The 48,502-nt window shown below is 64.7% G+C and carries 44 protein-coding genes and 1 tRNA gene; 22 read left to right on the top strand and 23 right to left on the bottom strand.

Translation table 11 applies throughout. The features are described 5' to 3' along the window. Nucleotides 1–129: 129 nt before the first annotated feature. The 11 genes from ACTS1X_RS04190 (at nucleotide 130) to ACTS1X_RS04240 (ending at nucleotide 10,325) form a co-directional block, all read left to right on the top strand. A complete protein-coding gene (locus ACTS1X_RS04190; RefSeq protein WP_442613123.1) occupies nucleotides 130–1,143 on the top strand; it encodes an NADP-dependent oxidoreductase in 1,014 nt (337 codons plus the stop codon). Between the two features lies 1 nt (nucleotide 1,144). Beyond that, a complete protein-coding gene (locus ACTS1X_RS04195) occupies nucleotides 1,145–1,948 on the top strand; it encodes a ThuA domain-containing protein (RefSeq protein ID WP_442613124.1) in 804 nt (267 codons plus the stop codon). Beyond that, complete coding sequence (locus ACTS1X_RS04200) at nucleotides 1,945–2,685, top strand: SDR family NAD(P)-dependent oxidoreductase (RefSeq protein ID WP_442613125.1); 741 nt, start codon at nucleotides 1,945–1,947, stop codon at nucleotides 2,683–2,685. The genes ACTS1X_RS04195 and ACTS1X_RS04200 overlap by 4 nt, the downstream gene beginning before the upstream one ends. A 75-nt stretch (nucleotides 2,686–2,760) precedes the next feature. Beyond that, the gene (locus ACTS1X_RS04205; RefSeq protein WP_442613126.1) at nucleotides 2,761–4,014 is read left to right on the top strand and encodes a cytochrome P450; all 1,254 of its coding nucleotides are present in this window, start codon (nucleotides 2,761–2,763) and stop codon (nucleotides 4,012–4,014) included. Continuing rightward, nucleotides 4,011–5,099: an acyl-CoA dehydrogenase family protein gene (locus ACTS1X_RS04210; protein WP_442613127.1), complete on the top strand. Its 1,089-nt coding sequence runs from the start codon at nucleotides 4,011–4,013 to the stop codon at nucleotides 5,097–5,099. Before ACTS1X_RS04205 ends, ACTS1X_RS04210 begins: the two co-directional genes overlap by 4 nt. Continuing rightward, complete coding sequence (locus ACTS1X_RS04215; protein ID WP_442613128.1) at nucleotides 5,099–5,497, top strand: Zn-ribbon domain-containing OB-fold protein; 399 nt, start codon at nucleotides 5,099–5,101, stop codon at nucleotides 5,495–5,497. Before ACTS1X_RS04210 ends, ACTS1X_RS04215 begins: the two co-directional genes overlap by 1 nt. Next, nucleotides 5,494–6,639: a thiolase family protein gene (locus tag ACTS1X_RS04220; protein ID WP_442613129.1), complete on the top strand. Its 1,146-nt coding sequence runs from the start codon at nucleotides 5,494–5,496 to the stop codon at nucleotides 6,637–6,639. Before ACTS1X_RS04215 ends, ACTS1X_RS04220 begins: the two co-directional genes overlap by 4 nt. Further along, nucleotides 6,640–7,410, top strand: coding sequence for an SDR family NAD(P)-dependent oxidoreductase (locus tag ACTS1X_RS04225; RefSeq protein ID WP_442613130.1), 771 nt, complete (start codon nucleotides 6,640–6,642; stop codon nucleotides 7,408–7,410). A gap of 4 nt (nucleotides 7,411–7,414) precedes the next feature. Next, nucleotides 7,415–8,155: a ThuA domain-containing protein gene (locus ACTS1X_RS04230; protein WP_442613131.1), complete on the top strand. Its 741-nt coding sequence runs from the start codon at nucleotides 7,415–7,417 to the stop codon at nucleotides 8,153–8,155. A gap of 4 nt (nucleotides 8,156–8,159) precedes the next feature. Beyond that, a complete protein-coding gene (locus ACTS1X_RS04235) occupies nucleotides 8,160–9,368 on the top strand; it encodes an acyl-CoA dehydrogenase family protein (protein WP_442613132.1) in 1,209 nt (402 codons plus the stop codon). 57 nt (nucleotides 9,369–9,425) lie between these two features. Then, nucleotides 9,426–10,325, top strand: a complete 900-nt coding sequence (locus ACTS1X_RS04240; protein WP_442613133.1) for an SDR family oxidoreductase — start codon at nucleotides 9,426–9,428, stop codon at nucleotides 10,323–10,325. On the opposite strand, the gene ACTS1X_RS04245 is transcribed toward ACTS1X_RS04240, so the two are convergent. After that, nucleotides 10,326–11,951: an AMP-binding protein gene (locus ACTS1X_RS04245; RefSeq protein ID WP_442613134.1), complete on the bottom strand. Its 1,626-nt coding sequence runs from the start codon at nucleotides 11,949–11,951 to the stop codon at nucleotides 10,326–10,328. Nucleotides 11,952–12,158: 207 nt separating this feature from the next. On the opposite strand from ACTS1X_RS04245, the gene ACTS1X_RS04250 reads away from it, so the two are divergent. Then, complete coding sequence (locus ACTS1X_RS04250) at nucleotides 12,159–12,920, top strand: helix-turn-helix transcriptional regulator (protein ID WP_442613135.1); 762 nt, start codon at nucleotides 12,159–12,161, stop codon at nucleotides 12,918–12,920. On the opposite strand, the gene ACTS1X_RS04255 is transcribed toward ACTS1X_RS04250, so the two are convergent. Then, on the bottom strand, nucleotides 12,917–13,453 hold the full coding sequence (locus tag ACTS1X_RS04255) for a VOC family protein (protein WP_442613136.1): 537 nt from the start codon (nucleotides 13,451–13,453) through the stop codon (nucleotides 12,917–12,919). The genes ACTS1X_RS04250 and ACTS1X_RS04255 overlap by 4 nt on opposite strands. Nucleotides 13,454–13,557: 104 nt before the next feature. On the opposite strand from ACTS1X_RS04255, the gene ACTS1X_RS04260 reads away from it, so the two are divergent. The 3 genes from ACTS1X_RS04260 to ACTS1X_RS04270 all read left to right on the top strand — a co-directional run bounded on the left by ACTS1X_RS04260 (nucleotide 13,558) and on the right by ACTS1X_RS04270 (nucleotide 17,111). Continuing rightward, nucleotides 13,558–14,796 carry an aromatic ring-hydroxylating oxygenase subunit alpha gene (locus ACTS1X_RS04260; RefSeq protein WP_442613137.1) on the top strand — a complete coding sequence of 413 codons (1,239 nt, stop codon included), beginning with the start codon at nucleotides 13,558–13,560 and terminating at the stop codon, nucleotides 14,794–14,796. A gap of 1 nt (nucleotide 14,797) precedes the next feature. Then, the gene (locus ACTS1X_RS04265; RefSeq protein WP_442613138.1) at nucleotides 14,798–16,183 is read left to right on the top strand and encodes an aromatic ring-hydroxylating oxygenase subunit alpha; all 1,386 of its coding nucleotides are present in this window, start codon (nucleotides 14,798–14,800) and stop codon (nucleotides 16,181–16,183) included. A gap of 172 nt (nucleotides 16,184–16,355) precedes the next feature. Continuing rightward, nucleotides 16,356–17,111, top strand: coding sequence for an SDR family NAD(P)-dependent oxidoreductase (locus tag ACTS1X_RS04270; RefSeq protein WP_442613139.1), 756 nt, complete (start codon nucleotides 16,356–16,358; stop codon nucleotides 17,109–17,111). A gap of 7 nt (nucleotides 17,112–17,118) precedes the next feature. On the opposite strand, the gene ACTS1X_RS04275 is transcribed toward ACTS1X_RS04270, so the two are convergent. The 6 genes from ACTS1X_RS04275 to ACTS1X_RS04300 are packed head-to-tail and all read right to left on the bottom strand — an operon-like array spanning nucleotide 17,119 to nucleotide 21,157. Further along, nucleotides 17,119–17,508: a nuclear transport factor 2 family protein gene (locus ACTS1X_RS04275; protein WP_442613140.1), complete on the bottom strand. Its 390-nt coding sequence runs from the start codon at nucleotides 17,506–17,508 to the stop codon at nucleotides 17,119–17,121. After that, nucleotides 17,505–17,735: a biotin/lipoyl-containing protein gene (locus ACTS1X_RS04280; RefSeq protein WP_442613141.1), complete on the bottom strand. Its 231-nt coding sequence runs from the start codon at nucleotides 17,733–17,735 to the stop codon at nucleotides 17,505–17,507. The genes ACTS1X_RS04275 and ACTS1X_RS04280 overlap by 4 nt, the downstream gene beginning before the upstream one ends. A gap of 3 nt (nucleotides 17,736–17,738) precedes the next feature. Next, nucleotides 17,739–18,731: an alpha-ketoacid dehydrogenase subunit beta gene (locus ACTS1X_RS04285; RefSeq protein WP_442613142.1), complete on the bottom strand. Its 993-nt coding sequence runs from the start codon at nucleotides 18,729–18,731 to the stop codon at nucleotides 17,739–17,741. Next, nucleotides 18,728–19,708, bottom strand: coding sequence for a thiamine pyrophosphate-dependent dehydrogenase E1 component subunit alpha (locus ACTS1X_RS04290; protein WP_442613144.1), 981 nt, complete (start codon nucleotides 19,706–19,708; stop codon nucleotides 18,728–18,730). The genes ACTS1X_RS04285 and ACTS1X_RS04290 overlap by 4 nt, the downstream gene beginning before the upstream one ends. Before the next feature lie 15 nt (nucleotides 19,709–19,723). Next, nucleotides 19,724–20,374 carry a glutathione S-transferase family protein gene (locus tag ACTS1X_RS04295; protein ID WP_442613145.1) on the bottom strand — a complete coding sequence of 217 codons (651 nt, stop codon included), beginning with the start codon at nucleotides 20,372–20,374 and terminating at the stop codon, nucleotides 19,724–19,726. Nucleotides 20,375–20,389: 15 nt separating this feature from the next. After that, nucleotides 20,390–21,157 (bottom strand): SDR family NAD(P)-dependent oxidoreductase, encoded by a 768-nt coding sequence (locus tag ACTS1X_RS04300; RefSeq protein ID WP_442613146.1) that lies wholly within the window; start codon nucleotides 21,155–21,157, stop codon nucleotides 20,390–20,392. Nucleotides 21,158–21,279: 122 nt separating this feature from the next. On the opposite strand from ACTS1X_RS04300, the gene ACTS1X_RS04305 reads away from it, so the two are divergent. Continuing rightward, nucleotides 21,280–22,932: a sulfatase gene (locus tag ACTS1X_RS04305; protein WP_442613147.1), complete on the top strand. Its 1,653-nt coding sequence runs from the start codon at nucleotides 21,280–21,282 to the stop codon at nucleotides 22,930–22,932. 12 nt (nucleotides 22,933–22,944) lie between these two features. Here the strand turns inward: ACTS1X_RS04305 and ACTS1X_RS04310 are convergent, their stop codons facing one another. Together ACTS1X_RS04310 and ACTS1X_RS04315 are read right to left on the bottom strand one after the other, a co-directional pair. Then, a complete protein-coding gene (locus ACTS1X_RS04310) occupies nucleotides 22,945–23,322 on the bottom strand; it encodes a response regulator (RefSeq protein ID WP_442613148.1) in 378 nt (125 codons plus the stop codon). Continuing rightward, nucleotides 23,315–24,418, bottom strand: coding sequence for an HWE histidine kinase domain-containing protein (locus ACTS1X_RS04315; protein WP_442613149.1), 1,104 nt, complete (start codon nucleotides 24,416–24,418; stop codon nucleotides 23,315–23,317). Before ACTS1X_RS04315 ends, ACTS1X_RS04310 begins: the two co-directional genes overlap by 8 nt. Nucleotides 24,419–24,826: 408 nt before the next feature. On the opposite strand from ACTS1X_RS04315, the gene ACTS1X_RS04320 reads away from it, so the two are divergent. Then, on the top strand, nucleotides 24,827–25,573 hold the full coding sequence (locus tag ACTS1X_RS04320) for a PilZ domain-containing protein (RefSeq protein ID WP_442613150.1): 747 nt from the start codon (nucleotides 24,827–24,829) through the stop codon (nucleotides 25,571–25,573). Here ACTS1X_RS04320 and ACTS1X_RS04325 read toward each other — a convergent pair. After that, nucleotides 25,570–26,715, bottom strand: coding sequence for an NAD(P)H-dependent flavin oxidoreductase (locus tag ACTS1X_RS04325; protein ID WP_442613151.1), 1,146 nt, complete (start codon nucleotides 26,713–26,715; stop codon nucleotides 25,570–25,572). The two genes, ACTS1X_RS04320 and ACTS1X_RS04325, sit on opposite strands and share 4 nt — an antisense overlap. 132 nt (nucleotides 26,716–26,847) lie before the next feature. Between ACTS1X_RS04325 and ACTS1X_RS04330 the strand changes: the two genes are divergently transcribed. Beyond that, nucleotides 26,848–28,077 (top strand): NAD(P)/FAD-dependent oxidoreductase, encoded by a 1,230-nt coding sequence (locus tag ACTS1X_RS04330; protein ID WP_442613152.1) that lies wholly within the window; start codon nucleotides 26,848–26,850, stop codon nucleotides 28,075–28,077. A 30-nt stretch (nucleotides 28,078–28,107) separates the two neighbouring features. Continuing rightward, nucleotides 28,108–29,202, top strand: a complete 1,095-nt coding sequence (locus ACTS1X_RS04335) for a CaiB/BaiF CoA transferase family protein (RefSeq protein WP_442613153.1) — start codon at nucleotides 28,108–28,110, stop codon at nucleotides 29,200–29,202. 7 nt (nucleotides 29,203–29,209) lie between these two features. Here ACTS1X_RS04335 and ACTS1X_RS04340 read toward each other — a convergent pair whose 3' ends face one another. The 4 genes from ACTS1X_RS04340 to ACTS1X_RS04355 form a co-directional block, all read right to left on the bottom strand. Continuing rightward, entirely contained in the window at nucleotides 29,210–30,382 is a 1,173-nt protein-coding gene (locus tag ACTS1X_RS04340; protein ID WP_442613154.1) for a saccharopine dehydrogenase family protein, read from the bottom strand. A gap of 137 nt (nucleotides 30,383–30,519) precedes the next feature. Then, on the bottom strand, nucleotides 30,520–33,564 hold the full coding sequence (locus ACTS1X_RS04345) for a TonB-dependent receptor (RefSeq protein WP_442613155.1): 3,045 nt from the start codon (nucleotides 33,562–33,564) through the stop codon (nucleotides 30,520–30,522). Between the two features lie 311 nt (nucleotides 33,565–33,875). After that, nucleotides 33,876–35,480, bottom strand: a complete 1,605-nt coding sequence (locus ACTS1X_RS04350) for a choline dehydrogenase (RefSeq protein ID WP_442613156.1) — start codon at nucleotides 35,478–35,480, stop codon at nucleotides 33,876–33,878. 2 nt (nucleotides 35,481–35,482) lie between these two features. Next, nucleotides 35,483–36,625 (bottom strand): acyl-CoA dehydrogenase family protein, encoded by a 1,143-nt coding sequence (locus tag ACTS1X_RS04355; protein WP_442613157.1) that lies wholly within the window; start codon nucleotides 36,623–36,625, stop codon nucleotides 35,483–35,485. 163 nt (nucleotides 36,626–36,788) lie between these two features. On the opposite strand from ACTS1X_RS04355, the gene ACTS1X_RS04360 reads away from it, so the two are divergent. Both ACTS1X_RS04360 and ACTS1X_RS04365 read left to right on the top strand, forming a co-directional pair. After that, nucleotides 36,789–37,961: an acetyl-CoA C-acetyltransferase gene (locus ACTS1X_RS04360; protein ID WP_442613167.1), complete on the top strand. Its 1,173-nt coding sequence runs from the start codon at nucleotides 36,789–36,791 to the stop codon at nucleotides 37,959–37,961. Between the two features lie 100 nt (nucleotides 37,962–38,061). Beyond that, on the top strand, nucleotides 38,062–38,847 hold the full coding sequence (locus ACTS1X_RS04365) for an SDR family NAD(P)-dependent oxidoreductase (RefSeq protein WP_442613158.1): 786 nt from the start codon (nucleotides 38,062–38,064) through the stop codon (nucleotides 38,845–38,847). A 57-nt stretch (nucleotides 38,848–38,904) separates the two neighbouring features. Here the strand turns inward: ACTS1X_RS04365 and ACTS1X_RS04370 are convergent, their stop codons facing one another. The 5 genes from ACTS1X_RS04370 to ACTS1X_RS04390 form a co-directional block, all read right to left on the bottom strand. After that, nucleotides 38,905–40,209 carry a cytochrome P450 gene (locus ACTS1X_RS04370; protein ID WP_442613159.1) on the bottom strand — a complete coding sequence of 435 codons (1,305 nt, stop codon included), beginning with the start codon at nucleotides 40,207–40,209 and terminating at the stop codon, nucleotides 38,905–38,907. A gap of 13 nt (nucleotides 40,210–40,222) precedes the next feature. Continuing rightward, complete coding sequence (locus tag ACTS1X_RS04375) at nucleotides 40,223–41,761, bottom strand: acyl-CoA synthetase (protein WP_442613160.1); 1,539 nt, start codon at nucleotides 41,759–41,761, stop codon at nucleotides 40,223–40,225. An 84-nt stretch (nucleotides 41,762–41,845) separates the two neighbouring features. Further along, nucleotides 41,846–43,900 carry a TonB-dependent receptor gene (locus ACTS1X_RS04380; protein ID WP_442613161.1) on the bottom strand — a complete coding sequence of 685 codons (2,055 nt, stop codon included), beginning with the start codon at nucleotides 43,898–43,900 and terminating at the stop codon, nucleotides 41,846–41,848. Between the two features lie 34 nt (nucleotides 43,901–43,934). Further along, nucleotides 43,935–44,561: a maleylacetoacetate isomerase gene (gene maiA / locus ACTS1X_RS04385; protein ID WP_442613162.1), complete on the bottom strand. Its 627-nt coding sequence runs from the start codon at nucleotides 44,559–44,561 to the stop codon at nucleotides 43,935–43,937. Continuing rightward, nucleotides 44,558–45,739 (bottom strand): CaiB/BaiF CoA transferase family protein, encoded by a 1,182-nt coding sequence (locus ACTS1X_RS04390; protein ID WP_442613163.1) that lies wholly within the window; start codon nucleotides 45,737–45,739, stop codon nucleotides 44,558–44,560. The genes maiA and ACTS1X_RS04390 overlap by 4 nt, the downstream gene beginning before the upstream one ends. 268 nt (nucleotides 45,740–46,007) lie before the next feature. On the opposite strand from ACTS1X_RS04390, the gene ACTS1X_RS04395 reads away from it, so the two are divergent. Beyond that, the gene (locus tag ACTS1X_RS04395; RefSeq protein WP_442613164.1) at nucleotides 46,008–46,685 is read left to right on the top strand and encodes a PilZ domain-containing protein; all 678 of its coding nucleotides are present in this window, start codon (nucleotides 46,008–46,010) and stop codon (nucleotides 46,683–46,685) included. Nucleotides 46,686–46,720: 35 nt separating this feature from the next. Here the strand turns inward: ACTS1X_RS04395 and ACTS1X_RS04400 are convergent, their stop codons facing one another. The 3 genes from ACTS1X_RS04400 to ACTS1X_RS04410 form a co-directional block, all read right to left on the bottom strand. Further along, nucleotides 46,721–47,383 (bottom strand): glutathione S-transferase, encoded by a 663-nt coding sequence (locus ACTS1X_RS04400; protein WP_442613165.1) that lies wholly within the window; start codon nucleotides 47,381–47,383, stop codon nucleotides 46,721–46,723. After that, nucleotides 47,376–48,326 (bottom strand): oxygen-dependent tRNA uridine(34) hydroxylase TrhO, encoded by a 951-nt coding sequence (gene trhO, locus ACTS1X_RS04405; protein WP_442613166.1) that lies wholly within the window; start codon nucleotides 48,324–48,326, stop codon nucleotides 47,376–47,378. The genes ACTS1X_RS04400 and trhO overlap by 8 nt, the downstream gene beginning before the upstream one ends. A gap of 94 nt (nucleotides 48,327–48,420) precedes the next feature. Then, nucleotides 48,421–48,497, bottom strand: a tRNA-Met gene (locus ACTS1X_RS04410). Between the last annotated feature and the right edge of the window lie 5 nt (nucleotides 48,498–48,502).

Here is a 48,502-nt window from a genome sequence, read left to right on the forward strand (position 1 = left end):
ACTCAATGGGAGGCCGGGAGGGGGAGCGGGCCGGTGCGGCGATTTCGCGCCAGCGAAATTCTGACCAAGGAACCCCGTGCCGCACCTGAGCGAAGCGAAGGTCCGACAGATGAAAACAGGAGTTGATACATGACCGAGAACCGCCGTTTCCTGCTCGTCAGACGCCCGGACGGCGAGCCCGCGCCCGACGATTTCGAACTGCGCAGCGATCCGCTTCCGGAAATCGCCGAAGGCCAGTTCCTGATCCGCAACCGGTACGCCTCGCTCGACCCGGCCCAGCGCGGCTGGATGTCGGCTGCCGACTCCTACATGCCGCCGATCCCGCTCGGCGATCCGGTGCGCGCGACGACGATCGGCATCGTCGAGGAGAGCCGGGCCGAGGGCTTCGAAAAAGGCCAGTGGGTGATGGGGCTGAACGGCATCGAGGAATATTCGGTCGGCATGGTCGGCGGCTTCACCCAGCCGATCGACGCGGACGCCGTCCCGTCGGTCACCAACTATCTCTCGCTGTTCGGCGCGGTCGGGATGACCGCCTATTTCGGCTTTTTCGACGTCTGCGAACCCCAAGAGGGCGACACGGTGCTCGTCACCGGGGCGGCGGGCGCGGTCGGCTCGATCGTCGGGCAACTGGCCAAGATCAAGGGCTGCACGGCGATCGGGATCGCCGGCGGGCCGGAGAAATGCGCGCGGCTGACCGAGCGCTACGGCTTCGATCATGCGATCGACTATCGCGGCAAGGACGCGGACGGGATCGCGGCGGCGATCCGGGACGCCGCGCCCGACGGTGTCGACATCATTTTCGAGAATGTGGGCGGGGATATCCTCGATGGCGGCCTGATGTGCCTCAAAAACGGCGCGCGGATCGGGCTGTGCGGCCTGATCAGCGAATATAACGCGCCCCAGCCCGTCGGTGCGCGCAACCTTTGGCAACTTATCGTCCACCGCGCCTCGATCCGCGGCCTCCTCGTCGCCGACTATATCGACCGCTTCGCCGAGGGCGCGGCGGCGATGGGGCCCTGGGCGGCCGCGGGGAAGATCGTGATCGACGAACATGTCGACGAGGGGATCGAGAACGCCTTCGACGCCTTCATGCGGCTGTTCCAGGGCACGAACGACGGCAAGATGATCCTCAAGATCGGCTGAGATGGCGCGCCCGCTTCTCGTGCTCTCGGGCGGCCACCCCTACGAGGAGGCGCCGTTTTCCGGGCTTCTCGACAGTCTCGAGGGTTGGGATGTCACGCACCTCGTTCATCCGGAAGCCGAAGCGATGGTCGCCGGGGGCGCCGCGGACGATGCCGAGGCGATCCTCTTCTACGACATGCCCGGCTATGCATTCTCCGACGGCACGGTGACGAGCCGGCCGCCGTCCGACGGCTTCAAGGCCGCGATCCGCCGCCATTTCGGATCGGGCAGGGGCGCGGTGACGATGCATCATGCGCTGGCCGGCTGGGCCGACTGGCCGGACTGGGCCGAGATGGTCGGCGGCCGGTTCCTCTACCAGCCCGGCGAAGTGCGCGGCCGGGAGGTGCTCGATTCCGGCTATCGCCACGATGTCCGCTACACCGCCGAAATCTGCGCGGACCATCCGGTGACGCGCGGCCTGCCCGAAACGTTCGAGCTGATCGACGAGCTGTATCTGGCCGAGATTTTCGAGGACGATGTCGAACCGCTGATCCGCGCCCGGCACGATTTCACCGCCGACAATTTCTATTCCGCCGCCCATGCGGTCGCGGGCCGGATGTTCGACAATCGCGGCTGGGCCCATCCGCGCGGCAGCAATTTCGTCGCCTGGACGAAGCGGGTCGGCGACGCGCCCCTCGTCTATCTGCAGTTCGGCGACGGGCCGAAGACCTATCGCAATCCGCATGTCCGCCAGTTGCTGCGCAATGCGCTCGACCATGTCGCGGGACATGACCCCACCATCGGAGCTGAAGGAGCCGGAACATGAGCAGGACATTGGAGGGCCGCACGGCCATCGCCACCGGCGCGGCGTCGGGGATCGGGGCGGCGACCGCGAAGCGGCTGGCGGCCGAGGGCGCGACGGTATTGGCCGTCGATCTGGCGGCCGAAGGACTGGACGCGCTCGGCGACGATATCGCGACCCTGGTCGCCGATCTGAGCGATCCGGCGGCCATCGACTCCATCGTCGACGCGGCCGAGACGAGGCTCGGCGGGCTGGATATCCTCGTCAACAATGCCGGCGTGCTGCCCGCGGGCGCGATCGACGAGCTGACCGACGAGATCTGGGAATTCGGCATCACGGTGAACATGCTCGCGCCGTTCAAGCTCTCGCGCGCCTGCCTGCCGATGCTGCGGCAATCGGGCGCCGCGCGGATCGTCAATGTCGGCTCGATCCTCTCGCGCTACGGCGATCCCGGCCTCACCGCCTACACCGCGACCAAGCACGGCATTCTCGGGATCACCCGCGCCATGGCGGCGGAGCTCGGCCCGGAAGGCATCGTCGTCAACTGCGTCCAGCCCGGCGCGATCATGACCGGCATGACGCGCGACACGTTCGAAACCTCGCCCGAGGCGGTCGAGCATTACACGACGAAATGCGTGCTCGGCCGGATCGGCGAACCGGAAGATATCGGCGACGTCATCGCCTTTCTCGCCGGCGACGATGCGCGCTTCATCACCGGTCAGGGGATCATCGTCGACGGCGGCCTGACGCTCCGAAGCTGAACCCTAACACTTTCACGCATCGCCTCCCGACGCGAATCGCGGTTATTGTCGGTCAAAAGCGATGGAGGATTGCGCGTGAACAAGCCGGTCGACCAGATCAATTTCTTCGATCCCGAAATCATTTCCGATCCGTTCGACTATTACCGCGCGGCGCTCGCCGAGGGGCCGATCCACCGATTGCCCGGCGGCAACATGTATCTGGTCCTGTCCTACGACCTGTGCGCCGAAGCGACGGGCCGGGTCGAGGAATTCTCCAACAATTTCCAGGCCGCGCTGTCCGGCGCGCTGGCCCAGGACCCGGACGTGAAGGCGATCCTCGACGAGGGCTGGCCGCAGGTCGATACGATGCTGACCGCCGATCCGCCCCAGCACACCCGGTTCCGAAAGCTCGTCAATCTCGCCTTTTCGATGAAGCGCGTGAACGCGATCGAGGAGGACATCCGGCAGGTCATCATCGACCGGATCGAGGGGTTCGCCGATGCGGGCGAATGCGATTTCGTGCGCGATTTCGCGATCCCGCTGCCCGTCGCGATGATCGCCGGGCAGCTCGGCTTCGACGAATCGGAGCATGGCAAGATCAAGCGCTGGTCGGACGCCTTTGTCGACCGGCTCGGCCATATGGTCTCCAAGGAGCGCGAGCTCGAATGCGCGCGCGAGGTCGTCGAATTCCAGCACGCGGTCAAGGCGAAGATCGACGAGCGGCGCGACCATCCGCGCGACGACCTGCTCTCCGATCTCGTCCATGCGCGGGTCGACGACGAACGGCCGCTCGACATGGCCGAACTGCTGTCGGTGGTCCAGCAGCTGATGGTGGCCGGCAACGAGACGACGACCTCGGCGCTCGCCGGCGGGCTGCTCCAGCTGATCCGCAATCCCGACCAGATGGCGAAAGCCGTCGCCGCCGCCGATGCCGGGGACGACAAGCTGATCGGCAACATGGTCGAGGAGATATTGCGCACCGAAAGCCCGACATCGGGCATGTGGCGGGTCGTGCTCAAGGATAGCGAGCTGGGCGGCACCGCGATCCCCAAGGGGGCGATGGTCCAGCTCCGCTACGCCGCCGCCAACCGCGATCCGGCCAAGTACGAGAATCCCGACGCGTTCGATATCGAGCGCCAGAATGCGCGCACCCATCTCGCCTTCGGACGGGGCATCCACATGTGCGTCGGCAACATGCTGAGCCGCAAGGAAATGGCGGTCGCCTACAAGGAGCTGCTGACGCGGCTGACCGATTTCTCGGTCGCCGACGAGGCGGCGATCAGCTGGCCGCCGAACATGCTGCTGCGCGGGCTCACCCATCTGCCGATCCGCTTCGAGCGGCGCGCATGAATTTCGACCTGTCCGAAGACCAGGCGCTGTTCAGGGCCACGGTCGAACGGTTCGCGGCGCCCGTCGACGTCGAGGCGCGGCGCCGGATCCGGGCGATGGATCACGGGTTCGACGGACAGCGCTGGCGCGAGGCGGCGGAACTCGGCCTGTTCGCGCTCGCGGCCGACGCGCAGCATGGCGGGATCGGCGGGTCGATCGTCGACCTGGTCGTCGTCGCGGAGGCGATGGGCCGGGGGATCGGCGTCGATCCCTGGCTCGAAAACGGAGTCCTCCCGCTCCGGCTGCTGAACGCCGCGGGCATGGCGGAGGAGATCGCGCCGATAGCCGATGGCCGCCGGATCGCGGCCTTCGCCTTTGCCGAACCCGAGCGCCGATACAATCTGGCGCCGCAGGGCACGATCGCCGAGACGCGCGGACCGGACTTCATCTTGTCCGGCGAGAAACGCTTCGTCCTCGGCGGAGCGATGGCCGACCGGCTGATCGTGACGGCATCGGTCGACGGCGACACCGCGCTGTTCCTCGTGCCGGCGGACGGCGACGGCGTGCACCGGCGCGGCTATCGCGTCGTCGATGGCAGCGAAGCCGCCGAAATCCGGTTCCGCGACGTCGCGGCGGCCGCCGAGGCGCGGCTCGATATCTCCGACGAAACGCTGCGGACGATCGTCGCCGAGATCCAGCTGCTGGCGGCCGCCGAGATGACCGGACTTGCCGGTCGGCTGCTCGACGATACGCTCGCCTATGTCCGCGAGCGCGAGCAGTTCGGCGTGCCGATCGGCAGTTTCCAGGCGGTCCAGCACCGGCTCGTCGATTGCTATGCGGCGATCGAACAGATGCGCTCGATGCTGTGGCGCGCGGCCCTCGAACCGCGCACCGACGCGGCCCGGTGGCGGACCGCGATGGCCGGCGCCAAGGCGCTGATCGCCGAGAAGGCCGAACATATCGCGCGCGAGGCCGTGCAGTTCCACGGCAGCATGGGGGTGACCGACGAGCTCGCGATCGGCCATGCGATGAAGCGGGTCATGTTGCTCGCGCGGCTGTTCGGCGACCCGGCTGCCAATCTCGCCGAATTCGCGGAGGCGGCCTGATGGCGGACACGCTGGAACCGATCGCGCCCGGCCTCTGGACCGACGGCGCGGAACCGCAGCTTATCGGCGGGCGGCGCGCCGATGGCGAGATCGTCTTTCCGATGCCCGACGGCGATGCCGCCGAAGGCGTCGAACCCGTGGCGCTGTCGCGGACCGGCACGCTCTGGTCGTGGACGCGCCAGGATTTCCGGCCGAAAACGCCGCCCTATGAGGGGCCCGAGGAGTTCGAGCCGTTCCTGCTCGGCTATGTCGAGCTGCCCGGCGAAGTGATCGTCGAGACCCGGATCGTCGACGCGACGCTCGAGGAACTGGAGCTCGGCATGCCGATGGAACTGGCGATCGTGCCGTTCGACGGCAGCCGCTCCACCTTCGCCTTCCGACCGGAGAACAGCGCATGAGGGACGTCTTCATCATCGGCGCGGGCATTCACCCGTTCGGCCGCACCGAAGGCCGGTCGGGCCGCGACCAGGGCGTCTTCGCGGTCCGCCAGGCACTGGCCGACACGGGGCTCGACTGGACCGATATCGAATGCGCCTATGGCGGGTCCTCGGCGGCGGGCTCGGCCGATATCATGGTCAACGAGCTGGGCCTGACCGGCCTGCCCTTCATCAACGTCGCCAATGGCTGCGCAACCGGCGGCAGCGCCCTCGCCGCCGCGCGCAACGCGGTCGCGGCCGGCGAATATGACATCGCGCTCGCGGTCGGCTTCGACAAGCATGAGCGCGGCGCGTTCAACGCCAAGCCGAAGGAATGGGGCCTGCCGGGCTGGTACGGCCAGACCGGCCTGATGCTGACGACGCAATTCTTCGCACTCAAGCTCCGGCGCTACATGCAGCTGCACGGCATCAGCCGGGAAACGCTGGGCCGCGTCGCCGAAAAATCCTTCCGCAACGGCGAGAAGGCCGATCACGCCTGGCGGCGCACGCCCATCGATCTCGAGACGATCCTCCACGCGCCCGTCGTCAACGATCCGCTGACCAAATACATGTTCTGCTCGCCGGCCGAAGGCGGGGTCGCGCTGATCGTGGCGAGCGGGAAGAAGGTCCGCGAGCTCGGGGCCGATGCGGTCAAGATCGCGAGCATCGCGGTGCGCACCCGCCCGCCCGGATCGTTCGAGGTGTTCGCCCCGTCGATCAGCGTCGAGCGCGGCGGCGCGCCGACGACGCTGGCGTCGCGGGGCGCGTTCGAGACGGCCGGGATCGGCCCGGACGATATCGACGTCGCCCAGCTGCAGGACACCGAGTCCGGCGCGGAGATCATGCATATGGCGGAAAACGGCTTCTGCGCCGACGGCGAACAGGAAGCCTGGCTCGCCGAGGGGCGGACGGAGATCACCGGCCGGCTGCCGGTCAACACCGATGGCGGCTGCATCGCCTGCGGCGAGCCGATCGGCGCTTCGGGCCTGCGCCAGGTTTACGAGAATGTCGTGCAGCTGCGCGGCCGCGGCGGCGAGCGGCAGGTGCCGAATGCGCCGAAGACGGCCTATAGCCATGTCTACGGCGCGCCGGGCCTTTCGGCCGTCGCGATACTGGAGAGATAGATGGGACGCATGCAAGGCAAGGTCGCGCTGATTTCGGGCGGCGCCGAGGGGATCGGCGGCACGGTCGGGCGGCTGTTCGTGGAAGAGGGCGGCTGCGTGATGCTCGGCGACATACAGGCCGACAAGGCCGCCGCGCTGGCCGGCGAACTGGGCGAGCAGGCCGCCTCGGTGGAGCTCGACGTCCGCGATCTGGATGCCTGGGAAAAGGCGGTCGCCGCGACCGTCGAGCGGTTCGGCAAGCTCACGACCCTGTGCAACGTGGCAGGCATATCCGAGCCCGGCGGCGTGACCGAGGTCGCGATCGACAGCTGGCGACGGACCATCGACATCAATCTCAACGGCACCTTCAACGGCTGCCGTGCGGCCATTCCGGCGATCGCGGAGAGCGGCGAACCGGGCGCCATCGTCAATGTCGGCTCGATGCTGGCCTTGCGTGCGGGCGGCGGATTTGCGGCCTATTGCGCGTCCAAGGCCGCCGTCACCGCGCTGACCAAGACGATCGCGCTCGATTGCGCGGCCAAGGGCCTGCCGATCCGCGCCAACACCGTCCATCCCGGCGCGATCCGCACGCCGATGTTCGAACGCTATCTGGAAGCGCTGCCGGGCAGCACCGAAGAGGTCGAGGCGATGTTCGCCGCCAACCATCCGATGGGCCGGGTCGGCGAGCCCGAGGAAGTGGCCAGCGCGATCCTCTTCCTTGCATCGGACGATTCGAGCTTTACGAGTGGGGTCGACCTCACGGTCGACGGCGCGGGGACGATCAGGGAGTAGGGCGATGGCCGAACGGATCGACGCGCATTTCGTTGCCGCGGGCAAATATCACGATATCGATTTCGCGCGGCTCGAAATCCTCAAGCTGCTCGCCGAACATCCGCAGATCCGCACGACCGTCGCCTGCGACTATGCCGATACCGAGCGGCTCTCCCAGTGCCGGTTCCTCGTCACCTATACCTGCGACCTGATGCCGGGCGAGCCGGAGGCCGCCGCGATCCGGAGCTGGCTGGAACAGGGCGGAAAGTGGCTGGCGCTGCACGGCACCAATTCGATCCTGCGCTTCACCGAGACCGGCGTCGACTGCCCCGACGAGCGGTCCGACGTGATGGAGATGCTCGGCACCCAGTTCAAGGCGCATCCGCCGATCGGGCCGTTCACGGTCGAGGTCGTCGACAAGGATCACGAATTCACGCGCGGCATCGACGACTTCGAGGTCGTCGACGAGCTCTACCTGTCGAAAACGACGGCCGAGATCGATACGCTGATGCAGACGCGGTTCGAAGGCGAAGCGACGGGTTTCGTCGACGCCGACTGGCCCGAAACCGTCGTGCCGATCCTCTACACGCGCGACATCGGCGAGGGGCGGATCGTCTACAACACGCTCGGCCATTGCCGCGGCCATTACGACCTGCCCGACATGGAACCATTCTACGCCCATCCCGAGCGCTGCGCCTGGGACTATCCGGTCTATTACGACCTGCTGCGGCGCGGGCTCGGCTGGGCAATGCGGACGGGGGACTGACGCGATGGATATGGATTTGACGCCCGAAGAACTGGCGTTTCGCGAGGCGGTGCGCGCGTTCCTCGCGGAGGAACTGCCCGACCGGCTGCGCGAGGGCGCGGCGCAGACGCCCGGCGTGTTCGTCGAACCCGATATCGGCCTCGAATGGCAGCGCATCCTGCACGCAAAGGGCTGGCTCGCCACGCACTGGCCCGAGGCGGACGGCGGCACGGGCTGGAGCCCGACCCAGCGCTATATCTTCGAGAAGGAATGCGCGCTGGCCGGCGCGCCGGGGCTTTCGGTGCTCGGCCTCAAGCTGGTCGGCCCGGTCATCTGCCGGTTCGGCACGCCCGAGCAGAAGGCGCGCTTCCTGCCGCGCATCCTTTCGGGCGAGGATTATTGGTGCCAAGGCTATTCGGAACCGGGCAGCGGGTCGGACCTTGCCTCGCTCAAGACGACGGCGCGGCGCGACGGCGACGCCTATGCGGTCAACGGCTCCAAGATCTGGACGACCCACGCCCATTACGCGAACTGGATCTTCTGCCTCGTGCGCACCGATCCCGACGCGCGCAAACAGGCGGGGATCAGCTTTCTCCTCGTGCCGATGGACCAGGAAGCGATCAGCGTGTCGCCGATCCTGACCCTGGCCGGGGATCACGAGGTCAACGCGGTCTTTTTCGACGATGCGAAAACCGATGCGGACAATCTGATCGGCGAGGAAGGCCAGGGCTGGACGATCGCGAAATTCCTGCTCGAGAACGAACGCGGCGGATCCTGCCACGCGCCGCGCCTGCTCGCGACGATCGACCGGCTGGCGCTGCAGGCGGCCGATACGGCTTCCGGGGTCAACGGTCCGATGACCCACGACCCGGCCTTCGCGACGCGGCTGGCCAGATTGCGGCTCGAAGCGCAGGCGCTGGAAGTTACCGAATTGCGGATTCTCGCCGAACTGTCCAAGGGCCGCCAACCGGGGCCGCAAACGTCGCTCGTCAAGCTGGTATCGGCACAGATCCATCAGGCGGTCGACGCCCTGGCGGTCGACCTGTTCGGCTATGACGGGCTGCAGCTGCCCCCGGAACGGCCGCTTTACGGCAACGAGGCGCCCGAACCGGTCGGCAGCCGGCACGCGCAGATCGCCGCGCCCGCCTATCTCAACAGCCGCGCCTGGTCGATCTTCGGCGGCTCGGACGAGGTGCAGAAGAATATCATCGCCAAGACCGTGCTCGGCCTTTGAACCGCGACCGCGGCCCGATAGGCGGAGGGGCATCAACCACAGGAAGCGAAAAACGCCATGGATGTATCGAAACTGATGTTCCGGCCCGGTCTCATGGACGGCCAGCGCATATTGGTCACGGGCGGCGGGACCGGCCTCGGCCGCGAGATGACCGAAGCGTTCCTCAAGCTCGGCGCTACCGTCCATATCTGCGGACGCCGCGCGGCGAAAGCGCAGGAAACCGCCGACGCACTCATTGAAGCACATGGCGGAACAGTCGTCGCGCATGGCTGCGACATTCGCGACGCGGACGCGATCGACGCGATGATCGACGCGATCTGGGAAGACGGCGGCGCGCTGACCGGCGTCGTCAACAATGCCGCGGGCAATTTCATCAGCCGCACCGAGGACCTGTCGATCAACGGGTTCAACGCGATCGCCGATATCGTGTTTCGCGGCACCTTCTACGTCACCCACAATGTCGGCAAACGGCTGATCGCCGAGGGCAGGAAGGCGAGCTTCCTTTCCATCCTGACGACCTGGGTGTGGAACGGTTCGGCCTTCGTCGTCCCGTCCGCCATGTCCAAATCGGCGATCAACACGATGACCCAGAGCCTTGCGGTCGAATGGGGGCGCTACGGCCTGCGCTTCAACGCGATCGCCCCGGGCGCCTTTCCGACTAAGGGCATGAGCGCGCGGCTCGCGCCGGGCGGGCGCGGCGGCAACGACATGTCGGGAGGGAATCCCATGGGACGGGTCGGCGAGATGCACGAGCTCGCCAATCTCGCGACCTTCCTGATGGCGCCGGGCGCGGAATATGTGAACGGCCAGACGATCGCGATCGACGGCGCCGGCTATCAGGCGAATGGCGGCACCTTCTGGGGCGCGCTCTCGCATCTCGGCGACGAGGAGTGGGAACAGGTCCGCGCGATGATCAAGGGCACGAACGAGAAGGACAAGGCCGAGCGGACCGCCTGATCAGGCCTCGGCTTCGGCAAGGGCCTGGGCCGTCCGGTAATCGGGCTTGCCGTTGTTGAGCCTGAGCGATTCCCGCGTAAACACGTAGAGACGCGGAACCTTGTAGCCGGCCAGCCGCTCCCGCGCGTGCGAATCGAGCGCCGCATCGATATCGGCCGGTTCGTCGCGCAGCCGGACGACCGCCGCGATCTTCCGGCCGAAGCGCGGATCGGGGACCCCGACGACGCGGACGTCCGCAACCGCCGGATGCGACTGCAACGCGCCTTCCACCTCTTCGGGAAACACTTTCTCGCCGCCCGTGTTGATGCACATATTGTCGCGGCCCTTGAACTCGATGCTGCCGTCCTCGCGGAACCGCGCCATGTCCCCGGTCATCAGCCAGCGCCTGCCGCTGATCACCGGGAAGGTCTCGGCATTCTTCTCGTCCTCGCCGAGATAGCCGAGCGGCAGGGGCCCCGAGCGCGCCAGCATCCCATATTCTTCGGATCCGGGCGGCAGTTCGGCGAAGTCGGCATCGAAGATCGCCGTTTCGCGGCCCGGGACGGCCGAGAAATGCCCTCCGCCCGACGAGCCGGCCGCCGTGGTGACCGTCACGGCGGTGCCCGCGCTTTCGCTCGATCCCAGCGCATCGACGATGATCATCTGCGGATTGACGGCGAGCAGCCGCTCCTTGACGGCGCCCGAAAAAATCGCGCCGGACGAGCCGATCATCCGCAGCCCGGCGATGGCGTCGGCGGCGTCGGCGCGCGCTTCGAGCGCGTCGGCGAGCGGCAGCGCAAACGCGTCGCCGACAAAGGCCAGCGATTTCGCGCCGCTGTCGCGGATGGTGTCGATGGCCTGGTCGGGATCGAAGCGGGTCGCGGGGATGGTGACCAGCGTGCCGCCGCGCAGCAGCGCGATCAGCGACGAGAACTGCCCGGCGCCGTGCATCAACGGGCTCAGGCACAGCAAGGGCGAGCGCATCGCGTCGCTCGGGGGCGGGTGGCGGGCGGCCTCGGCGGCATGGTCTTCGAGCGTCTCGGCGATCCAGGGCGGCTCGCCGAATGCGCGCATCCAGCTCGAAATCTGGAACGCCTGCCACGCCTCGACGAAGGGCCACATCACGGCCTTGGGCATCCCCGTGGTGCCGCCCGTGGCGACGTAGAACAGCCCGGCGGGATCGTCGCTCGGCGTGAAATCCGCCGGCGCCGGCGTGTCGCAAAGCCGCGCCCAGCCGTCCCCGTCCAGGGCAATGCGCTGCGTCAGGCCGGGCGCCCGCTCGCTCGCCGCCGCCGCGATCTCGGCGAACTCCGCCTCGACGAACAGCGCCTTCAGGCCGAACCGCGCGAAGATATCGCCCAGCTCGCCGGCCGTGTAGTGATAATTGATATTGACCGGGGTGACGCCGGCCTTCGCGCAGCCGAACCAGGCGAGCAGATAGGCCGGGCCGTTGCGCAGCTGCTGGCCGGCGACATCGCCCGGCTTCAGGCCCGTTTCGAGCAGTCCGGCGGCGATATTGTCGGTCATCCGGTCGAAATCGGCCCAGCTCACCACCTCGTCCCCATGGACGAGCGCCGGCCGCTCGGGTTCGACCGTTTGCGCGATCGCCTTCAGGGCCAGTCCGAAATTGCTGCCACGCCACGCCATCGGCCGCGAATCTCCTCCGATTCCTCGGGACAGACCTTATGAACGCCCGACACGCTTGGCATCCACAAAAATGCCAGTCGCGCGAAAGACTGTGATGGTCAATACAGAGGTTTCGGTAACAGACTTGCCGAATCTTCTAAAAGGGCAGAAGATATGGTCATGGCGAGCAATGTCGTAGAGTTGCGCACCCCGCGCGGGAAAGAGCGTATGGCGGAGCTGCTTGAGCAGGTCACGATCCGCTCGATCGACGATGTGCATGACGCCGCCGTTACCATCAACCGGATCGCCAACGAGCGCGGCATGCGCATTGCGCTCTGCGAGGACATTTCGTCCAAGGAGCCGATGATCGATGCGGAAGGCACGATCGTAAACGCCGATATCTTCGGCTGGCTCGCCGACGGCGAACGCTGGTGGGAGGATGCGCGGCTCGCGCTCCATTCGCCGCTGCCGCGCGCCTGCCGCTACGAGAGCGAGCCCTTCTGGTGCAACGAAAGCGGTTTCTACGGCCATTGGCGGAACGACTATCTCAACGAGATGGACCTGAGCGATTTCCACAAGCGCGCGCTCTGCCATGCGGCGATCGTGATTCCCGTCCATCTGCCCTTCGGCCAGATTTCGGCCAACAGCTTCATCCCCTTCGATGCCGAGCTGCGCGATCTCTCCGAGCTGTTCGACCAATATGGCGAGCTGTTCGCGCAGGTGACCCGCCGCTTCATCGCCGGATATGTCACCGTCATGCGATCGACCCGCCGCATTCCCTCGGACTGCGTGCTGTCCAAACGCGAGGTCGAGTGCCTGCGCTGGGCGGCGATCGGCAAGACCGACAAGGAAATCAGCATGATCCTGTCGCGCAGCCACGCGACTGTGCGCTACCATGTCCACCGTGCAGCCGAGAAGCTGGACTCGGTCAACCGCAGCCAGACCATCTTCAAGGCCGGCCAGCTCGGCTATCTCGGGGCCAGCGACTAGCCGAGCGTCCGCAACGGATCGCTCCCGTCCCAGTCCGCCGCCGCGGCCCTGATCATAGCGAACAGATCCGCGCTGCCGCTTGCCGGCTGCAAAATCTCGACCACATGGCCGGGCCCGGCGCCCGGATCGGCATAGAGTACGGCCCCGTCCGCGCCGACCTTGGCTTCGACGAGGATTTCGGCCGATTGCGTATCGCAGATCGCGCGCGCTTTCCCGATATCGTCGGTCAGAATGCAGACATGGTGCAACCGGTCGCGCACGCCATAGTCGCCGCCATAGAGGGACGGCGCGTCGTTTTCCGGGCGGATCAGCTCGATCTGCACGTCCCCCCAATAGGCGAGCGCGATGGAAAAGACCGCAGCGCTGGGTTCGCCGCGATAGCGCATGTCCTCGAGCGCGATATTCTCGATCAGGAAGAAGGGGCCGACGCCCATCGTTCCGGTCCAGTATCGCACGGCGGCGTCGAAATCGCCGGGGACATAGGCCATCTGCATGACCGGGCCGATCGCGGCCAGTCCTCCTGCTCCCGACATTGCGACTCTCCTCATTAAAGCGCTAGCTTACGTCCCGCGCAGCCTGTGTCATGATGCATGCAGGGTCGGAAAAACGACACTGCGCAAAGTGCGAGGACGAGGATATGGCGGAACGCGACCCCGGGCTGGACGGCGGGGAGATCGACTGGGCGGCGACGCGCAGGGAGAATGCGCGCGCGATCGACCGCCGCATGGTCGACCTCATCGCCTCCAAGACGACCGATATGGCCGACGGGCCGCTGCCCCTGCACAAGTCCGTCTATATCGATGAACCGCGCTTCGCCGCGGAGCGCGAAAAGCTGTTCCTCTCCGAACCGCTGGTGGCCGGGCTTTCCGGCGATATTCCCGAGCCCGGCGATATCCTGCTGTTCGACGCAGCCGGGCCGTCGATCCTCGTCATGCGCGGCAGGGACGGCTCAGCGCGAGCCTTTCTCAACATGTGCACGCATCGCGGCGCCAGGCTCGTCGAAGAGAGCGAGCCATGGTCCGGCAATGCGAAACGGCTCGCCTGTCCCTTCCATGCCTGGACGTTCGACAATCAGGGCGCGCTGATCGGCCAGCCGGGCAAGGCCGGGTTCGCCGGCTGCGATATCGGCGCGCGCGACCTCGTGGAAGTTCCCTGCGCCGAACATCTCGGGCTGCTCCTCGTTCGCGCAGATCCCGACGGCGATCCGATCGACGCCGCAGCCCATCTCGGCGATTTCGCGCCGGTCCTCGAACAGCTCGAACTGCACCGGGCGGTGCCGGTCAAGAGGGGCATATTGAAAGCCGATTCCAACTGGAAATTCGCGCTCGACACCTATGGCGAAGGCTATCATTTCAAGACCCTGCACGCCTCCACCATCGGCCAGACCCATTATAACGATATCTGCGTGTTCGAGCCGGTCGGCCGCCACCACCGGGTCGGCTTTCCCGATCTGTCGGTCGGCAAGAATGTCGGCAAGGACGAAGCCGACTGGCCCGAGACCGATTATGGGGGCGTCCATTTCCTGTTTCCCAACACCGTGATCTTCTTCGGCTCGCTGACGCCGGGCGTGTTTTTCACCCAGGTCTTCCGCCTGTTTCCCGACGGGGTCGGCAAGACGCGCTGCCAGTTCGCCGTCTATGCGCCGTTCGGGATCATCGACGAGGAATATCGCGCGACCTGCGAAACGGCCTATGACGCGACGGCCAAGGTCGTGCAGACCGAGGACTATCGGGTCGCCGCGGCCGGATACGCCAACCTCCTGACCGCACCTGACGATTTTCACGTCGTGCTCGGCGCGAACGAGATCGCGCTGCAGGCCGTACACCGCCATATCGCCGAGACCATCGGCATGCCCCTCCCCACCGAAAGGAGCTGACATGGACGAGCAAGCCACCTCGCCCCGCCCCGACGACCGCTGCCCCGACATCACGGTCGACGACATTCTGGACCAGGATTCGCGCCCGGTTCCGCCCGAGGTCCGCGACGACGAGTGGCGCGACCTCGGCACCGATGCGGTCGCCGCCGAGCGGTACACGGGCGATGCGTTTTTCGAAGCCGAGCGGACGAAGATGTGGCCCAATGTCTGGCAGTTCGCGGCGCGCGAGGAAGAGATGCCCGAGCCCGGCGACCATGTCGTCTACAACAATGTCGGCCGCTCCTATATTCTCGTGCGGCAGGAAGACGGATCGGTCCGTGCCTTCCACAATGTCTGCCTGCATCGCGGCCGCAAGCTGCGCCTCGAAAGCGGCCATGCGAGCGAGCTGCAATGCCCGTTCCACGGTTTCACCTGGAACAATGACGGCTCGCTGAAGCAGATTCCCTGCCAGTGGGACTTCACGCATCTCGAAAAGCGCGACATGAGCCTGCCCGAGCTGCGCGTCGGCCGCTGGGCGGGCTTCATCTTCGTAACCGAGAGCGAAGACCAGGTGCCGCTCGAAGACTATCTGGCGCCGCTGACCGACAAGTTCGCGCGCTGGCGGCTCGAGGAATGCTATACTGCGCTCTGGGTCGGCAAGGTCGTCAAGGCCAATTGGAAGGCCGTCGCCGAGGCGTTTATGGAAGCCTGGCATTCGATCGTCACCCATCCGCAGATCCTGCCCTATACCGGCGACGCGAATACCCGCTATTCGATCTGGGGCGACCATGCGAATCTGGCGCTCACGCCGTTCGGCCGACCGAGCCCCCATCTGAAGGACGAGAAGCTGTCCGAAGAGGAGATCATGGAGGCGTTCGACCAGACGTCCGGCCGGTCGGCGAGCGCCGGCGGGCGCAAGCTCGTCGAGGGCAAGACGGCGCGCCAGTCCATGGCCGAAGCCAATCGCGAGCAGTTTCTCGAAGCGCTCGGCTATGACAGCTCCGACGCGACCGACAGCGAGATGCTCGACGCCTTCACCTATAATGTCTTCCCCAACATGGCGCCGTGGGGCGGCTTCGCGCCGAACATCGTCTATCGCTGGCGGCCTTGGCCGGACCAGCACGCGGCCTTGATGGAAGTGCGCATTCTTGCCCGCAAGCCGAAGGACGGCGAGATGCCTGAGGCCGCCGAAATGCGTTTCCTCGAGGAACATGAGCCCTGGGCCACGGTCGAGGAATGGGGCGCGCTGGGCGGCGTGTTCGATCAGGACATGGAGAACCTCCCCTATGTCCAGGAAGGGCTGATCGCGAGTCCCAACAACCGCGTCGAACTCGGCAAATATCAGGAAAGCCGGATCCGCCATTTCCACCAGACCATGGACAAATATCTGACGGGGGCCTTGCCCTAAAATCACGGACGGCGCGTTATCCGCCCGTGCGGTGTCATCCTGAACTTGATTCAGGATCGATTAGCCTCGACGATGCCGACGACACGCGTCGCTTGCGCTCATGGATGCCGGATCGAGTTCAGCATGACGGCATTCGCGGGACTATCGCATTCTCACACTTCCGGAGTGATCCATGCCCGACACCCCTTTCGATCTCTCCGGCCGCGTCGCGCTCGTGACCGGCGCCTCCTCGGGCCTCGGCGCCGGTTTCGCGCGGCTGCTGGCGCGCGCCGGCGCCAAGGTCGTGCTCGGCGCCCGGCGCAAGGAGCGGCTGGAGGCGCTGGCCGAAGAGATCGGCGATGGTGCGCTCGCCGTCGGGATGGACGTCGCCGACGAGGACTCGGTGATCGCGGCCTATGACGCGGCCGAGGCGGCCTTCGGCACGGTGGACGCCGTCGTCGCCAATGCCGGGATGAGCAACGATGCGCTCGCGCTCTCCATGGCCGTCGAGGCGTTCGACGCCGCGATGGCGGTCAATCTGCGCGGCGCCTTCCTGACGGCGCGCGAGGGCGCCAGACGCCTGATCGCAGCCGAGCGCGACAATGGACGGATCGTGCTGATCTCCTCGATCACGGCGTTCGAACCGTCTCCGGGGCTCTCGGCCTATGCGGCGAGCAAGGCAGGCGTATCGCAGCTCGGCAAGACGCTGGCGCGCGAATGGCTGAACAAGGGGATCAACGTCAACATGATCCTGCCCGGCTATATCCGGACCGAACTCAACCAGGACTGGTTCGACAGCGCGGGCGGACAGAAACAGATCGCCCGCTTCAACCGCCGCCGGCTGATGCCACAGGAAGGGCTCGACGGGATACTGCTGTACCTCTGCGCCGACGAGAGCGCCTATGTGACGGGTGCCGAGTTCGTCATGGACGACGGACAGACGCTGTAGCGCGTGCTCATCCGCCAGCCTGGCGCTTCACTTCCGCCGAGTCGAAATAGTGGATCCGGATCTCGACCGCCTTGCCGTTTTCGACCCGCGTCGCCTCGACCATAGGCTGGGTGAAGCGTTCGCCGGTCGCCTTCGACGTCATGCTGAACTGGAGGATCGCGACCGCCCATTCCTCGCCGCCGACGATCGATTCGACGATGACTTCGGGTTCCTCCCAATAGGTCATGACCTCGGCATAGAGCCGCCGGAGGGCATCCCGGCCGCGCCATTCGCCGCCATAGGGCAGCGACGGCGGTTCATGGATAACGAGATCCTCCGAAAAATGCGGCTCGATCTTGTCCCATTCGTCCCGGCCCGCATGGGTGAAGACGGCGGTGACGATCTCGGCCGGTGTCACTCGATCGTGCCGATCAGGTCGCCGACCTTGTAAACCTGGCCTTCTTCCCCCGTCGTACGGATCGTTCCGGCGGCCTGCGCCTCGATCTCGGTCGCGCTCTTGTCGGTCTCGACCGTGTAGATGACGTCGCCCTTCTCGACGGTATCGCCATCGGCATACATCCATTCGGTGAGCGTCATCTCGGTCGCGCTCATGCCGAGCTTCGGAATGCGGATCTCCGTCGCCATCGCCTATTGCTTCCAGTCCATGGTGGCCTTGATCGCCCCGACGATCTCCTCCCTAGTCGGGATCCAGGCCTGTTCGAGCGCGCTGACGAACGGGACGGCGGAAAAGGCGCCGCCGACACGCTGGACCGGCGCCTTCAGCGCGTTGAACAGCTTTTCGTGGATATTGGCGGAGATCTCCGCGCCGGTGCCGAAGGGTTTCACGGCCTCGTGCAGGGTCACCGCACGGCCCGTCTTGTGGACGGACGCGAGCACCGTTTCCTCGTCATAGGGCGCGATCGTGCGCAGATCGACCACCTCGACCGAAATCCCCTCCTTGTCGAGCTCCTCGGCGATGCCGAGTGCGTCGAGGACCGTGCGGCCATAGGTGATGAGCGAGACGTCCGTGCCCTCGCGCGCGATCGCCGCCTTGCCCAGCGGCACCCGGTAATCCTTGCCCGGATCGTCCGACTGCAGTCCGTAGCAGAGAATATTCTCGATGAAGAGCACCGGATCGTTGCAGTCGATCGAGGCGCGCAGCAGGCCCTTGGCATCCGCCGCGTTCGACGGCGTAACCACCTTGATCCCCGCGACATGGGCGAACCAGGCCTCGAGCATGTCCGAATGCTGGCCGCCGAAGCCGACGCCGACGCCGGTGGTCGTGCGGATGACGAGCGGTACATTGGTCTGGCCGCCCGACATGAAGCGCAGTTTCGCGGCGTGGTTGACGATCTGGTCCATGCACACGCCGACGAAGTTCATCAGCATGATCTCGGCAACCGGACGCTGGCCGGCGATCGCCGCGCCGACGGCGGCGCCCATGATCGCGGTTTCCGAAATCGGCGTGGCGCGGACGCGGTTCTCGCCATATTTTTCGGTGAGGCCTGCGGTGATCTTGAAGACGCCGCCGCCCTGCTTGGCCGACACGTCCTCGCCGAGGCAGAACACGCCGTCATCGGCGGCCATCGCTTCGTCGAGCGCCTGGTTGAGGCCCTCGGTCATCGTGATCTGGCCGCTCATGCCGCGATCTCCTCTTCGAACACATCCTTGCGAAGCTCGTCCGCGTCGGGGAACGGCGCCTCGAGCGCCTTTTCGACCGCCGCGTCGATCTCGGCATCGATCTCGGCGACGATCGCGTCGAGCTCCTCCTCGGTGAACTGGTGGTCGAGCATGACCTTGCGCAGCTTGGGCAGCGGGTCCTCGGCCTGCATCTCGGCAATATGGTCCTCGGGCATGTAGGAGAAATCGGCGCCGAAGAAATGGCCCATCATCCGGTAGCACATCGCCTCGATCAGGGTCGGCCCCTCGCCGGCGCGGGCGCGGTCGACGGCTTCCTTCGCCGCCGCCCACATCGCCTCGACATCGTTGCCGTCGACGCGCACGCCCTTCATGCCGTAACCGGCGGCGCGCTCGGCGATCGTCGGACTGTCGGTATGGTCGGCATAGGCGGTATGCTCGCCATAGCGGTTGTTCTGGCAGAGGAAGACGACCGGAAGCTTGTAGAGCTGCGCCATGTTCATCGCCTCGTGAAACGCGCCGATATTCGCCGCGCCGTCGCCGAAGCTCGTCACCGTCACCCGCCCGTCGCCGTTATTCTGCGACGCCATGGCGAGGCCGTTGGCGATCGGGATGCCCGAGCCGACGACGCCGGTCGTCACCATCACCCCGCTTTCGGGATGGGTGATGTGCATGGGACCGCCCTTGCCCTTGCAGGTGCCGGTCGCCTTGCCGATGCATTCCGCCCACCAGAGATCGGCGGGCACGCCCTTGGCCGTCTGCTCGCCCTGGCCGCGATAGGTGCAGACGACGTAATCGTCTTCGTTCAGCGCCGCCATCATCGCGCCCGAAACGAGTTCCTGCCCGCGCACGGGGTAATACATCACCGCGACCTTCCCCTGGGTCAGCAGCGACCGGAATTTCTCGTCGGTCTGCGCGACCTTCATCGTCCGGGTATAGATATCCTTCAGGATATCGCGGTCCAATTTCGTATCACTCATCGCTGGCCTTTCTGTTCAGGCGGATTCGGCATCGAGGCCGACCTTGGGGTTGGCGCTGGCGGATGCGCTGGGCCGCGCGGCGACCCGATCGAACCATGATTTGAGATTCGCCAGTTCCGCGGGCAGCGGCTGACCGACCTGCCCGCCGAAATCGATAAAGGCGAAGAGCACGATATCGGCGAGCGTGAAGCGGTCGCCGGCGAGATAGTCGCGATCCGCCAGCCAGGAATCGAAGCCCGCCATGCCGTCCTTCGCGCAGGCCTTGAGCCCGTCGGCGGCCTCGGGCAGGCAGCGCATCCGGTCCTGGAACAGCGGCAGCCCCTCCGATCCCCGAAAACCCGTGGTCATCGGCATGACGACGTCGAAATCGACACGGCGGACGAGCATCCGGGTCTCGGCGCGCTCCTCCGGCGTCGCGCCGATCAGCGCCGGCTCGGGATGCTTGTCCTCGATATATTCGCAGATCGCGACGCTTTCGGAGACATGACCGCCGCTATCGGTTTCGAGCAGCGGGACCTGGCCGAACGGGTTCTTCGCCCGAAACGCGTCCTGCCGGTTCTCGCCGGCCATGATATCGACAAAGGCGCGGTCGATAGCGACGCCCTTTTCCTCGATGAACATGAGCGCGACGCGCGGATTGGGACCGAGGGCCTGATAGAGTTTCATCCCGAATACCTTCCGCTAGAACTGGACGCGCTGGGTGAAGCCGCCGTCGATGACGATATTGGCGCCGGTCATATAGGGGCAGGCGGGCGACGCGACGAAGACGATGGCTTTCGCCACTTCCTCGGGCTCGCCGAACCGGCCCATCGGCATCTTGGCCAGCGTGCCTTCGTAGAGTTCGGGCATGACGCCCTTGATCATCTCCCAATTGCCGCCCGGATATTCAATCGCGCCCGGCGAGACGCAGTTGACGCGAACGCCCTGCGGCGCAAGCGCCTGGCTGAGCTGGGAGCCATAGGTGATGAGCGCGGCCTTGAGCGCGTTGAACGCCTGGGGCGCGATGAAGGTCTCGAGCGCCGCGGTCGACGACATGAAGACAATAGAACCGGCATCGGATTCGGCGAGCTGGGGCGTCAGCGCCTCGACGCCGTTCACCGCGCCCATGATGTCCATGTCGAGCCCCTGCTGCCAGTCGGCTGTGCCGCCCGTGCCCGACGAACTCGCCGTGTGCACGAAGATATCGCACCCGCCGAGCGTATCAGCGGCCTTGGCCAGCCAGTCCCTATACGCATCCGCGCCGCTGTTGATGTCGAAAACCTGGCCATGGACCTTGCCGGAACCGGCCGCGTCGATCTCCTGCTTCGCCGCCTCGATCTTGTCCTCCTTGCGCGAGAAAAAGGCGACGTCCGCGCCCTCGGCGGCGAAATGCCGGAGCGAGGCGAGGCCGAGACCGTGCGCGCCGCCGTTCATGATGACTTTCTTGCCTGCCAGTCCGAGATCCATCATCCTCACCTTTCGCCTTATTCTGTGGAGGGTAAACCTACTGCATCGCCGGTTCGGCGTTAATCAGCAAAAGTGCCAGCGACAGCGATCCGCGCTATGCTATAGAGCGGGCCGAGGGGGCAGATATGATCAAGAAGGTCGTGATCGCCGTGCTGGCGATTATCCTGATCGGCGGCGGGATCGCATGGTTCAACCGGCAGGCGATCATCCTATACGTCGTCGCCAATCGCGACAGGGTCGACGTGGCGGCCAACCGGCCCATCCGCTGGGACACCGGGCCCACCGAAGCGATTGTCCCGGTAGGCGACCGCCCGCCCAACATCGTCTTCATCCTCGCCGACGATCTCGGGATCAACGATATCTCGACATTCGGCGGCGGGATCGCGGGCGGCCGGGTGCCGACACCCAATATCGACCGGCTCGCCGCCGAAGGCATGATTTTCGAACAGGCCTATGCGGGCACCGCCAGCTGCGCGCCGAGCCGCGCAATGCTGATGACCGGACGCTACCCGACCCGAACCGGCTTCGAATTCACGCCGACGCCGGACGGGATGGGCCGGATGGTCAATCTGCTGGCCGACACGGACCGGTCCGGTCTGCCGCCGCTGGAATGGGACAGCGCACGGGCCGAAGCCGCTCCGCCTTACGCCGAACAGGGCCTGCCGGGCTCGGAAGTCACCATCGCCGAAGTGCTGGGCGAGGCCGGTTATCACACGGTCCATATCGGCAAATGGCATCTCGGACGGGGCGCGGAATTCGACCCCAACGCGCAAGGCTTCGACGAAAGCCTGTTGATGGCCAGCGGCCTGTTCCTGCCCGAAGACGATCCCGACGTCGTCAACGCCCGGCTCGATTTCGATCCGATCGACCGGTTTCTCTGGGCGCGGATGCAGTTCGCCGCGAGCTTCGACGGCGGCGAATGGTTCGAACCCGGCGGTTATCTGACCGACTGGTGGACCGACGAGGCGATCAGCGTCATCCGCGCCAACCGCAACCGGCCCTTTTTCCTGTATCTCGCGCATTGGGGCGTCCACACGCCGCTTCAGGCGACGCGCGCCGATTACGAAGCGGTCGGCGATATCGAGCCCCATCGGGAGCGGGTCTACGCAGCCATGGTGCGGGCGCTCGACCGCAGCGTCGGAGACATCATGGCCGAGCTCGAAGCGCAGGGGCTCGCGGACAACACGATCATCGTCTTTTCCAGCGACAATGGCGGCGCGGGTTATATCGGCCTTCCCGACATCAATGCGCCCTATCGCGGCTGGAAACTGACCTTTTTTGAAGGCGGGATCCGGGTGCCCCTGTTCATGCGCTGGCCCGCGCGGATCGCGGCGGGGAGCCGCAGCGACACGCCGGTCGCGCATATCGATCTGATGCCGACGCTCGCGGCGGCGGGAGGCGCTGCGCTGCCGGACGGCGTCGCGATCGACGGCATCGACCTGCTCCCGTCGTCGGGCGCACCCGAAAGACCGGGCGACGCGATATTCTGGCAGAGCGGCTATTATCGGGTCGTGCGGCAGGGCGACTGGAAATTGCAAGTCAGCCAGCGTCCCGAACGGGAATGGCTTTTCAATCTCGCCGAAGATCCAACCGAACAGACGAATCTCGCGCAGACGCATCCGGCGCGGGTCGCCCGGATGCGGGCACTGCTCGCCCGGCACGAAGAAGGACGCCGTCCGCCCCTTTACCCTTACACGCTGGAAGCGCCGATCGCGGTCGATCGGACATTGGCGGAGCGCGTCGGCAGTCGGGACGAGGTGATTTATTGGCCGAACTGAGCGGCCGACCGTTCAGCCGGAGCCGTCTCCGGTCAGATCGGCATCGGCCAGCGTGCGGGCCAGAATATCTCCCGACAACGGTTTCTTGAGTACGACGTCGTCGGGTTCCAGAAAATCGATCTGGTCGCGGTCGTAAGCGGTGATGAAAACGAACGGGATTCCGCGCTCCCGCAGGGTCTGCGCGATGGGTCGGGAGGTCTTGCCGGAACCGAGATTGACGTCGAGAAAGGCGATGTCGATCTCCTGTTCCTTCGCGATCGCCTTCGCGTCGTCGAGGTGGATGCTGGGCCCGACAATCTCGAAACCGAGATCTTCGACCAGGTCCACCATCTCGAATGCGACCATGATTTCGTCTTCGACAATGAATACGCGTCGCGCGGTATCAGTCATTTGCGTCCTGTTTCAGCTTGGCGAACGGCGCGATCAATCGCCAGGTCAGCCCGTCCGCCGGATAATCGATCGTAACGGAGCCTTGCGTCTCCATCGCAAGCGCGCGCTCGATGATGAACGAACCGAAGCCCTTGCTTTCCGGTTCAACGGTTTTCGGGCCGCCGCGTTCCCTCCAATCGATCTCTAACTGGCAATCAGGCCCTTCGGACACGGTCCATTCAATGTCCACGGTGCCGCCGACCGCGGACAATGCGCCATATTTGAACGCGTTGGTCGAAAGCTCGTAGAGCGCCATCGACAGCGCCAAAGCCTGTTTGGAGGGAAGCTCGATATCCGGTCCGGACATGATGACCGTGCCTTCCTCCACCTGCTGGCCGAGAATGTCCCGAACAATACCGCTGATCGTCGCCGTCTTCCATGTCTTGCCCACGAGGCCGGCATGGGCCCTCGCGTACGCATCCAGCCGCCGATCGATCGTATCGCGCAGCCCCGGCATTACCCCGTTCTTGCGCAGCGACTGGCTAACGATTGATTTGACGACCGTGAACGCGTTTTTTACCCTGTGATCGAGCTCGGCGATCAATATCTCCTGCTCGCGCCGGAGCTGCCGTTCCTTCTCGATGTCGATCAGCGCGACCGACGCGGCGATCATCCTGCCATCATCGTCCGTTATCGGCCTCCCGACGATCTTCATCCAGAATCGCGAACCATCGCCGCGCTGGTAATGGACATCCAGTTCGGCATAGTCCTCCCCGTCCCGGATCACGCGCGAGAGCGGATATTCGTGGCTATCAACACGCCGACCGTCGGCGTGAAAGGATATCCACTCGCCATAGGAGTCGAAATTCTCCGATTTCAGCATCGGATGACCGAGCATCTCCACGACGCGGGAATTACCGAGCAATATCTCCCCGCTCGGTGCTTCGGCCAGGACCACGCCGACCGGAACGGTCTCGAGCGCCGCCCCGAGAATCGAGGATCGCTTCTCCGCGCTTTCGGCGATGGCGGCCTGATCGGCACTGTCGGCAAGCGCTTCGGCGAGTTTGCTGCGTAGATCCGCATTTTCCGCAGTCAGCTTCCTGTTCAACTCGTCCATCGCAACCCCTCTTGCATACGCTACTTACCAAAACCCGCCGACACGCTATTTCGTTTGATCCCCAGAGCTTTATCAAAGTTCTCCCTAATGCGTACATCATTGTCGCGCGCGAATCTGCCATCGGGCAAGCATCCGTTTTGCGGAAATTGACCGTCGCAAGCGTTAGAAAGTCCCAATAATTTGGGAATTTCCGTCAGCGTCGAAGTATTTATGTTCCGTTGCATTAACGTAACGATCCTTTCTGACCGCAGCGGATACGGCCATACTTCGCCGGTGCTTGGCTTGTTAAGGTCCTAAAATCATTATTTGTTAAATCATGCAGAGTTACTTCAATCCGGGGCATGACAGAACGCGAATATTGCGAGCAGGAGACCAGGCACTTCGAAGACAGACGAGCGGGAGAACATAATGAACGTTCAGAGGCAGAATTTTTCCGACGCCACCCGGCATGATGTTGTCCGACAACAGCTGGGCGATCGGCGCGATGCAATCAGGCACCGAACTGTTCTTCAACAAGCTCGTCATGTCGGCCAATATTCCCAACAATTGTGCATCGTAAAAAACATCTCGCGCTCCGGCATGATGGCGCGAACTTTCATTCCGCTCGAAAAACGCGACAAACAGTTGATCGAGTTCCGCAGCGGCCGGAAAATCCTGGGCCGCGTGGCCTGGACAAAAGATGACCTGGCCGGGTTCGAATTCATCGACAAGGTCGATCCGGACGCTGTCTTCCGGCCGCAGAGCTTCCACATATTGCCGCGGACGCCGCGCCTCGAGATCGACATCGTGGCGCGATTCGAGACCGAACACATCATGGCGATGGTGCCGCTTCTCGATATCTCGCAGACGGGCGCCAAGATCGAGTGCCATGGCATCGCACGCCCCGGAAGCACGGTCACGCTGCATGTCGAAAACCTGGCCCGGCTCTCTGCCGTGGTGCGCTGGGTGAATGCCGGCCATATGGGCTTGTACTTCAAGGACAAGATTCCGCTCGCGACGCTAGCGAAATGGGCGTGCCGGAAAAATCCGCGGCGCAGCCTGCTGGATTATTGTCTCGACCAGGTGCCGCTTCCGGCCGGCGCCGCTCTCGACGAGGACTGGCAGGATCTGTGCCGTCAGATAGACGCCCTGACGCAGAAGCCGGACAGCGGTTAGACCTCGAGAAAATTCGAAAGACGTTCGAACGCGTCGGCGAAATCCTGTTTGAACTGCTGGACGACCTGGCCCGAAGACATGGGCTCGTTCATCAGGCCTACGCCCTGGCCGACCCAATAGGTTGCGAGCTTCTTCGCGCCCTCATGGCCGCCCTGGCTCAGCTTGTCGATCTGCCGCAGAGCCGGTTCGCTGACCATCGACTGGAGCGGCATCGGCAAGGGATCCGGAGCATCCTTGGCTTCCCAGGCATCGGTCCATGGCGACCGAAGCTGGCGCGACGGCTTGCCGGTCCGTGAACGCGAACGCACCGTGTCGCGCGAGGTGGCGGCGAGCATCTTCTCCTTCACCACCGGATTGGTTTCCGCTTCGGCGGTCGTCAGCCAGACCGAGCCGCACCATGCTCCGGCAGCGCCCATCGCCATCGCGGCCGCCATCTGTTCGCCGGTCGTGATGCCGCCCGCGGCGAGGATCGGCGTATCGGCGCCGATCTCCTTGAGTGCGCGCGCGACCTCGGGAATCAGAACCATCGTCGAAACGTCGCCGCAATGGCCGCCCGCTTCGCCGCCGGCGACGACGAGAATATCGACCCCCGCCGCGACCTGCGCGACCGCATGTTCGCGCGCGCCGACGAGCGCCGCTACCGGGACGCCATGCTCTTTCCCCATGTCGAGCATCACCGGCGGCGGTACGCCCAGCGCATTGGCGATGAGCTTGATCGGATATTCGAATGCGGCTTCGAGACTGGTCGCGGCACCCTCCTCGCGCAAGTTTCTGGCGAAGTTGGCCGACATTCCGCGGGTCTTCTCGAGATCGCCGGTGGCGATATCATGGTCCTTCAGGATTCCCGCCGCGAAATCCTTGTGACCCGCCGGGATCGCGTCGATCAACTTGCCGGTATCGAGCTTCTCGCCCTTGCCCGCGAACTTGTTGGGCACGATCAGGTCGACACCATAGGGTTTTCCGTCGACATGCGCGTCGATCCAGTCCAGTTCCTCGCGCAATCGGTCCGGCGAGAGGTTGACGGCCCCGAACACGCCCATGCCGCCAGCCTTCGACACCGCCGCAACGACGTCGCGGCAATGCGAAAAGGCGAGCAGCGGAAATTCGATATCGAGCATCGAACAGATCGGTGAATTCATCATGCACGCGTCTCCCGTTTCGGGCACCATATCGGAGCGCCGACACTGCGCAAGCCGTTCGTCAGCCGCCGAAAACAATCGGCCTAGCGATTTTCCATCTGTTGAAACCGCGACGGACTCGGCTAGGCTGATCCGATGAACAACAGGGTTGATATCGCCATCGTCGGAGCGGGGCATGGCGGCGCTCAGGCCGCCATCATGCTGCGCCAGCAGAAGTTCGACGGTTCGATCGCGCTGATCGGGGACGAGCCGGACTATCCGTATGAGCGCCCACCGCTGTCCAAGGAATATTTCGCCGGCGAGAAACCGTTCGAAAGGATCATGATCCGGCCCGGGAAGTTCTGGGCCGAGCGGGATGTCTCGATGATGCTCGGTCGGCGGGTGACGGACGTCGACGCCGAACGGCACGAACTGACCTTCGCCGACGGAGAGACGCTCGCCTATGGCCATCTGATCTGGGCGACTGGCGGAACGCCGCGCATGGTGAACTGTCCGGGTCACGATCTGTCCAGCGTCCACGCGGTACGGACCCGTGCCGATGTCGATGCCATGATGGCGAAGCTCGATACGGTCGAGCGCGTAGTGATCATCGGCGGCGGCTATATCGGCCTGGAAGCGGCCGCCGTTCTCACGAAACTGGGCAAACATGTCGTGCTGCTCGAGGCGCTGGACAGGGTGTTGGCGCGGGTCGCAGGCCCGGAACTGTCGCACTTCTATGAAAGCGAGCATCGGGCCCATGGCGTCGATCTGCGGACGGGTGTCACGGTCGCCGGCATAACCGGCGACCAAGGACGGGCCACGGGCGTCGAACTGGCGGGCGGCGAAACCATCCCGGCGGACATGGTGATCGTCGGCATCGGGATCATTCCGGCGGTCGAACCGCTGATCGAAGCCGGCGCCGAGGGCGGCAACGGCGTCCTCGTCGACGCGAACTGCCGGACGAGCCTGCCGGACATTTTCGCGATCGGCGACTGCGCGGCCCACGCCAACCCCTTCGCCGACGGCGCGACGATCCGGCTCGAGTCGGTGCAGAACGCCAACGACCAGGCGACCGTCGCAGCCAAGACGATTCTCGGCCATCCCGTCCCCTACGACGCGATACCGTGGTTCTGGTCCAACCAGTACGATCTGAAGCTCCAGACGGTCGGCCTCTCGACCGGTCACGACGCGACCATCGTCCGGGGAGAACCCGCCACCCGCAGTTTTTCGGTGGTCTATCTGAAGGACGGCCGGGTGATCGCACTCGACTGCGTCAACGCGACCAAGGACTATGTACAGGGGCGGAAACTCATCGTCGGCAAGACCAAGCCGGATCCGGCCAAGCTCGCCGATGCGGCGGTTCCGCTCAAGGAACTCGCCGCCTAGCATTCCGCATATCGAACAAGGAGCATTGCATTGAGCACAGCACAAACGGGGCCGCTGGCCGGATGCCGGATCGTCGAATTCGATGCGATCGGGCCGGTACCGCTCGCGGGCATGATCCTCGCCGATATGGGTGCCGACATCGTCCGGATCGGCCGTCCGGGAAGCGCCGCCATGGCGGAGGTGCCGGGCAACGCGGTCCTGCAACGCGGACGACAGACTGTGGAACTCAACCTCAAGGACGATGCGCAGCGCGACCAGGCGATGGACCTTATCGCCGAGGCTGACGCCCTGTTGGAGGGGCAGCGTCCGGGCGTGATGGAGCGGCTAGGGCTCGGCCCCGAGCACTGCCATGCCCGCAACGCCAAACTCGTCTATGGGCGGATGACGGGCTGGGGTCAGGATGGCCCGCTCGCCCAGAGCGCCGGCCACGATATCGGCTATATCGCGATCACCGGGGCGCTGGGCTCGATCGGGCGGAAGGACGCGCCGCCGCCGCCGCCGCTGAACCTGGTCGGCGACTATGGCGGCGGTACGATGTTCCTGATCGCCGGCGTGTTGGCGGCTATCCTGTCCGCACGGGAGACCGGCAAGGGCCAGGTCGTCGACGCGGCGATGACCGACGGGGCGGCGATCCTGATGAGCATGTTCTACGCCTTCCATGCGGGCGGCATGTGGAAGGCGGAACGCGAGGCCAACCTGCTCGACGGCGGCACGCCCTGGTATCGCTGCTACGAAACGGCGGATGGCGGCCATATGGCCGTCGGCGCCATCGAACCGCAATTCTACGCTGAGCTGCTCGCCAAACTCGACCTCGAGCCGGCGGATTTCCCGCAGGGCGACAAACGGGGCTGGCCGAGAATGACCGAGGCTTTCGCCGCGAAATTCGCGAGCCGGACGCGCGACGAATGGGCTGCCCATTTCGAGGGCAGCGACGCCTGCGTCGCGCCCGTGCTCTCGATCGCCGAAGCGCCCGGGCATCCGCACAATGTGGCGCGCCAAACCTTCGCCGAACATCGCGGCATCATGCAGCCCATGCCCGCGCCCCGCTTTTCGGAGACGCCGGCCCGCATCGGAGAGGCAACCGGGGCGATTTCCGTCGAGGACGCGCTCCGCCGCTGGACCTAGCCCTACCCTAGCTCTCGCGCTTGAACGTCAGGCCGGCATTGGCCTCCAGCCGTTCGATCAACGGCGCGGCCATGACCGCGCCGGGCGTCAATATCCCGCCCGGGGCATCGGGCACGTCGCGGACGAGACAGATCGCGCTTTCGGCGATCATCTTCGAGGTCGAACCATAGCCGGGGTCCTTGTCGCCGGTCACACCCACGGTCACCCGTTGCCCGTCCTCCCCCTCGGCGACGAACAGGACGTCGTAGAAGCCCGATTCGCGCTCCTCCTTGCTCGGTCCTTCGCCGGGCTTGGGGCCGTCGTCGCTGCCGAGCGAATTGTCGCCGGCCACCGCCCTCGCCGCCGCTTCGCCGCCGTCGCCGGGGCCGGTCAGCACCATTTCGTCATAGACGAAGTCCTCGCCATAGGGATGGCCGAGCAGGAAGTTCGTCCGATGCACGTTGCGCGTGTTGATCGCGGCCATGATGAACGGCGCGACCCAGCTATCGAGATCGGCTTCGTAATCGACCGTGTTGCCGGGCGGCTGATCGGCACCCTGAAAGCCCGGCGTGAGCGAAAAGGGATTGAGCAGCAGCTTGACCACTTCGGGGTCCCTGGCCGCGGCCGCCATGGTCGCCTTGAGGCTCGCTGCGGTGCCGCCGGAAAAGGTGCCCTGCATCGCGCGAACCCGGCCCTTGATCCGCTTTGACGGTTCGCCGAACTCCTCTTTTGCCGCCTGCTGGAGGAACCAGACGCCAAGATCGAACGGAATGGAATCGAAACCGCAGGAAAAGACGATCCGCGCCCCGCTCTCCTTCGCCTGGTCGCCATAGCGGTCGATCATCTGCCGCATCCAGGCGGGCTCGCCGCACAGATCGACATAATCGGTCCCCGCGGCGGCGCAGGCCGCGATCAGCGGCTCGCCGTAGAGCTGATAGGGGCCGACGGTCGTCGCGACACATCGGGTGCGCGCGACCATGTCGGCGATCGATTGGGGATCGTCCGCATCCGCCACGACGAGCGGCGTATCGGCCGGGGCACCGATCTCGTCCCGCACCGCGGCCAGCTTGTCCGCACTGCGCCCGGCCATCGCCCAGCGCAGGTCCCCCGCATAATTCTGCGAGATATATTCGGCCACCAGCCGGCCGGTATAACCGGTCGCGCCGTAAACGATGACTTCGAATTCGCGGGTCTCTGCCATGAAAATTCTCCAAAAAGGCGCGACGCCGGAAAGGGCCGCGAACGGACGGGCGGGTTGCAATCAGATTTGGCGTTCCAAACGCACGAGAAAGGGCGCCGCGTCAAACGCAGCGCCCGATTTCTCATGAGTCTTCGATCCTAGAAGCGGATGCCGGCGGCGAGGCCGTAGCGGCGCGGTTCCAAGGTGAAGATGTTCGTGAACAGGCCCGAGGACGGGTCGGTCACATACTGGCCGGTGATCGCATCATTGTCGAAGATGTTCTGGACAAAGGCGCGAACGAACCAGCGGTCATCGGCACCGTTCAGTTGGATCTGGGCGTTGGCGATATCATAGGACGGGATATTGTCGATCGGGCTGTTGAAGCTCCGCGACCATTGATCGCCGGTAAAGGCGTAGTCGGCCCGGAGCACAACATTCATGCCATTGTCGAACTCATGCGTGTATTGCCCGCCGATCGAGAACTTCCAGTTCGGCGCCTGCGGCAGTTCGTTACCCGTCACGTCCACTTCCGCGCCTTCGGCAACCGTAAACGCCCCGAAGCTGTTGAGCAGCGGCTGAAGCGCGGCGAGGGCAGGGTTGAACAGCCCGATATTGCCGGCAGCGGCCGCCTGTAGCGCCGAACAGAAGGCGAAGGCACCGGTCGTATTCGTGCCCGGAACCGGCACGGTCGGCTGAAGGCCAAGGGCACCGTTGATCGTGTTGACGAACGCATTCGCGCCGGCCGCGTTACCTGCGGCCTGCGGAATAACGGCGCAGTTCGAAGCGTTATCCAAGCTTTTCAGGATCACGGTATCGCTCCGGCCGCCGGAAGGATCCCGCGAATCGATCAGCTGCAGATCGCCGATGCTGGTGTTGAGATAGCTGGCCGTGAAGTTGAACAGCCACGCCGGATCGGGCGAAACCACCGCCTCGAGCTCGACGCCCCAGACCTCGGCACTCGTATTGGTGTTGATCGAGGTACGGGCCAGGATACGGCTCAGCTGCAGGTCCTGGTAATCATAATAGAAGATTGCGCCATTGAGCTGCACCGCCCCGTTCGCGAGCGTGTTCTTCGAGCCGATTTCGAAAGCATTGATGATCTCGGGATCAAACGTGCTTTCGACGCTCGGGAACTCGACCGGGTTGACCGGCGGATTGATGCCGCCCGATTTGTAACCGCGCGAATAGGAGGCATAGAGCAGGTTGTCCGGAGACCATTGCCAGTCGAGTACGATACGGCCCGTGATCTCGTCGAAACTCGCCGATTCGACGCGGAAAGGCTGGAGCCCGGCCGTGGTGGGATCGGCATCGACCTGATTGCTGATCACACTCGCTACGTCGGTCGTGCCGAACGGCACCAAGGTCGCGAGCAGCGGCGAGCGCGCCGAAACTGACTTTTCGTCGTTCGAATATCGCCCGCCCACCGTCAGCCGCAGATTGTCCGTGATATCGAGATAGACCTCGCCGAAAATGCCATAGCTTTCGAGCGTGAATCCGGATGTCTCGGAGTTGAAGAAGGTCGGGCCCAGATACAGGGTCGGCGAGGCCGCGAAAGCCGCACCGGCCGCAGCCTGCGCATCGGCCAGCGAGCCACCGCCCGCCAACACTGCAGCGGCGGCGGCATCGGCCGCGGCCGTCGCGATACCGAGGCTTTGCAGGCCGCCAAGCACGCCACCGGCATAGTCGAGGCCGAACGCATTGACGAAATAGTCGCCGCCGCGATTGCGGTGGTCGAAATAGATGCCGCCAAGCAGGAAGTTGAACGGGCCGTCGAAATCGGACGTGAGAATCGCCTCGATCGACCATTGCCGGGCATCACTCGTCGACCGGTCGAACTCGATACTTTGATTGGCACAACCAAACGCGTCTCCGCCGAAAACGCCCGCATAGGACAGGTTCGCTTCCGAGGTACACGCCACGCCGGCCGGCCCGTTGGGGAACAGCGCATTCACGGCGGGCGCGAAGAACCGCCCGATCGCCGGATCGGCGGCGATACCGGCCAGTGTGGCGAACGCCGTCCTTTGCTGCACGCCGAAGGCCGGCGCCGCTGTCAGGTTGTAGTCGGTCCGCGTATCGATCGACGTTTCCTGCCAGCCGCCGGTGAGCTGCAAGGCGACCGGACCGAAATCATGATCGATCTGCGCCATCACATACCACTCGTCGGCGAAATAGGTCGGGTTGAAGTCGATATTCACCGTGCGAACGTCGGACGGAACGGTCACGCCCGAGTAGAGATCGGGCCCGTAGAGGCTGGTAAGACCAGTCGCTGCGAACAGCGGGCTGCCGCTGCTGATGCCGAGAAGTTCGGCCGACGCGAAGATCGACGCCAGGGTCGCGTTCGCGTTGACGGGCTCGTTCTGCAGCGAGGTCGGCAGACAGCCGAGCACGCCGGTGGGGTCACGGTCGCAAAGCTGTTTCTGGATGCGCGAACGGTTGTCGTTTTCCTCGAAATAATAGCCGATAATGTCGATCGTCGTGTCCGGGGTCGGCTCGATCCGCAGCGAACCACGGATGGCATACAGCTCGCGTCCGTCGATATCGGAACCGTCGAACAGGTTGGTCGTATAGCCGTCGCGCCGGACGTAGGTTCCCGCGACGCGCAAGCCGGCCCAGTCCGCCAGCGGAACGTTGACCATGCCCTCGCCGCGGAACGCGTCGAAATTGCCATATTCCAGCTCGGCCCTGGCGGAAAAGCCGCTAAGGTCGGGCCGCGCGGTGATCGTGTTCAACACGCCGCTCGTCGCGTTGCGGCCGTACAGCGTTCCCTGGGGTCCACGCAGCACCTCGATCCGTTCGAGATCGAAATATTCGGTTTCGAACAGGCGCGTGGCGAGCACCGGCATGCCGTTGATGTGAATGCCGAGCGCGCTGTCGCACGAGAAGCCGACGCACAGATTGCCCACGCCGCGAATGGCGAGGCTGGATCCCGTGAAGTTGCCCTTCGAGAAGGTGATGTTCGGAAGAGAGAGCTGGAGATCGCTGACATTTTCGATCTGCTGGCTTTCCAGCGCCTCGGAATCGAAGGCCGACACCGCGATCGGCACTTCCTGTAGCGTCTGGGCCTGGCGCTGGGCGGTAACGATGATCGGCGCGTTGGCCGAACTCAGGCCCTGAAGCGCGCTATCGTCATCGGCCTGCGCCATCGCGGGCGTCACGATCCCCGCACCGAGCGCAGTCGCAATCAACAACTCAATCTTTTTCACGGCATTTTCTCCCCATTTGCTCGCCGGTTTTTCCGGCCTTATTGCGGCACGGCTCTCGCCAATCCCGGATGATCGGAAAATGTGCCGTTGGGGAGATGCATTTCGACGATGGCGGAATCGACCGCCAACCGCATCAATATTTGCCCCGAGGGCATCTTCTCCGACATTATATTTTTCTTGGAGGCTAAGCCGCGCCGGAATCTGCGTCAACCGCAATTGACGTTAAGGGAACGCATATCCGAAGCCATGTGCAAGGCTGCAACAGTTGGGTTTTCCGCCGAACTTACGATTTCCCTTACGTCAAGCTGGCGTTAACCCATCTCTGCGGCGACCTTTTCGGCGATCATGATCACCGGTGCATTCGTATTGCCGCCGATCAATGTCGGCATGACGGAAGCGTCGATCACGCGAAGACCGTCCATCCCGCGCATTTTCAGCGAACCGTCGAGCGGCGAGTCGCTATCCGCCCCCATCCGGACCGTACCGACCGGATGGTAGATGGTTTCCGCGGCTTCCCGGATATGACGGTCGATATCGTCGTCGGTCGTGATGTCGTCGCCGGGAACGAGTTCCGGCCCGCGCAGCGGATCGAGCGCGGCCTGGCGGCATATGGCCCGCATCATCTTCACCGATTGGCGCATCACGCGCTTGTCCTCGTCGCTGTCGAGATAGTTGGGATCGATACGCGGCGGCGCGAACGGATCGGCCGAGTGGAGGCCGATCTCCCCGCGGCTCTCGGGTCTGAGCTGGCAGGCATGGACGGTGAACCCGTCCTTCTTCACTTCCTGGAACCCGTGCTCGATCATGATCGCGTTCACCAGATGCAGCTGGATGTCGGGCCGGTCGAGCCCTTCTCGGGACTTGAGGAACGCGCCCGTCTGCAGGAAATTGTCGGTGCCGGCCCCCTTGCGCCGGGCGAGGAAGTCGATCGCCACGACGAGCTTCTTGAGGCCCGCCTGCTTGGAATGGGCGGACAGCCTCTGCGTCATCTCGTGAACGACGACGATGTCGAGATGGTCCTGAAGATTCTTGCCGACCTGCGACGAGGCATGCGCGACTTCGATACCATGCGCCTGCAGCTCTTCCGGATCGCCGATGCCGGACAGCATCAGCAACTGGGGTGACTGGACCGCACCCGCGCAGACGATCACCTCGCGCCGCGCCTTGACGATCCGCTTCTCCCGGCCCTTGCCCGACACCGCCTCGACGCCCGTCGCGCGTTTGCCTTCGACCAGTATCTTGGTGACCTGGCCGGTCGAAAGGATCGCTAGATTGTCCCGCTTGCCGGCGATCGGACGGAGATAGGCGCGGGCCGCGCTGAACCGCTCGCCATCGGCGATCGTGCGCTGATAGGGGCCGAGCCCCTCCTGCTGCGCGCCGTTGAAATCGTCGGTCGTCGGATAGCCGGCCGCGACGCCGGCCTCGACGAACCGACCGTAAACGGGGTCCTCCATCCGGCTGTTGGTGACGCCCAGTGGCCCCTCCCGGCCATGATAGGCGTCGTCGCCCTCGTCATAGCGTTCGGATTTCTTGAAATAGGGCAGCACATCGTCATAGCCCCAGCCGGTCAGGCCTGTCTGCCGCCACTGGTCGTAATCACGGGCATGGCCGCGGATATAGATCATGCCGTTGATGCTCGACGATCCGCCCCAACCCTTGCCGCGCGGCCAGTAGAGCTTGCGGTTGTTCAGATGTTTCTGCGGCTCGGTCCAGAAGAACCAGTTTTGCGGATTCGGTTTTTTGAGCAGCGCGCCGACTCCGGCCGGCATCTTGACGAGCAGGCTCTTGTCCTCCTTGCCCGCCTCGATCAGGCAGACAGTGACGCCGGGATTTGCGGACAGGCGGTTGGCCATGACGCAGCCCGCGCTTCCCGCGCCGACGATGACATAATCGAATTCGGTGGTTTCGGTCGCCATGCTCAGATGCTCCGGCCGATCACTTCCTTCATGATCTCGGACGTGCCGCCATAGATGCGCTGGACCCGCGCGTCGCGCCACATCCGGGCGATCGGATATTCGTTCATGTAACCGGCGCCGCCATGCAGCTGCAACGCGGCGTCGCAGCAGCGCCATTGCAGCTCGGTATGCCAGAGCTTGGCGGCCGAGCCCTCGTCGGCCGTCAGTTCGCCACGCATATGTCTCGACAGCGCCCAGTCGACATGCGCCCAGCCGACCTGGAGCTGCGCGGCGAGGTCGGCGAGCGTGAAGCGCGTATTCTGGAAATCGAATATGCGCTGGCCGAACGCCTTGCGGTCCTTGGTGAAGTTCACCGCTTCGTCGAAGGCGCGCTGCGCGCCGGCCTGGGCGCCGATGGCGATGCTGAGCCGCTCCTGCGGCAGCTGGCTCATCAGATAGATGAAGCCCCGCCCCTCTTCGCCGAGACAGTTGGTGATCGGCACCCGGACATCGTTGAAGAAGAGTTCGGACGTGTCCGCCGAATGCTGCCCGATCTTGTCGAGGTTGCGGCCGCGGGCAAAGCCTTCGCGATCGGCCTCGACAAGGATCAGCGATACGCCCTTGGCGCCCTCGGTCGGGTCGGTCTTGGCGACGACGATCACGACATCGGCGTTCTGGCCGTTGGTGATATAGGTTTTCGAGCCGTTGATGACATAGTGATTGCCGTCCTTCTTGGCCGTCGTCTTGACGCTCTGAAGGTCGGATCCGGTGCCCGGCTCGGTCATCGCGATCGCGCTGACGGCCTCGCCCGAAACCAGCTTCGGGATCCAGTGCCGTTTCTGCTCCTCGGAACCGTAGGCGAGGAAATAGTCCGCGGTGATGTCGGACTGGAGCGTGATGCCCGCCGAAGATCCGGCATAGGCCAGCTCTTCGTCGATCACCGCATTATAGCCGAAGTCCAGTCCCAGCCCGCCATATTCCTCCGGCATGGTCGGGCACAGCAGGCCGGCCTCGCCGCAGGCCGACCAGAAATCGCGATCGACGATCTCTTCCTTTTCCCAGCGGTCGAGATTGGGATGCAGCTCCTTGTCGAAAAACTTGCGGACCTGATCGCGGAACAGTTCGTGGCTTTCGTCATAGGCGGTGCGGTTGGCGGTCTGCAGCATTGAAATATCCTTTCGTCCCGGCGACGTTTCGCGCGAGAATCCATCGCTCATCTATTTGCCAGTCGCGTTCCGTGATATGCAGGTTGACGCGAACGTCAACCTTAATGCACAAGGGACGGCGAATGCGGGATACCGCGACTCACGGAAATCAAGGAGAATGACGATGGCAGCCGCCTATATAGTTGATGCAGTGCGAACCGCCGGCGGACGTCGCGGCGGCAAGCTGGCCGGGGTCCACCCGGTCGATCTCGGCGCGGCCGTGTTCGACGCCATCGCCGATCGCAACGATTTCGATCCGGCGGCGATCGAGGACGTCATCACCGGCTGCGTCATGCAGGGCGGCGAGCAGACGATGGATGTCGGCCGCAACGCCGTGCTGGCCTCGAAGCTGCCCGATTCGATCCCCGCCGTCTCGATCGACCGCCAGTGCGGATCCTCGCAACAGGCGATGCAGTTCGCCTCGCAGGCGGTGATGAGCGGCACGCAGGACATCGTTCTCGCCAGCGGCATCGAAAGCATGACGCGCGTTCCGATGGGGTCGACCGCGACGCTCTACATGAAAGAGGGGATGGGCAACTATAAGAGTCCGCGCCTCGAAGAGGCCTATCCCAAGGTCATGTTCAGCCAGTTCATGGGCGCCGAGATGGTCGCGAAGAAGCACGACCTGTCGAAGGAACAGCTCGACCAATATTCGCTCGAATCGCACCAGAAGGCCTCCAAGGCCGAAGCGGAGGGCGCGTTCGAGAACGAGATCGTGCCGCTGACTGTCGAGACCCCGGAAGGCGAGGAGGTCCACAAGAAGGACGAAGGCATTCGTCACGACGCGACGCTCGAAGGCATCGCCTCGGTCAAGCTGATCCAGGAAGGCGGCGTCATCACGGCGGCCAATGCCAGCCAGATCTGCGACGGGGCGTCGGCCGTGCTGATCGTCAGCGAGCAGGCGCTCAAGGATCACGGCCTGACGCCGCGCGCGCGGATCCACAATGTCACCGTCACCGCGGGCGACCCGGTCATCATGCTCGAGGAACCGCTCTTCGCGACCGACAGGGCGCTCGCGCGCGCCGGTCTTGAGATCGGTGACATCGATCTTTACGAAGTCAACGAAGCCTTCGCCCCGGTCCCGCTTGCCTGGCTCAAGCACACGGGCGCGGACGCGGACAAGATCAACGTCCATGGCGGCGCGATCGCGCTCGGCCATCCGCTCGGCGCATCGGGCACGAAGCTCATGGCGACGCTCCTGAACGCGCTCGAACAGCGCGAGGGCAAATACGGCCTGCAGACGATGTGCGAAGGCGGCGGCCAGGCCAATGTCACGATCATCGAGCGGATGAGCTAGCCGCTCCGATTTCCCATAACGCCCGCTCGGGACTATCCTAGGCGGGCGTTTTCGTTTTCAATTCGCGCCCGCAAGGCGCTCCCAGAACAAGAGGATTATCATGGAACTCAATGACTCCATTTCGGCCGTCGTCACCGGCGGCGCATCGGGCCTCGGCGCCGCAACCGCGCGCCTGCTGGCATCCAAGGGCGTAAAGGTCGCGCTGTTCGACCTGCAGGAAGAAAAGGGCAATGCCGTCGCCGAAGAGATCGGCGGCACCTTCTGCCAGGTCAACGTCACCGAGGACGAGAGCGTCGACGCCGGTTTCGCCAAGGCGCGCGAGGCGAACGGCCAGGAACGCATCCTCGTCAACTGCGCGGGCACCGGCGCGGCGATGAAGACCGCCAGCCGCTCCAAGGAAGACGGCTCGATCAAGCATTATCCGGCCGACGCCTTCAACTGGCTCATCCAGATCAACCTGGTCGGCACCTTCCGCTGCATCGCCAAGTCGGCGGCCGGCATGATGACGCTCGACCCGTTGACCGAAGGCGGCGATCGCGGCGCCATCGTCAACACGGCCTCGGTCGCCGCCGAGGACGGCCAGATGGGCCAGGTCGCCTATTCGGCATCCAAGGCCGGCGTCGTCGGCATGACCCTGCCCATCGCGCGCGACCTGATGAGCGAGAATATCCGGATCAATACGATCCTGCCCGGCATCTTCGATACGCCGCTCCTGATGGGCGCGCCGCAAAAGGTCCGCGATGCGCTGGCCGCCTCCGTGCCGTTCCCCAAGCGGCTCGGCAATCCGGACGAATATGCGCATCTCGCCCTGACGATGATCGAGAACGACTATTTCAACGGCGAGGATGTGCGCCTCGACGGCGCCATTCGCATGGCCCCGAGATAAGACGTTCGATCAGGTCGACTGGAAAAGGCGGGCTGCGGTCCGCCTTTTCTTTCACCCTCAGCCCGCCACGTAACGCAGCGGCAGCGTCTTCAGTCCGCCGACAAAGGTCGACTTGGCGCGCTTGGGTTCGCCGGCCAGCTCGACCATTTCGATGCGATCGAGCAGCTCTTCGAACACTATCCGCATTTCGAGGCGGGCCAGATGCAGGCCCAGGCATTGATGCGCGCCCGCGCCGAACGCCAGATGCCGGTTGGGCGAACGGCTCGCATCGAATTTGCGCGGGTTATCGAACTGGGCCGGATCGTAATTGGCCGCGACATAGTTGATCATCAGCCAATCGCCCTGCGCGATCTTCTGCCCGCCGACCTCGGTGTCCTCGGCGGCGGTACGCATGAAATGCTGGACCGGCGTCGTCCAGCGGATGGCCTCCTCGACGATGCCCGGCAACAGGCTGCGGTCGGCCTTCACCTTTGCGAACTGCTCGGGATCCTGCGCCAGTGCCAGCATCGCTCCGGCAGTCGAGGCCGAGGTTGTATCGTGCCCGGCCGAGGCCACGATGATATAGTAACCGGCCATGTCGCGATCGTTGAGCGGTTCGCCGTCCACCGTCGCGTTGGCGATCACGCTCGCAACATCGTCGGTCGGGTTGGCGCGGCGATCGGCCGCGAGCTTGGCGAAATAGTCCTCGAACTGCTTGACCGCCCCGGCGACGATCTGGGTGATCTGTTCGGGCGTCATGTCCTTCATGCCGCTGCCCGACAGGTCTTCGTCCTGGCCGCCGAACATCTGCTGGGTCAGGAACAGCATCTGGGGCTCGTCCGCTTCGGGCACGCCGAGTATCTGCATGACGACGTGGAGCGGATAGGGCGCGGAGACGAGCGTGACGAAATCGCCTTCGGGCCCGTTGGCGATCATTCTGTCGACCGTGTGCCGGGCGAGCGCGCGGATCTCGTCCTCGATCTTGCGCAGGTTTTTCGGCATGAACCAGTCTTGGGTCAGCCGGCGATATTTGGGATGGATCGGGGCATCGAAGACGACGAGCGAGTCGACCAGCATCTTGCTGCCGGTGACCTTCAGCGAGAATTCGATCGCGTCCCGCGTCGACAGCACGACCGGGCGCGGATTGTTGAGGAACGTCCTGTTGTCCTTGCTGATCCGCATGACGTCGTCGTAGCGCGTGATCAGCCAGAAGGGATCGAAACTGCCATCGGACGCGACGATCCGCGCGACGGGCATATTCTCCCGCAGCCAGTCGAAGGTATCGAGCAGACCATCCCATTCGGCATAGGATTCCGGCGCGATCACCGTACGCGCGATATCCTCCGGCAGCGTCGGCAGGTCTTCACCCGTCATGGTCGCCATCGTTCGCCTCCCCTCAGCCCGCGGCCTTCGCCTCTTTCCAATATTCGTCGCGCAGCAACCGCTTGTAGAGCTTGCCCGTCGGATGGCGCGGCAGCTCTTCGAGGAAATCGACCTGGCGGGGCACTTTCACGCCCGAGAGATGATGCCGCATCCAGGCGATCAGCTCCTCGCCGAACTCCGGCGTCGCATCGGCCATGTCGAGCGGCTGGACGATCGCCACGACGCGCTCGCCCATATCCTCGTCCGGCGCGCCGATAACGGCCGCGTCGGCGATCTTGTCATGCGTGACGAGCAGATTCTCGATCTCCTGCGGATATATGTTCACACCGCCGGAAATGATCATGAAGCTCTTGCGATCGGTGAGGTAGAGGAAGCCGTCTTCGTCCACCCAGCCGATATCGCCGAGCGTCGTCCAACCATGCTTGTTGGTCGCATCGGCGGTCTTTTCCTCGTCATTATGATATTCGAACGACGAACCGCCCTCGAAATAGACCGTGCCCTCGGTGCGCGGCGGCACCTCGTCGCCATTCTCGTCGCAGATCCGGATCGTGCCGAGCAGCGCCGTGCCGACCGACCCCTTGTGCGTCAGCCAGTTTTCGGAATCGATGAAGGTGAAGCCGTTGCCCTCGCTCCCGGCATAATATTCCTTGAGCACCGGGCCCCACCAGTCGATCATCCGTTCCTTGATCGGGATCGGGCAGGGCGCGGCGGCATGGACGGCGCATTTGAGCGACGAGACGTCGTATTTCGCGCGCGTCTCTTCGGGCAGCTTGAGCATCCGCACGAAATGGGTCGGCACCCATTGGCTGACATCGACCTTGTATTTCTCGATCAGCGCGAGCGAATGTTCGGGATCGAATTTCTCCATGACGATGACGGTGCCGCCCATCTTGTGAACCGTCAGGCACCAGCGCAGCGGCGCGGCATGGTAGAGCGGCGCGGGCGACAAGTAGATGCTCTCCGGGGCGAAGCCGAAGGCGCCGCTCGCGAGCATGATCAGCGCGTTGCCCTGGTCGATGCGCGGGTCTTCGGGCAGCGGCAGCCGGATCCCCTTGGGCCGTCCCGTTGTTCCCGAGCTGTAGAGCATGTCGACGCCGGCGCGCTGATCGTCGATCGGCGTTTCCGGCAGATCCGCAATCGCAGCGTCCAGGCCGGCATAACCGGCGCGCGGCGCGTCCACGGTAAAGCGTTCGAGCGGCGTACCGAAATCGGCAAGTTCGTTGAGATGATCGCCGAGATAATCCGAGGCGATCAGCATCTTGGCGCCGCTATCCTCGAGAATATAGGCGATCTCCGGCGCCGTCAGCCGGCAGGAGATCGGCACGAAAATCTGGCCGGCGCGAAACGCCGCCCAGGCGATATCGAAAAAGCGCGCCCGGTTGTCCATGCAGATCGCGACCGGATCACCATGGCCGAGGCCGAGCTTGCGAAACAGATGGGCGATCTGGTTGGAGCGTTTGTCGAGCTCCGCATAGGTTACGGTTTCGCCGGTGCCCCCCATGATGACGGCCGGTTTGTCGGGATTCGATTGCGCGTGGATATAGGGATGCATTGGGGCCTCTCCGATTCTTCTTTGCGCCTAGGGTTACGCGAACGGAAACCGGAAATCGAGAGGGACGCCGCCCCCGAATGCGCTTTAGAAAAAGGCGAACCGCAGACCGGCCCAGAAAGTCTGCGGCGTGGCGCGTTCGATCAGCCCGGCACCCGACACTCCGGCCTCGACCCGGGCGCCGAAGACATTCTCGGCCCGCAATTCCGCCTTGAGCGGCCCATAGAGCGGGATCAGGGCCCGCGCGCCGACCGTGAAGGCGTCGTCGAGCGGCTGCTGATTGAGATCGTCCTCGAACCGGCCGCCGATGTAGCGCAAGGTGATCGCCGCTTCGCCGCCCATCTCGCGGGTATAAGCGAGCGTTGCCGAACCATTGTGCCGCGCCACCTGGACCGGCCGCAGGCCGTCCAGCGCCACCGCGGCACCCGACGCCTCGACCTCGGCATCGGTAAAGGCATAGGACAGGGCGATGCTCCATTCGGCAAAGCGCGCCCGCGCATCGAGCTCGATGCCGACCGCTTCTATCGCGTCGAGATTCTGCCGCTGGCGCGCCAGGCCGCCCGGCGGGACGAAACCGATGCCGGGAAAGAAGCCCGGACCCTGGCCGACCGTGACATTGGCGATCGCGTCTTCGAGCCTGTTGTAGAAAAGCGTTCCGCTGAAATCGAGGATCGACGCCGGCGCATAATCGAAACCGACCTCCACGCCCTCGAGACTTTCCGGCCGCAGCCCGGCATTGGCTCCGGTCACGTCGCTGCCGACGCGGAACGGCCGGAAGAGTTCGTTGAGCGTCGGCAGCCGCCAGCCCGTATAGCCCGCCGCCCGGATCGTGACCGGATTGTCGGGCTGCCAGGCGATCCCCGCGCGCCCGGTGAAGCGCCAGTCGCCGCGATCGGCGAACAATGTCTGGTCGTTCAGTGGCCCGCCCAGATCGCCCTGGCGGAGAAAGCCGTTCTCGATCCACCAGCGATCGGCCCGCGCGCTGCCGGTCAGCGTAACCCCCGGCGCGGCGCGCACGGTGAGTTCGGCGAAACCGCCTACGGTTCGCGTCATGCCGCCGGCCTCGCGCTCGCGGGTCGGAACGCCGGTGACGAAGAAGAAGCGCTCGCGGGTGCGGCCCTCGGTTTCGCGATAATCGCCGCCCAGACGCAGTTCGACGGCGTCGCCGGGAAGCGCAGGCCGAACCTCGAAGCGCCCGCCGAAACCGGTCGAGGGGACGCTGAACTGGTCGAGCACCTGATCGGCGCTCGTCCGCGCCGCGTCGACGCGCGCGAAGCTGCTCCGGAACGATCGGTCCTGATAGTAGAACAGCGCCTCCCACTGCCAGTCGCCCCGGCCGATCAGCCGGACGCTGCCGTCGATCCCCCGCGTCCGGTTGCCGCTGAAGGGAAAGCCGCGGTTGCGCTCGTCCTGGAAGAAGCGCCCGCCGACCTGGATTTCGGTCGCGCCGATCGGCGCTGCAAACCGCAAGGCGCCGCCATATTGCTCGTAATCGGCCGGCTCGTCGATCGGGCCGCGCTGCGACCTGACCACCGGGATGAATCCGTCGCCCTGCGCATAATGGGCCGAAACGTCGAGCAGCGCGTTTTCGCTGGGCGGCAGCATGACGCCGAAGCCCATTTCCATCGCGTCGCGGCTGCCATAGGCGAGACTGGCGCGGGCGGGCTGGAAATTCTCGGTCGACAGGCTTTCCAGCTCGATCGTGCCGGCCAGCGCGCCCGGTCCGAACACGCCGCTGCCGCCGCCGCGCGTAACGCGGACGCGGCCCAGGCTCCGCACGTCATAGGCCGGCCAGCTTATCCAGCCGCCGAAAGGATCGCTTTGCGGGACGCCATCGAGGATGAGCAGCGCGCGGCTCGACGCGTTGCCGCCGAGCCCACGCAGCGTCGCGCCCTGGCTCGTCGGATTGGCGGACCGCGAATCAGAGACGCGGAACAGCTGGAAGCCGGCGACCTGCCCCAATATGTTTTCCAGCCGGCCGCTCGGATCGCGAGCCAGCTCTTCGGCATCGACCGTCACGACATTGAACGCGACATCGCCGACCGGATCCTCCAGTCCGCGCGCCGTCACGATAATCGGATCGCTCTGTGCGAGCGCGGGAGACGCGGTTGCGGCGAGGAGAAGGGCTGTCAGTCTGCGCATGGGGGATACTCAAACACGGAAAGCGGATGCGGCGCTAGTCAATTTGGTCTGGATGGGCCGCCTGGAAAGCGGGCAGCGCATTGGCCCTGGCATCGTAATCGACCAATGTCGGGTAAGCGTCGAGCGCAATATCGAAGCGCCGGGCATTGTAGATTTGCGGCACGAGGCAGAGATCGGCGAGCCCAGGCAGATCGCCGGAGAGATACGCGCCGCCATGGCGGATCGCGAGCTGTTCGAGCGCCTCGAAGCCCTCATGCACCCAATGCGCATACCAGCGGGCGCGGGTTTCCTTGTCGTGCCCCATGACATCGGTGACATAGTTGAGGACCCTGAGATTGTTGAGCGGATGGATGTCGCTCGCCACGACCTGCGCCATCGCGCGGACATGGGCCGCGGCGACCGGGTCGGCCGGAGCCAGCGGCGGATCGGGATAGACGCAGTTGAGATAGTTGACGATGCTCAGGGACTGGGTCAGCTGCGCCCCGTCAATTTCCAGCATCGGCACGAAACCCTGCGGATTCCGGGCGCGATACTCGTCGCTCTTCTGGCCGTTGTCGAGCAGGTTGACCGCGACCCGCTCATAGTCGAGCCCTTTCAGGTTCAGCGCGATGCGGACGCGATAGCTCGCCGAGGAGCGATAATAGTCGTAGAGGCGGATCACGAGACGCGCCTCACCGCCTTGCCCCGGGCAAGCTCCTCGCGGATTTCATCGCCATGCTCGTCCAACAACGGCGCATAACCAAGTTCGGGATCGGGCCGCGCGCCGAACCGCACGGGCGGCTGCATCTCGATATAGCCGCCCTCGCTGGGATGCTCGCGCCGCTTGAAGAAGCCGGTGGCCTTGAGGTGCGGGTCCTCGAAAATGTCCGCGACATCCCGGCACGGCATGCAGGGTATCCGGACCTCGTTGAGCAATTCGGTCCATTCCGCGCTGGTCCGGACGGGCGTGAGTTGGGCGATGCGCGTGAACATGCCCGGCTGGTTGCGGAAGCGGCCGAGCGGCGTGTCATAGGGTTCGCGCTCTACGAAATCGGGTTCGCCCAGCACCGCGAAGAGCTTGCCCCAATCCGCGTCGGTATAGGGGACGATCGCGACATGGCCGTCGGCGGTCGGAAAGGGCTGGCGGGTGGGTTCGGCCTGGCGTTTGTAGACGATGCTTTCGACCGGCGGATCGAACGTTGCGCCGTAGAGATGCTCCTCGAGCGAGAAATGCGTGAAGCTTTCGAACATCGGCACTTCGACGAACTGGCCCTTGCCGGTGCGGATCTGGTGGATGACCGCGGCGAGCACGGCATAGGCGGCGTGGAGCCCCGACACCTTGTCGGCGATCGCCGCCGGCACGAAGCGCGGCGCCGGATTGTCGTCGGCGCGCGGCAGCATCGACGTCATGCCGCTCGCCGCCTGGATCACATCGTCATAGGCCTGGAGCGGCGAATAGGGTCCGTCGGATCCGAAGCCCGTGCAATGAACATAGACGATATCGGGCGCCATCTCCTGCACCGCCTCATAATCGAAACCCAGCTTGGAGATCGCCCGGGCCCGGACATTGTGGATGAAGACGTCGGCGGTGGCGAGCAGATCGCGCATGACCGCCCGGTCTTCATCGTCCTTCAGGTCCAGCACGATCGACCGCTTGCCGCGGTTCAGCGTCATGTGGCAGGCGCCCATACCGCGATTGTTGGCCGGCTTTCCCGCGGAGCGGAACTGATCGCCGGTCGGCGACTCGACCTTGACGACATCGGCACCGCAATCCGCCAGCGTCTGAGTCGCATAAGGACCGAAAATCACGCTCGTCATGTCGACGATGCGGATGCCCTCGAGCAGCTTGGGATCGTTCATAGGCAACTCCTCTCCAGCCTGCATATCCGAGCGGCAAACAATCCGCCATGGTCAAAAAAGGGCGGATCGGCGCGGGATCGGCGCTTCACGTTGCAGGAGAGGTGGCGCGGCCTTTATTTACGAAAAATAAACGTCTTGTAACAAATTGTTAATTACTATTAATACTCGTTAACTAAAGACAAGAAATTGCAAATAAAAAGGAGATTTATTGGAACTTTTTCGCTATAGACTTGTTTATTGCGCAGGAGAATTCATCAGGGGATGCACAATGCTGGGCGAAACGGGCCACACCGAGTTCACGACGATCTCGCTTTCGAAAACGCCGCCGCAGTCGACGGACCGTCGCTCGGGACAGCGCTATATGAGCGTTTTGCAGGCTGGCAAGATCATGACGGACACGCTGCAGGAACTGTGCCTTATCCGGAATATCTCCTCCCGCGGCGTCATGGCTGAAATTTTCGCCCCAATCGAAACGGATACGCCGGTGCGGATCGAATTCAAGGCCGGGGCGATCGTCCAGGGCACCGTGCGCTGGGTGCAGGATGGGCGCGCTGGGATCGAGTTTGAAGAGCATATCGACGTCCACGAGGTACTCGCGCCGCATGCCGGTCGCATGGCCCCGCGGGCGCCGCGCCTCAGTATCGACAGCATGGCCCGAGTCATGATCGGCGATGTCCGCGAAAAGCTGCAGGTCTTCGACATCTCGCAGGGCGGCGTCAAAGTGGAGGCCGGCATGTTTCTCGAGCCCGGCCTCGATGTCGTCGTCGAAATCGAGGGACTCCCTGTCCGGGCGAGCGTCGTCCGCTGGGTTGGCGGACAATATGCCGGCATATCGTTCAATCGCGTGATGCCGCTCGAGCAAGTCGCCTATTGGGCCGCGCAGCAGGGCATCCAGACCGGAGATGTGGCAGCACCGGGCGCGGGCGACCTCGCGTCCGGTCACTGAGCGGGAACGGGAGACGCCGCGAAGCGCTCGCCCGACTAGCCGGCGACCGCCTTCCTGTCGTCGAGCAACCGCCGTTCGGCATCGCCGGGCTGCCATTGCGGTAGCCGCACCATCGCCGCCTTGAACAGAGCCGACTCCAGATGGCGGTCCAGCCAGGCCCGAAGGTTCGGCCAGGATTGAGCGTCGAACCAGTCTCGGTCCGTCGCCGCGAACTGCCGCACGAACGGAAACAGAGCGATATCGACGAAAGACCGCTGGTCGCGCAAAAGGTTCGACCGGGTCGCCAAGTGCCGGTCGAGCTGCTCCAACATGGCGGCGCCGGCGCTCCGATGCGCGAGCGGATCGGTATCGTGCCGCGTCGCATATTTGTACCGGTCGAGATGATGTTTGAAAGGCCCGTCATTGGCCGCAATCAGATCGTCCGCGGCGGCGCCGTCCGCCGCCCCGAGCCAGTTCTCGGGGTCGTTCCTCCTCAGCCCCCAGCGCATGATATCGAGGCTTTCGTCGATCACCTTGCCGTCGGGCAGCCCGAGTACCGGGACGGTCGCCTTGGGCGACGCGGCGATCATCTCGTCCGGCTTGTCGCGCAGCAGGACTTCACGGAGGATACAGTCCTGTTCCGCCACGATCAGCGCCATGCGCGCCCGCATCGCATAGGGGCAGCGGCGAAAGCTGTAGAGGATCGGCAGGTCAGTCATGGCCCGGCAATTCAGCGCCGACATGCGTTTCGCCCCGGGCCGCGGCCAGCTCGCTCTGACGCTGGCGTTCGGCATAGCCGCGCCGCTGCGCCTCGGTTCTCGTGTCGTGGCAGGCCGGACAGCGAATTCCTTCGACGTAGAATGGCGAGGTTCGATCCGCCTCGCTGACCGGCATCCGGCAAGCCCGGCACAGCACATGGCTGCCGCGTTCGAGCCCGTGGGTTACCGTGACCCGCTCGTCGAACACGAAACACTCCCCCCTCCAGCGGCTGTCCGCCGGATCGACGGTTTCGAGATATTTGAGAATCCCGCCCTTCAGGTGGAAAACGTCTTCCAGCCCTTCGGCCTTGAGCAGGGCCGTCGCCTTTTCGCAGCGGATCCCGCCCGTGCAGAACATCGCGACCCGCGGATTGTCCCTGCCCTTCAGCAGCGCCTTCCGATTTTCCCGGAACCAGGCCGGAAAATCCCGAAAGCTCGGGGTTTTCGGATCGATTGCATTCTCGAACGTGCCGGCCGCCACCTCGTAATCGTTGCGCGTATCGATCAGGATCGTATCGGGATCGGAGATCAACGCATTCCAGTCTTCGGGCGCCACATAATCGCCGACGTCGCGCGCGGGATCGATATCGGGCTCGCCCATCGTCACGATCTCGCGCTTGATCCGCACCTTCATCCGATGGAAGGGCATTTCGGCCGCACGCGCGAACTTGACCTCGAGATCCGCACAGCCGGGCAACGAGCGGATCTGCGCGAGTATCGCCTCGATGGCGTTGTCGGTACCGGCGATCGTGCCGTTGATGCCTTCCGGCGCCAGCAACAGCGTGCCCTTGACCCCGGCGGCGCGGCACGCTGCCGACAGCGCATCGCGCAGCGCCTCGAGATCCTCGAACGGCGTGAAGCGATAGAGCGCGGCGATCCGTATATCTGATTGTGCTGTCGACATATCCTGCCCGATCACCGCCATAGCCGTTCCGCGCCGGCGCTTCCACCGGCCCGATAGCGCATAAAAAAACCGCCGGAAACGGCGGTTGAAAAGTTGGTTGCGGGGGTTGGATTTGAACCAACGACCTTCAGGTTATGAGCCTGACGAGCTACCGGGCTGCTCCACCCCGCGCCAAC

This window comes from Parasphingopyxis sp. (assembly GCF_052168275.1).
Taxonomy (GTDB): Bacteria; Pseudomonadota; Alphaproteobacteria; order Sphingomonadales; family Sphingomonadaceae; genus Parasphingopyxis.

Excerpts from the sequence above, each read along its gene's own strand:
- ACTS1X_RS04190 (WP_442613123.1), top strand. The coding sequence starts at position 130 with ATGACCGAGAACCGCCGTTTCCTGCTCGTCAGACGCCCGGACGGCGAG.
- ACTS1X_RS04195 (WP_442613124.1), top strand. The coding sequence starts at position 1,145 with ATGGCGCGCCCGCTTCTCGTGCTCTCGGGCGGCCACCCCTACGAGGAG.
- ACTS1X_RS04200 (WP_442613125.1), top strand. The coding sequence starts at position 1,945 with ATGAGCAGGACATTGGAGGGCCGCACGGCCATCGCCACCGGCGCGGCG.
- ACTS1X_RS04210 (WP_442613127.1), top strand. The coding sequence starts at position 4,011 with ATGAATTTCGACCTGTCCGAAGACCAGGCGCTGTTCAGGGCCACGGTC.
- ACTS1X_RS04215 (WP_442613128.1), top strand. The coding sequence starts at position 5,099 with ATGGCGGACACGCTGGAACCGATCGCGCCCGGCCTCTGGACCGACGGC.
- ACTS1X_RS04220 (WP_442613129.1), top strand. The coding sequence starts at position 5,494 with ATGAGGGACGTCTTCATCATCGGCGCGGGCATTCACCCGTTCGGCCGC.
- ACTS1X_RS04225 (WP_442613130.1), top strand. The coding sequence starts at position 6,640 with ATGGGACGCATGCAAGGCAAGGTCGCGCTGATTTCGGGCGGCGCCGAG.
- ACTS1X_RS04230 (WP_442613131.1), top strand. The coding sequence starts at position 7,415 with ATGGCCGAACGGATCGACGCGCATTTCGTTGCCGCGGGCAAATATCAC.
- ACTS1X_RS04235 (WP_442613132.1), top strand. The coding sequence starts at position 8,160 with ATGGATATGGATTTGACGCCCGAAGAACTGGCGTTTCGCGAGGCGGTG.
- ACTS1X_RS04240 (WP_442613133.1), top strand. The coding sequence starts at position 9,426 with ATGGATGTATCGAAACTGATGTTCCGGCCCGGTCTCATGGACGGCCAG.
- ACTS1X_RS04245 (WP_442613134.1), bottom strand. The coding sequence starts at position 11,951 with ATGGCGTGGCGTGGCAGCAATTTCGGACTGGCCCTGAAGGCGATCGCG.
- ACTS1X_RS04250 (WP_442613135.1), top strand. The coding sequence starts at position 12,159 with ATGGCGGAGCTGCTTGAGCAGGTCACGATCCGCTCGATCGACGATGTG.
- ACTS1X_RS04255 (WP_442613136.1), bottom strand. The coding sequence starts at position 13,453 with ATGTCGGGAGCAGGAGGACTGGCCGCGATCGGCCCGGTCATGCAGATG.
- ACTS1X_RS04260 (WP_442613137.1), top strand. The coding sequence starts at position 13,558 with ATGGCGGAACGCGACCCCGGGCTGGACGGCGGGGAGATCGACTGGGCG.
- ACTS1X_RS04265 (WP_442613138.1), top strand. The coding sequence starts at position 14,798 with ATGGACGAGCAAGCCACCTCGCCCCGCCCCGACGACCGCTGCCCCGAC.
- ACTS1X_RS04270 (WP_442613139.1), top strand. The coding sequence starts at position 16,356 with ATGCCCGACACCCCTTTCGATCTCTCCGGCCGCGTCGCGCTCGTGACC.
- ACTS1X_RS04280 (WP_442613141.1), bottom strand. The coding sequence starts at position 17,735 with ATGGCGACGGAGATCCGCATTCCGAAGCTCGGCATGAGCGCGACCGAG.
- ACTS1X_RS04285 (WP_442613142.1), bottom strand. The coding sequence starts at position 18,731 with ATGAGCGGCCAGATCACGATGACCGAGGGCCTCAACCAGGCGCTCGAC.
- ACTS1X_RS04290 (WP_442613144.1), bottom strand. The coding sequence starts at position 19,708 with ATGAGTGATACGAAATTGGACCGCGATATCCTGAAGGATATCTATACC.
- ACTS1X_RS04295 (WP_442613145.1), bottom strand. The coding sequence starts at position 20,374 with ATGAAACTCTATCAGGCCCTCGGTCCCAATCCGCGCGTCGCGCTCATG.
- ACTS1X_RS04300 (WP_442613146.1), bottom strand. The coding sequence starts at position 21,157 with ATGATGGATCTCGGACTGGCAGGCAAGAAAGTCATCATGAACGGCGGC.
- ACTS1X_RS04305 (WP_442613147.1), top strand. The coding sequence starts at position 21,280 with ATGATCAAGAAGGTCGTGATCGCCGTGCTGGCGATTATCCTGATCGGC.
- ACTS1X_RS04310 (WP_442613148.1), bottom strand. The coding sequence starts at position 23,322 with ATGACTGATACCGCGCGACGCGTATTCATTGTCGAAGACGAAATCATG.
- ACTS1X_RS04315 (WP_442613149.1), bottom strand. The coding sequence starts at position 24,418 with ATGGACGAGTTGAACAGGAAGCTGACTGCGGAAAATGCGGATCTACGC.
- ACTS1X_RS04320 (WP_442613150.1), top strand. The coding sequence starts at position 24,827 with ATGAACGTTCAGAGGCAGAATTTTTCCGACGCCACCCGGCATGATGTT.
- ACTS1X_RS04325 (WP_442613151.1), bottom strand. The coding sequence starts at position 26,715 with ATGATGAATTCACCGATCTGTTCGATGCTCGATATCGAATTTCCGCTG.
- ACTS1X_RS04330 (WP_442613152.1), top strand. The coding sequence starts at position 26,848 with ATGAACAACAGGGTTGATATCGCCATCGTCGGAGCGGGGCATGGCGGC.
- ACTS1X_RS04340 (WP_442613154.1), bottom strand. The coding sequence starts at position 30,382 with ATGGCAGAGACCCGCGAATTCGAAGTCATCGTTTACGGCGCGACCGGT.
- ACTS1X_RS04350 (WP_442613156.1), bottom strand. The coding sequence starts at position 35,480 with ATGGCGACCGAAACCACCGAATTCGATTATGTCATCGTCGGCGCGGGA.
- ACTS1X_RS04355 (WP_442613157.1), bottom strand. The coding sequence starts at position 36,625 with ATGCTGCAGACCGCCAACCGCACCGCCTATGACGAAAGCCACGAACTG.
- ACTS1X_RS04360 (WP_442613167.1), top strand. The coding sequence starts at position 36,789 with ATGGCAGCCGCCTATATAGTTGATGCAGTGCGAACCGCCGGCGGACGT.
- ACTS1X_RS04365 (WP_442613158.1), top strand. The coding sequence starts at position 38,062 with ATGGAACTCAATGACTCCATTTCGGCCGTCGTCACCGGCGGCGCATCG.
- ACTS1X_RS04370 (WP_442613159.1), bottom strand. The coding sequence starts at position 40,209 with ATGGCGACCATGACGGGTGAAGACCTGCCGACGCTGCCGGAGGATATC.
- ACTS1X_RS04375 (WP_442613160.1), bottom strand. The coding sequence starts at position 41,761 with ATGCATCCCTATATCCACGCGCAATCGAATCCCGACAAACCGGCCGTC.
- ACTS1X_RS04380 (WP_442613161.1), bottom strand. The coding sequence starts at position 43,900 with ATGCGCAGACTGACAGCCCTTCTCCTCGCCGCAACCGCGTCTCCCGCG.
- ACTS1X_RS04390 (WP_442613163.1), bottom strand. The coding sequence starts at position 45,739 with ATGAACGATCCCAAGCTGCTCGAGGGCATCCGCATCGTCGACATGACG.
- ACTS1X_RS04395 (WP_442613164.1), top strand. The coding sequence starts at position 46,008 with ATGCTGGGCGAAACGGGCCACACCGAGTTCACGACGATCTCGCTTTCG.
- ACTS1X_RS04400 (WP_442613165.1), bottom strand. The coding sequence starts at position 47,383 with ATGACTGACCTGCCGATCCTCTACAGCTTTCGCCGCTGCCCCTATGCG.
- trhO (WP_442613166.1), bottom strand. The coding sequence starts at position 48,326 with ATGTCGACAGCACAATCAGATATACGGATCGCCGCGCTCTATCGCTTC.